The organism is Saccharibacillus endophyticus (assembly GCF_013185185.1).
Classification (GTDB): domain Bacteria; phylum Bacillota; class Bacilli; order Paenibacillales; family Paenibacillaceae; genus Saccharibacillus; species Saccharibacillus endophyticus.
Genome location: NZ_JAAZWE010000005.1, coordinates 288016 through 345686 on the forward strand (window position 1 = coordinate 288016; position 57671 = coordinate 345686).

At 56.0% G+C, this 57671-nt stretch carries 49 protein-coding genes and 1 pseudogene (1 of these 50 running past the window's edge); 16 read left to right on the forward strand and 34 right to left on the reverse strand.

What is annotated here, in order from left to right:
• The 4 genes in view from HRQ63_RS18650 to HRQ63_RS18665 are tightly spaced (at most 30 nt apart) and all read left to right on the forward strand, a layout consistent with a single transcriptional unit that may run on beyond the window.
• A protein-coding gene (locus HRQ63_RS18650) for a branched-chain amino acid ABC transporter permease (protein WP_037286568.1) crosses the window boundary here: on the forward strand, positions 1 to 677 show its 3' portion. Its footprint begins 310 nt before the window's first position; 677 of the gene's 987 nt are visible here — the last part of the coding sequence; its start codon lies off the left edge, out of view; the stop codon is at positions 675 to 677.
• Between the two features lie 30 nt (positions 678 to 707).
• Entirely contained in the window at positions 708 to 2003 is a 1296-nt protein-coding gene (locus HRQ63_RS18655) for a branched-chain amino acid ABC transporter permease (protein WP_172246571.1), read from the forward strand.
• Positions 1945 to 2736 carry an ABC transporter ATP-binding protein gene (locus HRQ63_RS18660; RefSeq protein WP_172246573.1) on the forward strand — a complete coding sequence of 264 codons (792 nt, stop codon included), beginning with the start codon at positions 1945 to 1947 and terminating at the stop codon, positions 2734 to 2736. The genes HRQ63_RS18655 and HRQ63_RS18660 overlap by 59 nt, the downstream gene beginning before the upstream one ends.
• On the forward strand, positions 2733 to 3437 hold the full coding sequence (locus tag HRQ63_RS18665) for an ABC transporter ATP-binding protein (RefSeq protein ID WP_172246575.1): 705 nt from the start codon (positions 2733 to 2735) through the stop codon (positions 3435 to 3437). Before HRQ63_RS18660 ends, HRQ63_RS18665 begins: the two co-directional genes overlap by 4 nt.
• A gap of 100 nt (positions 3438 to 3537) precedes the next feature.
• Here HRQ63_RS18665 and HRQ63_RS18670 read toward each other — a convergent pair whose 3' ends face one another.
• From HRQ63_RS18670 to HRQ63_RS18680, 3 genes are all read right to left on the reverse strand, one after another.
• Positions 3538 to 5121, reverse strand: a complete 1584-nt coding sequence (locus HRQ63_RS18670) for a histidine kinase N-terminal 7TM domain-containing diguanylate cyclase (RefSeq protein WP_172246585.1) — start codon at positions 5119 to 5121, stop codon at positions 3538 to 3540.
• Positions 5122 to 5388: 267 nt separating this feature from the next.
• Positions 5389 to 6405: an SDR family oxidoreductase gene (locus HRQ63_RS18675; protein ID WP_172246587.1), complete on the reverse strand. Its 1017-nt coding sequence runs from the start codon at positions 6403 to 6405 to the stop codon at positions 5389 to 5391.
• A gap of 104 nt (positions 6406 to 6509) precedes the next feature.
• Positions 6510 to 7097, reverse strand: a complete 588-nt coding sequence (locus tag HRQ63_RS18680) for an NAD(P)H-dependent oxidoreductase (RefSeq protein ID WP_172246589.1) — start codon at positions 7095 to 7097, stop codon at positions 6510 to 6512.
• Between the two features lie 122 nt (positions 7098 to 7219).
• Here HRQ63_RS18680 and HRQ63_RS18685 point away from each other — a divergent pair, with 122 nt between their 5' ends.
• A complete protein-coding gene (locus HRQ63_RS18685; RefSeq protein ID WP_172246591.1) occupies positions 7220 to 7648 on the forward strand; it encodes a MarR family winged helix-turn-helix transcriptional regulator in 429 nt (142 codons plus the stop codon).
• Positions 7649 to 7770: 122 nt separating this feature from the next.
• Here the strand turns inward: HRQ63_RS18685 and HRQ63_RS18690 are convergent, their stop codons facing one another.
• From HRQ63_RS18690 to HRQ63_RS25760, 5 genes are all read right to left on the reverse strand, one after another.
• Complete coding sequence (locus tag HRQ63_RS18690; protein ID WP_172246593.1) at positions 7771 to 8268, reverse strand: SRPBCC domain-containing protein; 498 nt, start codon at positions 8266 to 8268, stop codon at positions 7771 to 7773.
• A 77-nt stretch (positions 8269 to 8345) separates the two neighbouring features.
• Entirely contained in the window at positions 8346 to 8666 is a 321-nt protein-coding gene (locus HRQ63_RS18695) for an ArsR/SmtB family transcription factor (RefSeq protein WP_172246595.1), read from the reverse strand.
• Positions 8667 to 8915: 249 nt separating this feature from the next.
• Positions 8916 to 9980, reverse strand: a complete 1065-nt coding sequence (locus tag HRQ63_RS18700; RefSeq protein ID WP_172246597.1) for an LLM class flavin-dependent oxidoreductase — start codon at positions 9978 to 9980, stop codon at positions 8916 to 8918.
• A gap of 136 nt (positions 9981 to 10116) precedes the next feature.
• A complete protein-coding gene (locus HRQ63_RS18705; RefSeq protein WP_172246599.1) occupies positions 10117 to 10359 on the reverse strand; it encodes a hypothetical protein in 243 nt (80 codons plus the stop codon).
• Positions 10360 to 10544: 185 nt separating this feature from the next.
• Positions 10545 to 10832 carry a WGxxGxxG family protein gene (locus HRQ63_RS25760; RefSeq protein ID WP_216673989.1) on the reverse strand — a complete coding sequence of 96 codons (288 nt, stop codon included), beginning with the start codon at positions 10830 to 10832 and terminating at the stop codon, positions 10545 to 10547.
• A gap of 222 nt (positions 10833 to 11054) precedes the next feature.
• Between HRQ63_RS25760 and HRQ63_RS18715 the strand changes: the two genes are divergently transcribed.
• Together HRQ63_RS18715 and HRQ63_RS18720 are read left to right on the forward strand one after the other, a co-directional pair.
• The gene (locus tag HRQ63_RS18715) at positions 11055 to 11879 is read left to right on the forward strand and encodes a prenyltransferase (protein WP_229714308.1); all 825 of its coding nucleotides are present in this window, start codon (positions 11055 to 11057) and stop codon (positions 11877 to 11879) included.
• Between the two features lie 140 nt (positions 11880 to 12019).
• On the forward strand, positions 12020 to 12937 hold the full coding sequence (locus HRQ63_RS18720; protein ID WP_172246601.1) for an aldo/keto reductase: 918 nt from the start codon (positions 12020 to 12022) through the stop codon (positions 12935 to 12937).
• Between the two features lie 161 nt (positions 12938 to 13098).
• Here HRQ63_RS18720 and HRQ63_RS18725 read toward each other — a convergent pair whose 3' ends face one another.
• From HRQ63_RS18725 to HRQ63_RS18735, 3 genes are all read right to left on the reverse strand, one after another.
• Positions 13099 to 14142, reverse strand: a complete 1044-nt coding sequence (locus tag HRQ63_RS18725; protein WP_172246603.1) for an LTA glycolipid anchor biosynthesis glycosyltransferase, IagA/BgsA family — start codon at positions 14140 to 14142, stop codon at positions 13099 to 13101.
• Between the two features lie 72 nt (positions 14143 to 14214).
• On the reverse strand, positions 14215 to 14814 hold the full coding sequence (locus HRQ63_RS18730) for a TVP38/TMEM64 family protein (protein WP_172246605.1): 600 nt from the start codon (positions 14812 to 14814) through the stop codon (positions 14215 to 14217).
• A 59-nt stretch (positions 14815 to 14873) separates the two neighbouring features.
• The gene (locus HRQ63_RS18735; RefSeq protein ID WP_172246607.1) at positions 14874 to 16073 is read right to left on the reverse strand and encodes a glycosyltransferase family 4 protein; all 1200 of its coding nucleotides are present in this window, start codon (positions 16071 to 16073) and stop codon (positions 14874 to 14876) included.
• A gap of 433 nt (positions 16074 to 16506) precedes the next feature.
• Here HRQ63_RS18735 and HRQ63_RS18740 point away from each other — a divergent pair, with 433 nt between their 5' ends.
• Positions 16507 to 17535: a CdaR family transcriptional regulator gene (locus HRQ63_RS18740; protein ID WP_172246609.1), complete on the forward strand. Its 1029-nt coding sequence runs from the start codon at positions 16507 to 16509 to the stop codon at positions 17533 to 17535.
• A gap of 129 nt (positions 17536 to 17664) precedes the next feature.
• Here the strand turns inward: HRQ63_RS18740 and HRQ63_RS18745 are convergent, their stop codons facing one another.
• The 10 genes and pseudogenes from HRQ63_RS18745 to HRQ63_RS18790 all read right to left on the reverse strand — a co-directional run bounded on the left by HRQ63_RS18745 (position 17665) and on the right by HRQ63_RS18790 (position 31011).
• Complete coding sequence (locus tag HRQ63_RS18745) at positions 17665 to 18807, reverse strand: glycerate kinase family protein (RefSeq protein WP_172246611.1); 1143 nt, start codon at positions 18805 to 18807, stop codon at positions 17665 to 17667.
• A 30-nt stretch (positions 18808 to 18837) separates the two neighbouring features.
• Positions 18838 to 18969, reverse strand: a pseudogene (locus HRQ63_RS18750) (GntP family permease); the annotation flags it as partial.
• 192 nt (positions 18970 to 19161) lie between these two features.
• Positions 19162 to 20136: an aldo/keto reductase gene (locus tag HRQ63_RS18755; protein WP_172246613.1), complete on the reverse strand. Its 975-nt coding sequence runs from the start codon at positions 20134 to 20136 to the stop codon at positions 19162 to 19164.
• A 25-nt stretch (positions 20137 to 20161) separates the two neighbouring features.
• Positions 20162 to 20626 (reverse strand): GNAT family N-acetyltransferase, encoded by a 465-nt coding sequence (locus tag HRQ63_RS18760; RefSeq protein WP_172246615.1) that lies wholly within the window; start codon positions 20624 to 20626, stop codon positions 20162 to 20164.
• 30 nt (positions 20627 to 20656) lie between these two features.
• Positions 20657 to 21601 carry a pentapeptide repeat-containing protein gene (locus HRQ63_RS18765; protein ID WP_172246617.1) on the reverse strand — a complete coding sequence of 315 codons (945 nt, stop codon included), beginning with the start codon at positions 21599 to 21601 and terminating at the stop codon, positions 20657 to 20659.
• Between the two features lie 223 nt (positions 21602 to 21824).
• Complete coding sequence (locus HRQ63_RS18770; protein ID WP_172246619.1) at positions 21825 to 26420, reverse strand: S-layer homology domain-containing protein; 4596 nt, start codon at positions 26418 to 26420, stop codon at positions 21825 to 21827.
• Between the two features lie 256 nt (positions 26421 to 26676).
• On the reverse strand, positions 26677 to 27021 hold the full coding sequence (locus HRQ63_RS18775; RefSeq protein ID WP_172246621.1) for a zinc ribbon domain-containing protein YjdM: 345 nt from the start codon (positions 27019 to 27021) through the stop codon (positions 26677 to 26679).
• A 179-nt stretch (positions 27022 to 27200) separates the two neighbouring features.
• The gene (locus tag HRQ63_RS18780) at positions 27201 to 28409 is read right to left on the reverse strand and encodes an amidohydrolase (protein WP_172246623.1); all 1209 of its coding nucleotides are present in this window, start codon (positions 28407 to 28409) and stop codon (positions 27201 to 27203) included.
• Between the two features lie 2 nt (positions 28410 to 28411).
• Entirely contained in the window at positions 28412 to 29659 is a 1248-nt protein-coding gene (locus tag HRQ63_RS18785) for a Zn-dependent hydrolase (protein WP_172246625.1), read from the reverse strand.
• A gap of 146 nt (positions 29660 to 29805) precedes the next feature.
• Positions 29806 to 31011: a hypothetical protein gene (locus tag HRQ63_RS18790; protein WP_172246627.1), complete on the reverse strand. Its 1206-nt coding sequence runs from the start codon at positions 31009 to 31011 to the stop codon at positions 29806 to 29808.
• Between the two features lie 237 nt (positions 31012 to 31248).
• Between HRQ63_RS18790 and HRQ63_RS18795 the strand changes: the two genes are divergently transcribed.
• Positions 31249 to 32148, forward strand: a complete 900-nt coding sequence (locus HRQ63_RS18795; RefSeq protein WP_172246629.1) for a diacylglycerol/lipid kinase family protein — start codon at positions 31249 to 31251, stop codon at positions 32146 to 32148.
• Between the two features lie 116 nt (positions 32149 to 32264).
• On the opposite strand, the gene HRQ63_RS18800 is transcribed toward HRQ63_RS18795, so the two are convergent.
• From HRQ63_RS18800 to HRQ63_RS18840, 9 genes are all read right to left on the reverse strand, one after another.
• Positions 32265 to 33443, reverse strand: a complete 1179-nt coding sequence (locus HRQ63_RS18800; protein ID WP_172246631.1) for a leucine-rich repeat domain-containing protein — start codon at positions 33441 to 33443, stop codon at positions 32265 to 32267.
• Positions 33436 to 34014, reverse strand: a complete 579-nt coding sequence (locus HRQ63_RS18805; RefSeq protein WP_172246633.1) for a GNAT family N-acetyltransferase — start codon at positions 34012 to 34014, stop codon at positions 33436 to 33438. Before HRQ63_RS18805 ends, HRQ63_RS18800 begins: the two co-directional genes overlap by 8 nt.
• Before the next feature lie 106 nt (positions 34015 to 34120).
• A complete protein-coding gene (locus HRQ63_RS18810; RefSeq protein ID WP_172246635.1) occupies positions 34121 to 35374 on the reverse strand; it encodes a VWA domain-containing protein in 1254 nt (417 codons plus the stop codon).
• A gap of 2 nt (positions 35375 to 35376) precedes the next feature.
• The gene (locus HRQ63_RS18815; RefSeq protein WP_172246909.1) at positions 35377 to 37773 is read right to left on the reverse strand and encodes a DUF5682 family protein; all 2397 of its coding nucleotides are present in this window, start codon (positions 37771 to 37773) and stop codon (positions 35377 to 35379) included.
• Positions 37770 to 38867, reverse strand: coding sequence for an AAA family ATPase (locus HRQ63_RS18820; protein WP_172246637.1), 1098 nt, complete (start codon positions 38865 to 38867; stop codon positions 37770 to 37772). Before HRQ63_RS18820 ends, HRQ63_RS18815 begins: the two co-directional genes overlap by 4 nt.
• Positions 38868 to 38911: 44 nt before the next feature.
• Positions 38912 to 40771 (reverse strand): HEAT repeat domain-containing protein, encoded by a 1860-nt coding sequence (locus HRQ63_RS18825; RefSeq protein WP_172246639.1) that lies wholly within the window; start codon positions 40769 to 40771, stop codon positions 38912 to 38914.
• A 58-nt stretch (positions 40772 to 40829) separates the two neighbouring features.
• Positions 40830 to 42665 carry a HEAT repeat domain-containing protein gene (locus HRQ63_RS18830; protein ID WP_172246641.1) on the reverse strand — a complete coding sequence of 612 codons (1836 nt, stop codon included), beginning with the start codon at positions 42663 to 42665 and terminating at the stop codon, positions 40830 to 40832.
• Positions 42666 to 42689: 24 nt separating this feature from the next.
• Entirely contained in the window at positions 42690 to 44129 is a 1440-nt protein-coding gene (locus HRQ63_RS18835; protein WP_172246643.1) for an SWIM zinc finger family protein, read from the reverse strand.
• Positions 44130 to 44593: 464 nt separating this feature from the next.
• Positions 44594 to 46888, reverse strand: coding sequence for a carbohydrate-binding domain-containing protein (locus tag HRQ63_RS18840; RefSeq protein ID WP_172246645.1), 2295 nt, complete (start codon positions 46886 to 46888; stop codon positions 44594 to 44596).
• A 422-nt stretch (positions 46889 to 47310) separates the two neighbouring features.
• Here HRQ63_RS18840 and HRQ63_RS18845 point away from each other — a divergent pair, with 422 nt between their 5' ends.
• The 6 genes from HRQ63_RS18845 to HRQ63_RS18870 all read left to right on the forward strand — a co-directional run bounded on the left by HRQ63_RS18845 (position 47311) and on the right by HRQ63_RS18870 (position 53683).
• Positions 47311 to 48153 (forward strand): helix-turn-helix transcriptional regulator, encoded by an 843-nt coding sequence (locus tag HRQ63_RS18845; protein WP_172246647.1) that lies wholly within the window; start codon positions 47311 to 47313, stop codon positions 48151 to 48153.
• A gap of 307 nt (positions 48154 to 48460) precedes the next feature.
• Positions 48461 to 48685, forward strand: a complete 225-nt coding sequence (locus tag HRQ63_RS18850) for a hypothetical protein (RefSeq protein WP_172246649.1) — start codon at positions 48461 to 48463, stop codon at positions 48683 to 48685.
• Positions 48686 to 48916: 231 nt separating this feature from the next.
• Positions 48917 to 49873 carry a glycoside hydrolase family 43 protein gene (locus HRQ63_RS18855; RefSeq protein ID WP_172246651.1) on the forward strand — a complete coding sequence of 319 codons (957 nt, stop codon included), beginning with the start codon at positions 48917 to 48919 and terminating at the stop codon, positions 49871 to 49873.
• A 121-nt stretch (positions 49874 to 49994) separates the two neighbouring features.
• Positions 49995 to 51731: a type 2 periplasmic-binding domain-containing protein gene (locus HRQ63_RS18860; protein WP_229714307.1), complete on the forward strand. Its 1737-nt coding sequence runs from the start codon at positions 49995 to 49997 to the stop codon at positions 51729 to 51731.
• A 34-nt stretch (positions 51732 to 51765) separates the two neighbouring features.
• Positions 51766 to 52734: an ABC transporter permease gene (locus tag HRQ63_RS18865; protein WP_172246653.1), complete on the forward strand. Its 969-nt coding sequence runs from the start codon at positions 51766 to 51768 to the stop codon at positions 52732 to 52734.
• Positions 52735 to 52780: 46 nt separating this feature from the next.
• Positions 52781 to 53683, forward strand: a complete 903-nt coding sequence (locus tag HRQ63_RS18870) for a carbohydrate ABC transporter permease (protein WP_172246655.1) — start codon at positions 52781 to 52783, stop codon at positions 53681 to 53683.
• A gap of 174 nt (positions 53684 to 53857) precedes the next feature.
• Here HRQ63_RS18870 and HRQ63_RS18875 read toward each other — a convergent pair whose 3' ends face one another.
• Entirely contained in the window at positions 53858 to 54238 is a 381-nt protein-coding gene (locus HRQ63_RS18875) for a nuclear transport factor 2 family protein (RefSeq protein WP_308809936.1), read from the reverse strand.
• 188 nt (positions 54239 to 54426) lie between these two features.
• On the opposite strand from HRQ63_RS18875, the gene HRQ63_RS18880 reads away from it, so the two are divergent.
• On the forward strand, positions 54427 to 54708 hold the full coding sequence (locus HRQ63_RS18880) for an ArsR/SmtB family transcription factor (RefSeq protein ID WP_229714306.1): 282 nt from the start codon (positions 54427 to 54429) through the stop codon (positions 54706 to 54708).
• Positions 54709 to 54831: 123 nt separating this feature from the next.
• On the opposite strand, the gene HRQ63_RS18885 is transcribed toward HRQ63_RS18880, so the two are convergent.
• The 3 genes from HRQ63_RS18885 to HRQ63_RS18895 form a co-directional block, all read right to left on the reverse strand.
• The gene (locus HRQ63_RS18885; RefSeq protein WP_172246659.1) at positions 54832 to 55347 is read right to left on the reverse strand and encodes a CcdC protein domain-containing protein; all 516 of its coding nucleotides are present in this window, start codon (positions 55345 to 55347) and stop codon (positions 54832 to 54834) included.
• A 196-nt stretch (positions 55348 to 55543) separates the two neighbouring features.
• Positions 55544 to 56302, reverse strand: a complete 759-nt coding sequence (locus HRQ63_RS18890; protein ID WP_280529319.1) for a response regulator — start codon at positions 56300 to 56302, stop codon at positions 55544 to 55546.
• A complete protein-coding gene (locus HRQ63_RS18895; protein WP_172246661.1) occupies positions 56295 to 57524 on the reverse strand; it encodes a sensor histidine kinase in 1230 nt (409 codons plus the stop codon). Before HRQ63_RS18895 ends, HRQ63_RS18890 begins: the two co-directional genes overlap by 8 nt.
• Positions 57525 to 57671 lie beyond the last annotated feature (147 nt).

The window sequence follows — 57671 nt, forward strand, 5'->3', positions numbered from 1 at the left end:
GGCGAGCGCCCAAGCTGATCTCGCTCATTTCCGCAATCGGCGTCTCCTTTGTCCTTCAGGATTTGATTCGCTTCATCGCGGAACTGATTACGGGCAATTATATCGTTAGCGGAATTTCTTTGTTCCGGGGCACGTTCGAACTCGGCACCTCGTCACTGTCTTCCACCTTCAACGACTCGTTCGTCAAAAACAATACGTTCATTATTATCGGCGTCGCGATCTTGCTCATGCTGGCACTCGACCTGTTCGTCAATCGCACCAAATGGGGCGTTGCCATGCGGGCGGTCGCGCAAGATCGGGAAACGGCATCGCTGATGTCGATCAACGTCAATAAAGTCATCGTGCTGACCTTCTTCATCGGCTCGGCGCTGGGCGGCGCGACAGGCGTTCTGTTCGCTCAGCAATACGGCACAATCGATCCTTATATCGGATACATACTCGGTCTCAAAGCATTCACCGCAGCGGTGCTCGGCGGCATCGGCAATATCCGCGGCGCCATGTTCGGCGGACTCGCGATCGGTCTGCTGGAAATGTTCGCCTCCGCCAATCTCGGTCTGATCACTCACGGCAACTTCGGTTCCGAATACAAAGACGTCTTTGCCTTCGCCATCCTGATTCTCGTGCTGATCTTCAAGCCGGAAGGCTTGTTCGGCCGGGCGGTCAAAGAAAAGGTCTGATTGCCGCATTTAACCGAAAGGAGGAAGTCCATGTCCGGATTCAAGCTCGCCCTACAAAACAACAAAGTTCTCCAAATGTCGCTGCTGGCAGCCTTCGTGCTCGTATCGGCGCTCAGCGTCTACCTGACCAGCCGTTCGGTCATCGCGTTCATCCTGCTGCTCGGCTCGCTGCTGCTCTTGTACTACACCTCGCTGAGCAACGGGATGAAATGGGCCGTCGCCGGACTGCTGCTGATCCTCGTCATTCCGTTCGCTACCGCAGGCGGGCCGTCGCATGAATCCTATATGGAAGTCGCGACCCAATGCGGCATCTACGTGGCGATGGCATTGGGACTGAACATCGTCGTCGGCTTCGCCGGACTGCTTGATCTCGGGTTTGTCGCCTTCTTCGCCATCGGCGCTTATACGTACGGGATTTTTGCGACAGGTCAGGCGAACAACTTCATCCCCGGCGACCTGTTCCCGCTATCCGGCGATTATTTCTGGGTGTTTATCATTCTTGGAGGCATTATGGCCGCAATCTTCGGCGTGCTGCTCGGTCTTCCGGTGCTGCGGGTCAAGGGAGATTATCTCGCCATTGTCACGCTCGGCTTCGGCGAGATTGTACGGATCATTTTCAACAATCTGGAGAAACCGGTGAATATCACGAACGGCGCGATGGGCTTGTCCTCGATCAGCCCGCCGAACCTGTTCGGTCTGCAATTTACGTTCCCGCACCAGTTTTACTTTATCGTGCTCGGCATTCTGGCGGTCGTGATCTTCGGCGTCAGACGGTTCGAGCATTCGCGCATCGGCCGCTCCTGGAAAGCCGTTCGGGAAAACGAGATCGCCGCGCAGTCCATGGGCATTCCGTTGATTCGCACCAAGCTTACCGCGTTTGCCATCGGCGCTTCCTTTTCCGGCCTGATGGGCGTCGTATTCGCGGCTAAACAGACCTTCATCGACCCGTCAAGCTTCACATTGCTGGAATCGACGACGATTCTGGTCATGGTCGTGCTCGGCGGCATGGGCAGCGTGCCCGGCGTTATTCTGGGTGCCGTGCTGGTTACGCTGCTGAACTTGCAGGTGCTTGCCGAATTTACCGGATGGCTGAACCAACTCTCGATGCAGGGGATCATCACGCTGCCGAACGCGCTGTCCCCGGTCAAAATGCAGCGGTTCATTTTCGGTGCCATCTTGATCCTGATCGCCATATTCCGCCCGCACGGCCTAATCTCCGCACGCAATCGCAAGATCCCTCTATCTCAGGTAAAGGAGGCCGAAACGCATGAGCATCCTGAGCGTTCAAGGACTAGTCAAAAAGTTCGGCGGGTTAACGGCGGTTAACGGTGTCGATTACGCATTCGAACGCGGCAAAATCTCGGCGGTCATCGGTCCGAACGGCGCAGGGAAAACGACCTTTTTCAACATGATCACCGGAATCTATGTCCCCGACGCCGGAAGCATTGAGCTGGACGGGAAGTCGATCGTACGCGTAAAGCCGGATAAAATTACGGATCAAGGCATCGCGCGTACGTTTCAAAATATCCGGCTGTTCGGCAGCATGACCGTATTGGAGAATGTCATGGTCGGCATGCATATCCATCTGAAGGCCGGAATCCTCAGCACGCTGCTGAATCTGCCCCTGGTACGCCGCGAGGAAAAGGAAACGATGCACGAAGCCTATCGCCTGCTCGAATACGTCGGATTGGCCTCTCTATATAACGAAGAAGCGGCAAGCCTGCCGTATGGCGCGCAGCGACGGCTGGAGATTGCCCGTGCACTAGCCGCCAAGCCGAAAGTGTTATTGCTCGACGAGCCCGCCGCCGGCATGAACCCGCGCGAGACGAATGAACTGACTGATCTGATCCGGCGCATTCAACGCGAACGCGAAATTTCGATCATTTTGATCGAACACGATATGAAGCTGGTCATGGGATTGTCGGATCATATTCTGGTATTGGATCACGGGGAGAAGATTGCGGAAGGGAAGCCGGAAGATATCCGCGCGAACCCGAAGGTCATCGAAGCTTATTTGGGCAAAAGCGCGCTGCAAGACGAGGAGGTCATGCCGATATGAGTTTGCTGGAGATGAAGCAGGTACAGGCCTACTATGGCGGAATTCATGCGTTAAAAGGAATTGACCTGTCCGTAGAGGAAGGCGAAATCGTATCGTTGATCGGCTCTAACGGAGCTGGCAAATCGACGACGCTTAAAGCCATTTGCGGTCAAGTCAAAACAAAAGGAACGATCTTATTCGCAGGCAAAGAAATTCAGGCGCAACCTCCGCATGCCACGGCACTGAACGGGATCGCGCATGTCCCGGAAGGTCGGCGTATCTTCCCCAAGCTGACGGTAAAAGAAAACCTGGAGATGGGCGCCTTTTCCGTACGCGATAAAAAGATGATCCGGGAACGGATCGAACGGGCTTTCGCCTACTTCCCCCGGCTGAAGGAACGCTACCACCAGCAGGGCGGCACGATGAGCGGCGGCGAACAGCAGATGCTGGCCATCGCCCGCGCCATGATGATGAAGCCGCGCATTCTGCTGCTCGACGAGCCCTCGATGGGCCTGGCTCCGGTCATGGTGGACCAGATCTTCGAGATCATCGAGGAATTGAACCGCGAAGGAACGACCATCTTGCTGGTGGAGCAAAACGCGTATCAGGCCCTTCAGATCGCAAGTCGCGGTTATGTCATTCAGACAGGCGAGATCATCATGCAGGACAGTGCGCGAGCGCTGCTGCATAGCGAACTGGTGAAAGAAGCTTACTTGGCGTAACGCGTTGAACGTCCCAGTATCCGCAAACAAGCCGAATCGGCCGAACTTCGCAGACTGCGCGAAAGTTCGGCCGATTCGGCTTTTCCTTTCAGGAAACCCTTCAATTGGCTTCGAGCGACTTGTTTTCCCCATCAGCGTTCAACCCGACGCGATTCCGCCCCAGCTTTTTCGCGCTGTAGAGCGCATGGTCCGCCCGCCGCATCAAGTTCTGCATCTCCGGCGCGCCGTATCGTTCGTCCGGCGAAGGCATCAGATGCGAGACGCCGAAGCTTGACGTAACCCGAACCGCGCGGCCCTCCGCGATAATTTCCAAGCGTTCGACCGCGGCCCGAATTTTTTCTGCCGCGATCCATCCTTGCTCCGCATTCGTTTCCGGCAAACAAAGCACGAACTCGTCTCCGCCGTACCGGCCCGCGATTCCGCTTCCGCCCAACACGCCGCGAATGACTTCGGCCACGCCGGCCAGCACGAGGTCTCCCGCCTCATGTCCGAACGTATCGTTCACCTTTTTGAAATGATCCACGTCGAACATCATCACCGATACTCCAGGTCCTTCCGGCGACAGCTCCCGCAATGCCTGTTCGGATCGCTCGATCAGCGTGTTTTTGTTGAACAATCCCGTCAATCCGTCGGTACTGGCGAGCTTTTTAAACTTCTGTTCCAATACGACGCGCTCCGTAATATCGATGAAGGTCACGATTCGTCCCGAACGACGGGAGTCCCGGTCGCGAATCGGCGAGAAACGCACATGGACATACAAAGGACGCTCCGTATCCAGCTTCAGGTCATGCTCGCCGCCGAGTTCGACGCACTTGGCAATCGCCGGATGACCCGCAAGTGCTTCCGCCGCGCTGCGTCCGATGCTTTTTTTACATAATTCAGGAACTAACCGCAGCATGGCCCGATTGTAATCGACCACGACATCCTGTTCATTGAGCACAAGTACGCCGTCTCCCATATTCTCGAATACGATCTCCCGTGCGATGGGCGCCACGTTGAACATGCGGAAACGGAAAACCGCCATGCTGTGGAAAATGAACGACACGCTGATAAACACCGGGCCCAGGTCGATGCCGTACGGACTTCTTCCCGCAAGATAGTACAGATTCCCGGCTACCGGAACGAGCAAACCCGCCGTCATCGCCAGCATTTGCAGACGGAAGCGGTAACGAGCCTTCAACATGCGAATCGAAAGCACGCAGACCGACACCGCCAAGCAGCCGTACATATAGATCGTATGCACGAGATACCAAGGCCCTTTGCCCAATTCCACGATCGGGAACGGCGCATCAGCCCGAAGAGCGACTGACGTGTAATACAATTGATGAAAATCATTCGTGTGCTGAAAGATAAAGGTCAAAAAAGGAATAATGAACAAAGCCCGTCTTTTCCACGGTCCGAGCTGCATGTCCGCATATTGCAGACACATGAGCAGCGTGAATACCGGCAGGAAAGGCAGCGAGAAATATTCGATTCCGATCCAAAATTTAATCTGCGTCAGATCGCCGCTCGTCAATTCGAAGGCGTAACCGAAAGCCAGGATTGAAGCCATCAAAGCCGCAAGAATATAATAACGTCCGCCCGGGGCGTTGCGGAAACGAAGCATGGCGTACACCGCGAGAAAAAGGCTCAGCGCTCCCCCCATCATAATAACCGGCACGTATACGAGTAATTGCTGAGCCATTTTCACCTACTCCATTCGATAATGATCTTAGGCCAAAGGTTCCAAAAGGGCGTACGGTAATCATCCGTTCAGGCGTTCTCTTCCAAACCTGACCCTACTTCCAAAGACCTACATAACCTAATACGTATTATAAAGCAATTTAGCTTACATTAACCAAAAATAAATAATCGCTTCCTTGCCGGCTTCTTTTGAGACAAACGAAAAACCGCTTCGCACAGTCGCGAAACGGTTGGGTGAGTCTGCTTGCATGTCTTTCGCCGACAAAAATCAGCCTTTGATTTCGGCGATTGCCCGTTCCAGCGCGGTAGCGATCCGGTCGCACCAGGCGTCGAACTCCGGATCTTCTTTCTGCGCTTCGGGATTCGCCAGCGCGTACTCCACGGCTTCGCGCAGCCCCTGGTCGCCGCGAGTCGTCGCTACGAAGTCCGGCACGAGACGCTTGAGTTTCGAGTTGTCGAACACGACCGTATTGGCTTTGTCTCCGAGCAGGCTGCCCCGGTAATCTTCGTCGCTGACCGCGTCCAAAAACGCCGAAGGCACATGCAGCGGATTCAGCTTCTTGCCGAGCGCCGACGCGACGATCTCGTGAATCTGATTCCAGGTCAACGATTCGTCCGACGTGATCTGCACGGATTCGCCGAGCGCATGGATATTGCCCATCAGCCCGACGAAGCCTTTGGCGAAGTCGCGGCTGTGGGTCAGCGTCCAGAGCGAAGTTCCGTCCCCATGGATGATGACCGGCTTGCCCTCCTGAATACGCTTGAGTACGGCCCAAGGCCCTCCGCTGCCGTGCACGCCGACCGGCACCGAGCGTTCGCTGTACGTATGGCTCGGGCGCACGATCGTGATCGGGAAGCCTTCTTCGCGGTACTGCTTCATCAGATAATCCTCGCAGGCGATCTTGTTGCGGGAATATTCCCAGAACGGATTCGCGAGCGGCGTCGCTTCGCTGATCCGGTAATCCGCCGGCGGCGACTGGTAAGCCGAAGCCGAGCTGATGAAGATATATTGTTTTGTTTTATCCTTGAACAGGCGGTAGTCCCGCTCCACCTGCTCCGGCGTAAATGCGATAAAGTCCGCGACCACGTCGAAGTTGAGGTCCGCGATCAGTTCCGCCACCTTGGCTTCGTCGTTGATGTCGCCTTTCAAAATTTTCGCGCCTTCCGGTAATCCCTCATTGCGATTGCCGCGGTTCAACAGATACAATTCATGTCCCTGCGTGAGCAGCAGCTTGGTGATCTCCGTACTGATGGTGCCCGTTCCCCCGATAAACAGTGCTTTCATATGATGATTCGCCTCCGTCTAAGTAAGTTGGACATTCGAGCTTTGCGGCCTTCCGTTTTACCTTAGCATGAGGTTATCTTGAATACAAACTGGAAGAGTCGGAATCAGCTCGCAACCGCCCGGAAATACCGATACACTTTCTCCAGCTTTTGCGCATGCTTTCCTTTCGGGTTCTCCATGTTGCCGAATTCGAAAAACTTCACTTTTTTAATTCCGACGTAGTTGAACAGCGCTTTACGCATCAGAATGCGGTGGGCGTTGCCCAGCCACAATTGCAGGTACCCGGTCGGCCCTTTCATCACGGAGACGCAGACGACGGATTTGTCTTTGAGCAGTCCTTCCGGCAGCAGGCCGCCTTTGTCGCGGTACGCGAAGTTGGACGCAAACATCTTGTCGATGAAGCCCATCAGCATCGCCGGAGGACGTCCCCACCAGATCGGATAGACGAACACGATCTTATCCGCCCACAGCATCAGTTCGCGATGGCGCGCAAGTTCCGGGTCGATATGCATATCCCGTCTTCTTTTTTCTTCATTGAACATCAGCACCGGATCGAAGCCTTCTTCGTACAAATCAAGCACCCGGGTTTCTTTAACCTGCGTATTCTCGTCAGCACCGCGCAATACCTGCTGCATAAACGAATAACTCAAACTCTTATGGTTAGGGTGAGCATAAATCAACAGCATGTTCATCAGTAACGCCTCCATTTACTTATCTTTTGATAACAAAAAGGTATCATACACGGAATATAGTTGTCAAATGATAATTGTATATAGATAAGTTTTTTGCTATGTTGGGTGCAAGAGGTGAGAACATGGATCATAGCGCTTTGTTTCAAAAATTCGTTGCGTTCACGGCAGATTTGCACGAAGTCAGCCACGAGTTGACCCGAGGCGTGAAGAGCGAAGACGTAACGCCCGTTCAATATAAAATTTTGGAGTATATGATGGTCAGCCAACCCGTAACGCCGAGCGAAATCGCGGATTGCGTAGACCTGTCGCTGCCGAATACAAGCCGCGAACTGCGCAAGCTGATGGAAAAAGGACTCTGCGAAAAAGCGACGGATGACGCGGATCGCCGACGCCAGCTGTTCCGGTTGTCCACAGACGGCCAGGCGATGATGGGACGCGTGTTCGCGCAAGCGCAGCAAGGGTTCGAACAGCGGATCGCCGGATTGACGGAGGATGAGTTGAAGGAAGTGGAAGCGGCTTTGGAGCTGCTTCAGAGGAAGGTGTTTCAATAAAAAAAGCGCAGATTCGCTTCGAAACGAGCCTGCATGCTAAAAAGCCGCTGGCGATTATGCCGGCGGCTTCGTTTGTTTGCGTTTATTGTTATATTCGGCGAGCGGATCATAGGATGCTTAACTTAGCCGAGATACTCGTCCAGACGATCCCAGGTTTCGCGAATGCCGTGCTCCATGCCCATTTCCATAACCGTTTTGAGCGACTCTTCGGAGTCGTACAAGGTACGGGAGACGACTTTGGTCCCGCCTTCGAATTCTTCAAAAACAAGCGTGGTATCGGAGGGCGGGAGGTCTTCATTGATCAGGCCTTCGGCATCGGAGAAATAATCCGTATAGACGATGGAGTTCGGTGCATCGATAGCCCGATAGACGGCTTTGCCCCACGATTCCATGCCGAAGAATTCGCCTTGCGACTCATCCTTGCATGTCATGCAGTAGTGCCAAGCGCCTTCCGGGCGGAAATCGAGGTTGCACGCTGTAAGCTCCCAACCGCGCGGTCCCCACCAATGCTTCAAGTGCTCGCACTCCGTAAATGCGGCAAACACCTTGTTCCGTGGCGCGTTGAACACGCGTTCCATTGCGAATTCCAGTCCTTCGGCCTTAATTGTCATTTCTCCCATGTCGAAAGCCTCCCCGAAATCATGAATGTATGGCGGTAAACGTTAAGCAGCCGTCTTCGGCATTCTGCGTTCTGCAGTCAATCCGGCATATTTTTCAAATAATCGTCCAATCGGTCGAAACGTTCGTTCCACAGCTCCCGATAACCTGTCAGCCAAATCTCCAGTTCTTGAAAAGGTTCCGCACGGAGTCGGTAATGCCTGCGATTTGCATCGGCTTCTACTTCGACGATCCCCGCCTGTTGAAGCACCTTGAGATGCTTCGAAGCTTGCGGCTGGCGGATCTGCAATCGTTCCGCGATCTCTCCCACGCCCAGCGGCCCGCTTCGCAACAGCGAGACCATCCGCATTCGGCTCGGTTCGGCCAAAGCGGCAAATACAGCGATGTTTTCCTTGTCCATATCGTTTCTGCACAGCCTTGCAACCCGGCGGCATTTCTTTTGTCGCACCCGCTGAGCCTGCGCAAGATCACCTCTTTTCGCGTTCTGCCTTGCGATACGTCTACTATAACCGACTCGAATATTCCTGTAAAGGAATATTCTAAAAAAAAGAAATCGGGTATCAGAAAAAGCCTGCGATGTAACATCGCAGGCTTGCTTTTAAAAGATGAGTATGAGGACGTCGCACATAAGCGGATCAAATAACTGAACTTAATTCGCCGGCTGTCCGGCCGCTTCCCATGCCGCGATCTCTTCGCGTACGATCGGAGCAACTTTCGTGCCCAGCAGTTCCACCGAACGCAGTACGTCGTCGTGATTTTTCATCGTGCCGACCGGCGTATGCAGCATGAAGCGGGTAATGCCCACCTTTTTGCGCAGATCGATGATTTTCTTGGCGACCGTCTCCGGACTGCCTACGTACAAAGCGCCTTCCGGTCCGCGCAGGGCGTCGAAGCCTTGACGCGTATAAGGACCCCAACCGCGTTCTTTGCCCAGAACGGTCATGGCGTACTGCATCGAAGGGAAGAATTTGTCCGCAGCGATGTCGTCGCTCTCGCCGACGAAGCCGTGCGAGTGGGAAGCGACCGGAAGCAGGGAAGCATCATTTCCGCCATGCTCCGCCGCACGTTTATACAGGTCGACCAGCGGCGCGAATTGCGCGGGACGTCCGCCGATAATCGCCAACACGAGCGGAAGATTGAGCAGACCTGCGCGCACGACCGATTCCTGGTTGCCGCCGCTGCCGATCCAGATCGGAAGCTTTTCCTGAACCGGACGCGGATACACGCCGCGGCTCTTGATTGCAGGGCGATGGCCGCCTTTCCAATCCACGATCTCCGACTCCTGAATTTTGAGCAGCAATTCCAGCTTCTCGTCAAATAGCTCGTCGTAATCGTTCAGATCATAGCCGAACAGCGGGAACGATTCGATAAACGATCCGCGTCCCGCCATGATTTCCGCACGGCCGTTCGAAATCGCGTCCACGGTGGAGAAGTCCTGGAACACGCGCACCGGATCGGCCGACGACAACACCGTAACGGCACTGGTCAAACGAATTTTTTCCGTACGCGCCGCGGCCGCAGCCAGAATGACCGCCGGAGCCGACGCCGCGTAATCGACACGGTGATGTTCGCCTACGCCGAATACGTCGAGGCCGACTTTGTCTGCCAGCACGATCTCCTCGACGACTTGGCGAATGCGCTCCGCGTGACTGATCGTGGGTCCGTTCCCGTCTGCCGGGGTTGTTTCTACAAAGGTACTGATACCGATTTCCATGATTGAATCTCCTTTTCGATAAGCCGACTTTTAAGGTTCGGATAGTTATATTAAATAAAGTAAGTAACTATAATTATTTTATATACTCATTATCGGCTTTTTCGTCGGAAATTTCAAGTGTTGTTTTGCAAATCGGTCAGAACGGCGCCAACAAAGACGGTACTGCCGTAAAAAATACGATTAGGATGATTCCGGCGATGACGAACGCGATCCCCGCCGTGAGGTTGGCCGTTTTATTTTTCTCCGCCGCTCCCGCAGATCGTTCGCTGCTGCGCCGATAAGGTTCCGGCGACGGATACATGCCTTTTCTCATATACAAAATACCGAGCAGGATCAATGCGATGCCCGGAATCCACAAAATCATCGAATGCATCGTCATAAGTTTACCCTCCCTTTTTTATCCTTATTAATATGTAAACCAAAACACATGCCGTGCTTGCGTTTCTCGTTAACGGCTGTGAGAAGTCCCTCGAAAACCGACAAAAAAGCGTCTCTGCGGCAGACTTGCTGCAGAGACGCTTTTTTCCATCGCGAAACTTTCCGTTCTTGTTCCATTACGCGCTTTTAACGATTGACGCGTGTCGTTCTGTCGTCGTGATCGTTGTGCTTGCGGCGCAAACCGAGCAGTCCGAGCAGTCCCAACAGGCCGAGCAGGCCCCACAGGCCGTTGTCGCCGTCGTCGTCGGTTGCTTCGTTCACGACATCGTCGGTCGTTTCTTCCACTTCGGCGGCTGCCGTCGTGTACGTCGTGCCGGCCGAAGCCGCATGCGTGGTTTCCGCGAAAGCGGAGGCCGTTCCGAAAGCGGATACGAGCATTAAGGCGAGAAACATTGTTTTGACTTTTGTCATCATGTTGTCCAGTCTCCCTTCTCAAAGCGCGAATGCGCGAGCGGAAAGCGGCGGGTTTCGGTTTTCCGTTTCCCGACCGGTGGTATATAAGAATGACCTTATGTTGGAAGGAGTTGGATCTTTGCACCGTTCTGCCGCTGCCGCGTTCAAAAACGGCCTGCTTCTCATGCGTCCCGCCGCCGTAGGCGCCTCGAGCGTCGTCTCATCTTTTCCGGCATGTATCCGTTGTTTCTGCACCCTTCCGTGTCTGCGGGCCAAGCGTTCGGCACCTCGCTGATCCTGCTGGCCGGCTGCCTGCTGATCCACGGCCTGCTCACGCATGCGCTGAACGATTACACGGATTACCGTTCCGGCACGGACGAGCGCAGTCCGGCGATGCTGTCCGGCGGAAGCCGGGTGATTCAAAACGGAAAGATGACGCCCGAAGCTTTGGGACGGTTCGGGTTGGGTTTGACGGCCGTCCTGCTGGTCTGCGCCTTGCTGCTGATTCTGCTGGGCCGGGTTCCGCTCGCCGCACTGCTGCTGATCGGAATCTGGGGCGCCGTCTCTTACTCGACCCCGCCGCTGCGGCTGGCCTACGTTCCGTTCGCGGGAGAGTGGCTCAGCACGTTCCCTGCCGCCTTTGCGTTGGGACTTGGCGGAGCCTGGCTGCTGCTCGGCAGCCTGCCGGACTGGGCTTTGCAAAACGCCTGGATCAACGCCGTCTACTGCATCGCTTGGGTCATGGTGCACCATATTCCCGATCTGGACGCCGACCGCCAAGCTTCGCCGCGCAAACGGACCAGCGTCGTATGGGCGGTCGAACGCTTCGGCCTCGCTTACGCGCGGCTGCCGGCAATCGTCTATTTCGGGATCATCGGATTGTCTTCGCTGTGGCTGGCCGGATCGGAACGTTGGCTCGGAGCGGCGGGAACGGCGGCGGTCGCGATCCTGTCGATCTACTGGTTGTCGAAAGCCGATATGCGGGACGCGGCGGCGGTCACGGCCTGCGAAAAAAAGATGCTGCTCGCCGCGATCGTTCTAGCGGTATGGCTCGGCATTTTCTACTGACGCGACTCCGAAAAAATGATTGAGGCTTTGCCTGCTGTTCGTCTTGAAACCGTTTTATTTTTATGCAAGAATTGTTATGGCTTCCCGAAACGGATCGGCCCTGATCAAAAGAGGCTACATATAGAGGAGGAATTCGAATCATGAGAACGATCAAGCTCGGAACCAGCAACCTCGACGTACCTGTGGTCGCCGTAGGCTGCATGCGCATCGATTCGCTGGATAAAAAGGAAGCGGAAGCGTTCGTGCAAACTTCGCTGGACGAAGGCGCGAATTTCTTCGACCACGCGGACATTTACGGCGGGGGCAAATGCGAGGAGATTTTCGCGGAAGCGGTGCAGATGAGTCCGACCGTGCGCGAGAAGCTGATTCTTCAGTCCAAGTGCGGCATTCGCCAAGGACAATTCGACTTTTCCAAAGAACATATCCTGTCGTCGGTGGACGGCATTCTGAAGCGCTTGAACACGGAATATCTGGATATTCTGCTGCTGCACCGCCCGGACGCGCTCGTCGAGCCGGAAGAAGTCGCGGAAGCGTTCGATCAGTTGGAAGCTTCGGGCAAAGTCCGCCACTTCGGCGTATCCAACCAGAAGCCGATGCAGATCGAGCTTTTGAAAAAATACGTGAAGCAGCCGCTCGTCGCCAACCAGCTTCAGCTCAGCATCACCAACGCCAACATGATCTCCAACGGCGTGAACGTGAACATGCTGATCGACGAGTCGGTGGATCGCGACGGAAGCATTCTCGACTACTGCCGTCTGCACGATATCACGATCCAACCATGGTCGCCGTTCCAGTACGGATTCTTCGAAGGCGTCTTTCTGGACAACGATAAATTCCCCGAGCTTAACGCCGAAATCAATAAAGTGGCCGAAGCGCACGGCGTAAGCAACACGACGATCGCGATCGCCTGGCTGCTGCGTCACCCGGCGAACATGCAGCCCGTAACCGGCACGATGAACATTCAGCGCATCAAGGACTGCATCAAGGCAAGCGAAGTGAAACTTTCCCGCGAAGAGTGGTACGGCATTTACCGCGCGGCGGGGAATCAACTGCCTTAAGCTTTGTCTGCAAACAATCGGCATCGAGCCATTGAGTGTCTCATCGCAGTGATCGATTTGCCCTAAAAAAGAATCCTGTTCGCCTTGCGACCCGCTTATCCGAAGATAGGCAGGCCGCGACGGCGACAAGGGTTTTTTTCGCCTTTATAGGCATCATCGCTTTAAACCTCCGGCCGCAGCACCTGCGCCTTCGATTTTTCCGTTCCGCTATGTAACGTTTGCGTGTACAGCTCAACCAATCGTCGGCCTACCGCATCCAGATCCAGACCGAAGGCAAGCTTACGGCCGTTCTCTGTCAGGTCGGGCAGCGTGCGTCCGACGATTCCGCGAATTCCCCGTTCGAAACTCTCCAGATCGCGGGCCTTGTACACCGTGCCGCCGTCCTCCAACCACTCCGCATAGATCGGCAGGTCGCGCACCAGTACCGGAACCCCCGCAGCCAGCGCCTCCAGCAGCACGATCCCTTCCGTTTCCTCATGCGTGGCGAACAAGAACAAATCGCTGCCGCAATAAGCGTCCCGCAGCTCGTCCCGATTCACGTAGCCCGGGAAATGCAGGTTCGGCAGCTTACTCTCGACCGCTTCACGAATCTTGGAAGGCACCATATACAGCGGCGTAAAACCGAACCAGTAGAATTCGTGATCCGGCATGCGGCGCGCCAGCTCGACGAAGTCCAATATCCCTTTGCGTTCGATATAGTGGCCGACGGATATGACGACTTTCGTCTCGCCCGACAACCCGTGCTTGCGGCGGAAACGCTGCCCCGCCTCCGTATCCGGTGCGAAAAAAGCGCTATCCACGCCGTTTGACAGACTCACGATCGGCGGAATCTTTCCATAGGCTTGAATCAATCCTTTTGAATACTCGGTCGGGGTAATCAGCAAGTCGGCACTGCGATAGCAGCGTAAAATCCACTGCTTGAACAGCGGCGCGGCCAGATTGGAACCGATGAACGAATTGCGAAAATCCTCCATGGTGGAGTGGGCATGGTAGACGACTTTTTTGCCTTTGCGTCTGGCTCTGCGCGCCATGCGCAGCGAATCCGGGAAGATGGTATTCAGATGCACGAGATCGTAATCGCCCCGCTCGTCCATCGTATAATCGACGCCGAGCCGCTCCATCGCCTCGCGCTGATGACGGATCGCTTCGCCTACGCCGCTGCGGCTCACCGTATTCAATGATCCGGCGTACAGCAATATTTTCATGAAAGCTTCCTTCCCTTCTGGAGCGGAATACAGTGGATCGAAGACAACTTGATTCTCCCCTTCCGCTCTTCCCTACGCGATGCCGAACAGCCTTGCCAAATAGGTGATCGCCGTGCTTAGACCGAAGCTGTAAGCCGCAATCGCCAGCGGCTTGCCCAGCAGGATGATCGCGGTAAAACGGCGGAACGTCATCTTGGTCGTCCCGGCCAAATAGCACAGGAAATCGTCCGGCGCGACCGGCATGAAGATCGCCACGGCGAACAAATTATTGAAGCGGCGCCCTTCCGTCCAGTGATTATACTTGGCCCGAAGCTTCGGACTGAACATGCTTTCGATAATCGGCTGTCCGTATTTGCGCGCCAACAAGAAAGCAGCGAGGGAACCGAGGCAGATGCCGACATAATTGTAGATAAATCCGGCCAAGGGTCCGAAAACCAATATGCCCGCCACGCAGCCGATGCCTCCCGGAAGAATCGGAATGACGACCTGCACGGCCTGGAATACTACGAAAATCAGCGGCGCCCAGACGCCGAAGCCTTCCAAAAAAGCGCCCAGCGCCTCCTGCGAACGGAAGATTCCCGTATAGAAGCCGTAGAACGCAAGAGCCGCGCAGGCCGCCAGACCGGCAGCGGTCGAGGCATTCATCATAATCCGAAACGAAAAAGGCTTCATGATCGGTTCCTCCGATTCGTAAAATGGGACCGGGTATCCGAGCCTTCCGGATATCCTTCTTACTTGATTGCCGCTTTAGTGGCGGCAGGCAGCAGCAAACGACTTGGAATCGGCCGATACGCCGCAATGGCCCTGACATAAATTTGTTCGGCACTCTCGGCAAATGCCGAAGACGAATACTTGCCCAGTGCCTTGCGGCGAGCATTCTCTCCCATCTCGACGAGCCGTTCGCGGCTGCTCAAGACCGAAGACAAAGCTTCCTTAAATTGCTCAAACGATTCGTATTGCCATCCGTTCACGCCGGTATCGACGACGTCCTTCAAGCAATCGTCGCGGCGGCATAATACGGGCAGCCCCGAAGCCATCGCTTCGATATAGGTAAGTCCCTGCGTCTCGCTGTTGGAGGCACTGACGAACAGGTCACCCAGCCGATAATAATCGGCGACCTCATGCGGTTGAACCATCCCCGCAAACACGATCCGGTCGTCCAAGCCCAACGCCGCTGCGTAACGTTCCAGCGAAGACCGATGCGGGCCGTCGCCGACGACCAGCAGTTTGACGCCCGGGGCTTGATACTCCGACGTGAATCGAAGAATCTCTTCCAGATTTTTTTCCTTCGCCAACCTTCCGACGGATACCAGTACAACATCTTTTTCGGTCAGCCCAAGCTTCTTTCTTAGAAGAGAGCGACGTTCGTTAGGCAATTCCGCTTGAAATTGATCCAGATCGACACCCGTAGGCACGATCTGAATATCGCCCGGTACGCCGTAGCCCGTAAGCAGACCGTGCACCTTCTCTGTCGGTGCCACTACGCACTGCACATGCCGCAGCGTGTTGCGCGAAAACCAGGCGACGGCCGCTTTTCCCCAAGTTCGACTCGGCGAAAAGTAATGGGTGTAATCTTCGTACACCGTATGATAAGTATGGACGATCGGGACATTAAGCTTCCCGGCTATGTATCGGGCCATGCGGAACGTGCTGAATTCGCATTGCGAATGGACCACGTCCGGCTTCCAGTCCAGCAGCGACCGAAGTTCTCTGCGGTGTACGCGCAGCGCTGTGCGCACTCCGGGATACAGGGCCGCTACAGAACCTATATAGGTAACGCCGTCTTCCTCAAACGAATGCGCATCCGGCGACAGCGTTAAAATACGGACTTCATGTCCGTTCTTCTCCAGCTCGCTTTGCAGATTGACCACCGAGGTGACGACTCCGTTGATGATTGGCCGGTAACATTCGGTTGTAATCAAAATTTTCATACCTGTCCCTCGATTTCAATAGAATTTGGGCGGTCGGGAATACCTTTTATTATATCTTCTCTGTTTAAAATACATTCGAATGCCGGATTAAACAATCCTAAACAATTGTTAACATTTGTTTTAGGCGGCGAACTGCTTTACCTATAGTTTAGACCATGTGATTGCAGAACCGTGCATATAAATTATGAAGAATCCTTAATTGCCGCAAATCGCGGCGACAATCGGCATTCACGGGTACGTTTTAAGACGATTTGCAAAGCATTCGCCCCTGCATTTCATGCACGGGAAACCCGAATCGCCTGTTGTTGCTGCGTCCCACCCGATCACGTTCCAAGATTATACAACCCGTTCATCAAAAAGTCATGGGAAATCCGAATGAAAACGGTTATAATCGTTGTTCGAAAGCACAATCGGAAAAGGAAGCGTGAACGACATGTTTCAACTCTCGGAAAAACAAGCGCAAGAGATCGTCGATAAGATGATGCAGGACATTCCCTACAATATAAACATCATGAACGACCGCGGAGTTATCATCGGCAGCGGAAATCGCGAGCGAATCGGTACGGTTCATGATGCAGCCGTGCGCGCGCTTGCCACGGGACGAATGGTCGAAGTGCTCGAAGAAGGCAAATTCGAGAAAAAAGGCACCAACGAACCGATCGTGATCGGCGATACGCGGGTCGGCGTGATCGGAATCAGCGGCGAGCCGGATGAAGTACGTCCCTTCTGTAACATCGTGCGCACGACGGTGTCCTTACTGGTCGAGCAGAAAACCGCCCTCGAAACGTTGGCCCATGAAGAAAATCGCCGATCGGCTTTTATTCGCATGCTGCTGGAACACCGCGGAGCCTATACGCAAAAAATAAGAAAAGAAGCCGCAGGATACGGACTCGACCTCGCGCTCCGAACGCAGGTGTTATATGTGACGGGCTTTGAAGCGGAAAACGATGCCTCGGCGCTGCTGCTGCGGTTTCCTGCATTCCGGTTGGAGGAGGGCGTTCATCTGGTGCTCATTCAAGAAGACGCTTCTGCGGAAAAGCTCGCCGAATCGCTGCTGCACGTACAACCCCATATCCGAATCGCAATCGGGCAGCAGGAGGAATCGATCGCGGACAGCTTTCTTCAAGCTCGCTCTGCCCTGCATGTGCAAGCCGCGTTGAAACCTTCTGCAAACTTGATCCGTTTCCATGAAGTGTCTTTTCTCGCCGGACTTGCTCAAGTTGATACGGGTCCCCGCCTTCGCGCAACCGCAAAACTTGCCGATCATCCCGACCTGCTGGATACCCTTCGGATTTTCGTGGAGCAGGACGGCAGCATGTCGGGAACCGCCGAACGCCTCGCGATTCACCGCAACACGCTGCAATACCGGCTAAAGCGGATCGCCGAGCTGACCGGGCGCGACCCTCGTAAAGTGTTGGAGCTATTCCAGCTCGTGCACGATCTGTTGGCCGAGTATCGATGAATCGGGAGTTGGGCAGCCAAAAGGACGAAGACGAAATTAGCGAAAAAAACATAAGCTGCACCGACATGGCGAAAAGCCGGTTTCTCATTGAAGAGAAACCGGCTTTTGTGATTAACCATACGCGTACGCTCAATCCGCAAACTTCAGCACGCGCGCAATATTTTCGCAAGTCCTCGCCACGTTCTCGGGACCTGCCGCCAGCAGTTCCGGCAGTTCGCCCGCTCCCGGCACAATACCGAAAATCGCGTCGATTCCTTCGTCGTACAGCGCCTCGATCCCGTCTCCGACATAACCCGCGACCGCGATGACCTTTTTCCCGGCACGCTTGGCCGCGGCCGCTACGCCGTAAGGCGTTTTGCCGAATTTGGTCTGGAAATCGATACCGCCTTCGCCCGTGAATACGAGATCCGCTTCGCCCGCCTTGCGCTCAAGCTCCGTGTAATCCAGCACGATCTCTACGCCTTTGCGCAGCTCGGAACGTGTAAACACCAACAATCCCGCTCCCAATCCGCCGGCCGCCCCCGCTCCCGGTACATCCCGAACGTCGCGACCCAGCTGTTCGAAGACGATATCGGCGTAATGAGCCAGATTGGCATCGAGCGTCTGCACCATCTCCGGAGTCGCGCCTTTTTGCGGCCCGAATACAGCCGATGCGCCATGCTCGCCGCACAGCGGATTGGTCACGTCGCAGGCAACCACGATCTCCACGCCTTGCAGACGCGCATCCAGCCCCGATGTATCGATCTTCGACAAGTGAGCAAGCCCACCGCCGCCGCGCGGAATCTCTTGGCCTTTTTCATCCAAAAATTTCGCGCCGAGCGCCTCGGCCATTCCCGCTCCCCCGTCGTTGGTGGCGCTGCCGCCGATGCCGATCAGAATCTTTTTCGCGCCGCGATCCAGGCATTCGCCAATCAACTCGCCTGTTCCGTAGGTAGTCGTCATCAGCGGATTCTTCGTTTCTTTCGTCACGAAATGAATGCCGCTCGCCGATGCCATCTCGATCGCCGCCGTCTCTCCGTCGCCCAGCAATCCGAAGCTTGCCGTCACGGGAAGGCCCAGCGGCCCCGTCACTTCCTTCGTATGCAGACTGCCGCCGGATGCGTCGACCAGCGACTGCACCGTGCCTTCGCCTCCGTCGGCCATCGGCACGTGGATAAAGCGGGCGTCGGGGTAGACGCGGCTTAATCCTTTTTCCATCGCGATGCAGACTTCTTTGGCCGTCATGCTCTCCTTGAACGAATCGGGCGCCAACAGAAAGGTTTTCCTGCTCATGACATCACTCCTTTTTCCTTATCGTTATCGGCTACAAGCCAGAAGGAGCGCTACCTTGGAAATGCCCATCTCGTTGCCGACCGACAAGGCGATAGGCGCGACGATCAAGACCGCGACCGAAATAAACACGCCGACGGCGGTAGTGATCATCCTCCCAAACGCCACAGCTATTGTTGAACACGCTTTCAGTATAGGCTTTCATGAACGGGAAAAGATATTGATGAAAAGACGAAATTTGTTGTGCATATGCACAATTAGAATTCGGATCGAAGCAGTGCTTCGGGTCCGGTATATTCGGCGCACGCCTACTAAAAAACCGACCCGGAACGGATCGGTTTCATGCTGAACAAGTATTCAATCCAAGCGATATACGGCAAAAGGTTCCCCGGAACGGAACGGCATGCTGATTTCATCCAGCTGCTTCAACAACTCGGCACTTGGTTCAAAGCGTATGCTCTCCAGGTTCGCTTCCACTTGCTCGGGACGCGTGGCGCCGACGATTACGGTCGAAACCGATGGACGACGCATTAGCCAAGCAAGCGACAGGACGCTTGGAGCGATACGATTAGCCGCTGCCAGTTCACCGACTTGGCGACCCAGCTCCAGATAACGCTCATTTAAAAATCGTTTGAAATTCGGATCGGTTTCCGCTCTCGAACCGGACGGAGACTTGTTACCTTCGCTGTATTTCCCGCTTAGAATCCCTCCGGCAAGCGGGAAATACGGAATGATGCCGACTCCCTGATCCAGGCACATCGGAATCAGCTCCCGCTCCGGCGTCCGGTCTGCCAGCGAATAGCTCGTTTGGCTGGAGATATGGCGGACGTATCCGTCACGCTCGCTGATTCCAAGCGCCTTCATGAATTCCCAAGCCGCATAGTTGGACGCGCCGATATATCGCACCTTGCCCGAAGCTACAAAGTCATCCAGCGCGCGAAGCGTCTCCTCCAGCGGCGTGTAAGGATCAAAAGTATGGATCTGATACAGATCGACATGATCCGTTTTCAGACGTTGGAGACTCTCTTCAAGCTCTCGTTGCAAGTGGCGACGGGAAGAACCTCGTTCGTCCGGCCCGTTTCCTCGCGGAAGACCGGCCTTTGTCGTCAGTACAACTTTGTCGCGCCGACCCTCCAATGCTTTTCCAATGATGCGCTCGGACTCCGTACCCGCATAGATATTAGCCGTATCGATAAAGTTGATCCCGCCATCCAGGGCAGCATCGATGACGCGAATCGACGTTTGCTCGTCGGCACGCTTGCCGAACGCATTCGTTCCGAGTCCTAATTCAGATACCCATAACCCGCTGTTTCCCAGACGATTATGCTTCATTTTGATTGACCTCCTTATGAACCGCTCAAGCTTCGGTTTCGGGATGCAAAATCATAAAGACGTCGATCTCGTCCTCGCTCTCCGTCTCGAATCCGAAGCGCTCGTACAAACGGCGCGCCGCGCTTCCTTGCAGCACGTTCAAGCGGACGGCGGCAGCCGGGTCGGCCGAAGCGGCTTCCGCCAGCACGCGGCCAAGCACCTCGGCTCCGACTCCGCCGCCCCGCGTTTCCTGCCGCAGATAAAAATGCTCCAACAGATATCCGTTCTCCGCAGGTTTAAGCGCAATACATCCCGCAAATTCGCCGTCGGTCTCGATGATTCGGGTGAAGGCCGGGTCAAAAGAACGATGAAATCGCTCGCGCACCCCCTGCTCGCTGTAGCGTCCCAATTGATTCAATGATTCAAACAACGCCTCCGCTCGAAGCTCGGCGAGTCGGTCGGCATCCGAAGGCTCGGCAGCCAACAAACGAATAGATTCCGGCAGCTTCATCTTCGCATCCCCTTTTCCATAAATTTCGGATCAACCAGCCGTGCTCCAATGTCCCGGGCGTTCCAGCCCCGGCGGAAGGATGGTTCGGGCATCCCCTTTGGCTGAATTCAGTTGAACTTGAGTCAGGAACAGCACGCCTGCCAGATTGGCGCCGCGCAGATCGGCATCCCGGAAGTCGGCACCGATCAGATCGGCTTCGCGCAGGTCGACGCCGCTCAAATTAGCGGCGATGAGATAAGCCCCGCGCAGGTTGGCCGCGCGCAGATCTTCACCGCGCAAATCGGCGCCCACAAGATCGGCACCCCGACCGATCACCCGCTTGCGGCCTGCTTTGCCGCTTTTTCCGCGTTTGCCGCCGCCCGAATTCGGCTTCCCGCGCGGAGCTTCTTGGCTGCGCGAAGCATGGCGGCGCTTCGCTTCGGCGCGAACAAGCTCGCTGCCTTCCAGCAGCAGCCCGTTCACTTTCGCGCGCTGCACGGAGACGCTCAGTTCCCGCAGCGCGTCGGGTTCAAGCCGCGTGAGGCGCTCGATCTCGATCAGCTCCTCACGAAGCTCCGCATGGAGCACCGAGGCCGCCGGGCGGCCGAGCAGCTCCTCCATGTACAACATCAGCTCGTGAAGCTGCCATACGATCGGCAGCACTTCGAACATGGCGCGCGCCGTCTCCGGACGCTCGCGCCAACTCACCCCTTTGAAAGTCTCCTGCGAGACCTTCTGTCCCGCTCCGAAGCAATCGTATACCGTGCAGCCGCGGAAGCCCGTATCCCGGAGCTTCGTATGAATGCCGCAGCGGAAATCTTCGCGCAAGTTCCGGCACGGCTCGCCAGCTGCTTTGTCGATCGCGAAATCGACGGATGCCGAGAACGGCAGCGCCGCGCAGCAGAGACCGAAGCAGTTCTCGCAATCGCCTCTATACCGATTTCGAAATACGGCCGAACCGGCCGCCTGATGCGGATATGTCGAATCGTCTGTCATAAACAAATTCCTCCAAATATTGCGGAAGCCAAATCCTTTGTGCCGCTTCAAACCGCAGGTTCGCGTTTGGCCGCAGCAAAGACTGGTTCGCTCCGAAAATCAACCATTCGTGTTCTATCTTAAGCCAATCGGATCGAAGATAGAACACTTTTTATCTCGTATGCATCCAAAAAAAAGAGACCGGATCATCCGATCTCTTTCCTTCATTAAATTTCGACCGCGTCTACTTGCCTTGGAATTCGGTAAAGAATTCGCTTTTGTTCGTTCCGGCGATCGTCAATCCGCTATACGTTTTGGGCAGTTGAATTTCGAAAGCCTGACCGACGCGTACAGCTTTGGCATCCGTCAAACTTGCGGACGCGAATCGCTGATTGATATACGATACCATATCGTCGAGCGCGTCAAGCGAACCTGCTCCGTCCGGATCGATAAAGATTTTATTCAAACTGATCGTGGTCGTTTTCAAGCCGTTGCTGACCGTGAAGCTTCGGCTGCGCGCGTCTCCGTCCGTTCCCAAAGAACTTCCGGTATCGAACAACGCCTGCCAGTTTCCGCCCAATATCAATTTCGATGCGGAACCGTTCTGGTAGCTGCCCAGCACGAAGGTGTTGCCCGCACTCCAGTCCGCGGCCCACATGGTCCGGTTCATTATGCCGTCGGAACCGCCGATTTTGTAGAAGTAATCCTGAATCGAACTATCGATTGCCGAACCTACCACTTGCCCTACGGTAAATCCGTCGTTTTGCGGAATGTTCCACCACAGGTCTACCGGAACGACATTCACGCCGTCGCTGATCGTGAATTTGACCGGGTTAGCCGAGAAATCCGACGAAGTCAGGATTTTGCTTTTTAACTGGGCTTGAACCGCTGGCACGTTTTTATAATCGAAATTCGTGATGTCTTTGCTTCTCAGCGTATAAGGAGTCTTCAGACTCGCGATTCTCGCCACAGCATCCGTCAATTTCGCGTAATTCGCCGTCGAAATCAGACTCTGCTGCGCCAAGGTCAGCGCGCTGTAGGCCGTTTGCGCTTCCTGCACCGCCGCTTCGTTCGACAGGGTAACGGACGTCGCTTCCGGCAGCGCTGCAATCTTCGCCGTCACGCTATCCGCAGCTGCCTGATCGGCAATCAGTTCCCGAATACGATTCACGGATTGCGTCAGCCTCGTTTGATCGTCTTGGGACACCCACGCTTTTTGCGCGCTCGTCAGTTGATCAAACTCGGTATTTGCCGCCTGAACCGCAGCCTGATCGCCCAGCGTCAGCGAAGAAACGATCGGCAGTGCCGTAATCTTTGCCGTTACTTGGTTTGCTGCTTCCTTGTCGAGTGCAAGCTGCGCGTTCAAGTCGGCGATCTTCGCTACAGCGGCTTCCAACTTCGTAAGATTTTGTGCTTTGACCAAACTTTTGCGAGTTGGCGTCAACGCATCGTATGCGGCTTGAGCCGTTCCCACTGCATCTTCATTCTGAAGCGTAAGAGCCGCCGTCGCAGGCAGTGCCTGAATAAGTGTATCTACGTTTGCCGCAGCCTGAACATCGGCTTGCAGAGCTTCGATCTTGCTCACGGCCGCATTTAAAAGATTCAAGGTCGGCGTGCCGACATGCTGTTTTTGTTCAGGCGTCAAAGCCTCGTACGCGGATTTCGCCGCGGCAACCGAAGCTTGGTCGTTCAACGTTAAAGCCGCCGCTGACGGAAGAGCGGTAATCTTCCTTGCGACTTCATCGGCAGCTTCAATGTCGGCGGCCAACTTCGCTTTCAACTCCGCGATTTTCGCGACCGCACTGTTCAAGGCGTCTACGTCAGCGGCTTCGACATGACCTTTCTGGTCGGCAGTAAGAGCGTCGTATGCGGCTTGGACATCCGCTACGGCCGTCTCATGGTCCAAAGTCAGCAGCAATGTCTCGGGCAGTTCCGCGATTTTAGATGTCACGGCTCCTGCCGCTTCGATATCGGCGGCAAGCTTCGCTTTCAATTCCGCGATTTTCGCTACGGCCGCTTCCAATGTCGCTTTGTCTTCCGCTTTGACATGGATCCGTTGATCGACCGTAAGCGCTTCGTAGGCCGTTTTGGCTTCCACCACTGCCGCTTCGTTGCTCAAGGTCAACAGCAATGCCGACGGCAGCGCGGTGATCTTCGCCGCCACTGCGTTTGCTGCTGCGATATCCGCCAAAAGCTTCGCATTCAGTTCGGCAATTTTCGCGATCGCGTCATTCAACGTCGATACGTCTTTCGCTTTTACATGGTCTTTTTGCTCAGCGGTCAAGGCTTCATAGGCAGTCTCGGCAGCTTGTACGCCCGCCTCGTCATCCAAGGTCAACAGAAGCGTTGCCGGCAGCGCCGTAATCTTGGCCGCAACGGCATCGGCTGCGGCAATGTCAGCGGTAAGCTTCGCATTCAGATCCGCGATTTTCGTTACCGCGGCATTCAAAGTCGCCAGATCTTCCGTTTGCACATGGGATTGTTCGGCAGGCGTCAGAGCATCGTAAGCGGCTTTTGCCGCATCAACCTCTGCTTCGTCGGCCAAAGTCAATAATGCAGCTTGGGGCAGCGCCGAAATCTTTGTCGCCACGACTCCTGCTGCCGCGATATCCGCTGCCAATTGAACGTTTAAAGCTTCGATTTTATCGACGGCATCAGTCAACGTTGCTACATCTTGCGTACTCACGTGCTCCTGCTGCTCCGGCGTCAAAGCTTCGTAGGCCGTTTTCACGGCATTCACTTCCGCTTCATCGTTCAAGGTCAGCAGCGCCGCTGCCGGAAGGGCTGCGATCTGCACTGCGACTTCGTTCGCTGCTGCAATATCCGCCGCAAGCTTCGCATTCAAATCCGCAATTTTCGCTACCGCATCATTCAAAGTGGCCAGATCCGCCGCCGCAACATGCCCGCGTTGTGCAGGAGTCAGAGCCTCGTAAGCAGCTTTGGCTTCAGCTACCGCCGTCTCGTTCGTCAGATCCAGTACAGCCGCGCTCGGCAATGCCGCGATCAGCGTCGCAACTTCTCCGGCCGCTGCGATATCCGCCGCCAATCGGGTTTTCAGCTCATCGATCTTCACTTTTGCATTCGCCAGCAGGGCAAGAGCCTCGGCACTGACCAACTGCTTGCGGGTCGGAGTCAAAGCATCGAATGCAGCAAGAGCCGCTTCTACTGCTGCTTCATCGTTCAATGTTAAGGCTGTAGCACTCGGTAATCCCGCAATCTCCGCTCGCACGGCTTCCGCTGCCGCCAAGTCTGCCGCATGCTCGGCTTTCAACTCGCTGATCCGATCCGCGATCTGCTGCAATTTGGTCCGATCAGCGTCGCTGAGCAATGCTTTTTGTTCCGCGGTCAGGTTTTCATAAGAAGCAACTACCTGCTTTACGGCCGTTTCATCCGACAGCTTCAATGCAGCAAGATCCGGCAAAATTCCGATCCGTACCGAAACCGCGTTTGCCAGTTCGGCATTCGTCGGCGGCCGTACGACCGGCGTGTTCGGGCTCGAATCGGCCGGATTGGTCAGCGTTGTCGTCGGCGCCGTTGCTCCGGACAACGGAGCTCTAGCGAAAGTGCTTCCGGCTCGCGCCGAATCGCTCATCCGTACCGAGGATATAATCCCTTGCCCGGTTACGGTAACAGGCGCATTCAGCTCCAACGATTGAACGGTAACGCCTTCGGCCAAATTCAACGTCAGTCCTGCAGCCGATTCGCTAACCACGATGCTGCTGACGCTTCCGCTCGGAATATTCAAGCTTGTACCCGAGCTGTTCACTTCCAAGTTGTCGAATCCCCCGCTCAACGAGACATTCGAGCCTGCAGGAATATTCTCCGACAACTCCACGTCATGGAATCCGGCCGCTCTATTCCCTTCTTCCTCCAGAATGGCAGGTCCCTGCACAACGGTCGAACCGATATCCGCTTCACCTTCGGCTACGGTTCGGACAGCACCGGATTGTTTGTTGACGATCAGATCCGAGACGCCGGAGTCGACGATGTGAATACTGTTGGCTCCGCCGCCGCGTACTTCGGTTTTGCCCAGCACGGTCACGTTTCTCAACTCGGCATCGCCCTCGCCGATGCCTTTATCCAACAAGAGGTTTCCTTTTACGACCGTATTTTGCAGCACGACGTTCGGTATGGTAATCGCAACGCCGCCAGCCGCTACGGCAAGCCCCTTCTGCGGTCCGTAAGTCCCTGCCCGATCATAGGTGATGCTTCCTTTATCGATCGCATTTTGCAGCATCGCGATCGCTTCCGAACGCGATGCCGTCTTGAGCGGACGATACGTTCGATCCGAGTAGCCGCTGATGATTCCGCTCTCTACGGCAGCACCGATCGCGCCTTTGCTCCAGGTCGGAATGGAAGCGGCATCGGCAAAAGCATTCGCGGCATCGGCGTCAGGCGTAAGCTTCAGCAGACGAACGACCATCAAAGCCGCTTCCTGCCGCGTAATCGGCTCGTTCGGACGGAAAGTACCGTCGGATGCGCCGCTTGCATAACCTGCCGCTACGGCTGCCGACACTTCTTTGGACGCCCAGCTTGATGCTTTCACATCGCTGAATGCCGTCGGAGCATAGCCTTTTAATCCAAAAGCACGATTTGCCAATGCCGCAAATTCCGCGCGGGTAATCGAAGCATCCGGGCGAAACGTTCCGTCCGCATAACCGCGAATCCAACCCAACTCCGTCCACTGCGCTATTCGACTTTCCGCCCAATGTCCTTTCACATCCGAAGCCGCTGACGAAGCGGCTTCCGCACTCCCCAGACCTGTTAGCGTCCCCGAAGACAACAACGCTGCCGCCAGTCCCGTACTGGCGATTCGCAGGCCGATTTTCTTGTTTGTCATGATTCTCCCCATTCCTCTTGATATGCTTGCCGGCATGATAATCAAGAGAATCATACAATTTAAACTATCAAAAATATATATAAAATTTTAGCAGTTTAACGTTTCACCGCACTGTAATAATTGACAAAGAAGCTTGAAAGAAGACAACGCTTCCTTCAAGCTTCTTTATTCCCTGCATCACCCTGTTATCTAAAGCCATTAAAGGACTTTAAACCCTTGGATTGGATATTCAAAACACCCTTTTTCACACAGCCGGCTATGCCTTGCGAACGAATTCCGATTTTAATTTCATCGCTCCGAATCCGTCGATCTTGCAGTCGATATCATGGTCGCCGTCGACCAAACGAATATTTTTGACTTTGGTGCCGATCTTCAGGACGGAAGAGCTTCCCTTAACCTTCAGATCCTTGATCACCGTTACGGAATCTCCGTCGCGAAGCTCGTTTCCGTTGGCATCGCGGACGACTTTCGCCTCTTCTCCGCGGTCTTGGTCTTCCGCTCCCGGCGTCCACTCGTGCGCGCACTCCGGGCATACGAGCAGGTTTCCGTCCTCGTAGGTATAAGCGGAGCTGCAGGCCGGGCAGTTTGGTAATTCATTCATTAGGTTCATTCCTCGCTTTTCTGTAATCGTCCCCTCATTTTGCCACAGCTTCCCTGTCATGCACAAACGAAAATCTTGTGACATCCTGTCTCCGAACGCGAAGACGGGGAGCAGGCGGCGCTTTCGCGCCTGCCGCTCCCCGTCTGTTCGGCCCGGTCCGTCGCATGGATTTTCCGGGATCATTCGTTCAAGTAAGCCCAGGCGTACTGCGCGTACAGTTCCGCTCCCGTCGCCAGCGCGTCTTCGTCGATATTGAACCGGCCGTGATGATGCGCCCACTGCGTATCTTTGTCCGGATTGCCGCTGCCGACCAGCGCGAAGCTGCCCGGCACCGCGTCCAGGTAAAAGCTGAAGTCTTCCCCGCCCATCGTCGGTTCCTCGTCGTACAGCACATCCGCGCCGAACGCCGCCGCCGCGACCCGCTGCGCGCGCAGCGCGCTTTGTTCCTCGTTGATCACGGCCTGCGTGCCGCGAACGTAGTCCAGCTTCGCTTCCGCTCCATAGATTGAGGCGACCTGCTGCGCGTAATGGCCCAGCTCGCGCTGAATATGATCGCGTACCTGAGCATCGAAACAGCGTACGGTGCCTTCGATTACCGCGTTCTCCGCGATCACGTTGAAACGCGTGCCCACGATCATTTTGCCGACCGTCAGCACGGCGGACTGCTTCGGCGCCACGGTGCGCGAAACGATCGACTGGACGTTCATGACGAACGAAGACGCGACGATCGCGGCGTCGATGCAATCCTGCGGCATCGCGCCGTGGCCGCCGCGGCCTTTGAACGTCACCGTGAACAGGTCCGCGGAAGCGAACGACGGTCCCGGCGCGCAGGCGACCTTATGCGTCGGCATCTGCGACCAGATGTGCATGCCGAATACGTTATCCACGCCGTCCATCGCGCCCTGCCGCACCATTTCTTTGGCGCCGGCCGCCGCTTCTTCGGCGGGCTGGAACACCAGACGGACCGTGCCCGGCAGTTCGGCTTGAACGCCGATCAGCGCTTTGGCGGCGACCAGCAGCATCGACGTATGCGCATCGTGGCCGCAGGCGTGCATTTTGCCGGTTTCTTTGGAAACGTACGCCAGCTCGCGGTCCAGCTCCTCGACCGGCAGCGCGTCCATGTCGGCTCTCAACGCCACCGTGCGTCCCGGCAGTCCTCCGACGATCTCGGCGATGACGCCGGTCGGTTCGGTACGCCGGTACGGGATGCCGAGGGCATCCAGGTATCGGCAGACAAACGCCGTCGTTTCGTATTCTTCCCAGGACAGTTCCGGCTCGCTGTGCAGTTTGCGCCGAATATCCGTCAATTCTTCCGCGTAAGCGGCGATGGCCTGCTTGATCGCGGCATTGACGATCCCCGCCGCGTTATGCGTCGTCGAATTTTCCATAGTTACTCCGCCTCCGTCAATTTTTTCGCCGCTTCGTAAAAGATTTCGACCGCCGTCGCGATATCGCCGCCGTCCGACCATTCTTCGGGGCAATGGCTCAGTCCGGCGCGGCTCGGAATGAACAGCATGCCGACGTCCGTAAAGTCGGAGAACACCATCGCGTCATGCCCCGCGCCGCTGTTCATCGGGCGGGAGGCCGCGCCGAGCGCCCGACTGCCTTCTTCGAGCAAGCCCCGCACGAGGTCGCTCATCTTCTTCGGCCGAATATACAGTTGGCGTTCGACGGTCGCTCCGATGCCGCCGCGGACGGAATCGATCAGCGCTTCCGTCCGCTCGATCGCGCCCTGCACGTCTTCTTCGCGGCCCGCGCGCAGGTCGACCGTGAACACGACTTTGTCCGGGATGACGTTCGCTCCGTTCGGGAACACGTTCAGGCGCCCCGTCGTGATCACTGTTCCGTTCCCCTGCTCTTCGGCCAGCTCCGGCAGCTTCGCTACGATCTTCGCCGCCGCGACCAGCGCGTCCGCGCGGCGGTCCATCGGAGTCGTGCCGGCATGTCCCGCGCTTCCCTGCACCGTAACTTGAAGCTGAGCCAATCCGACGATCGCTTCCACGATGCCGATCGGTATGCCTTCTTCCTCCAAAATCGGCCCCTGCTCGATATGCAGCTCCAGGAACGCTTTGATTTCGGACTTGTCCCGCTTGCCGGGCAGCGTCGGGTCGAGCCCGATGCTCTTCATCGCTTCGACCGTCGTGATGCCGTCCTTGTCTGCCAGCGCCGCGAATTCTTCTTTGCCCAACACGCCGAGCATAGCGCGCGAGCCCATAAGCCCGCCCGCGAAGCGAGCCCCTTCCTCCTCGATCATCGCGACCGCTTCAAGCGGGTATTTGGGCGTCAACCCGTTTTCCCGGAACAGCTTCGCAACTTCGAGACCCGCGACCACGCCGGCCGGACCGTCGTACGAGCCGCCGTTGGGTACCGAATCGAAATGGGAGCCGATCAGCACGCTCGGCGCGCCTTCGATCGTTCCTTCCAGCTTGCCGAAAATATTGCCGAAGCCGTCTTCCCGCACATCCAGGCCGTATTCGCGCATCGTCGCTTTGATATAATCGCGCGCCTGCCGATCCTGCTCGCTGTAGGTCAGTCGGGTCGTGCCTTGCCCGGGCGTGGACGTGAATTCGCCGATCGCTTCGATATGCTTTTCGATGCGTCGGCGCAATTGTTCTTTTTTCGCGTTCGTTTCGTTCATCTTCTCAACCTCCGTTAAGCTGGTATCGTCGTGCTTCCGCTTCTATCTATTGTAAGCCGATGCGCGCCTTCGCGCTAAATATCATGCCGGATTCGCAAAAAGGCGGGAGAACGCGCCTTTTGAACCGCGCTCCCTCCGCCCTGCTTTTACAAAAATCCGACGAAAATGCCGGCCAGGATGACCGAAACGATGGTGACCGTGATAAAACCGCCGACCAGCATCGGAGGCAGCATGCGGTTTGTCAGCAGTTCGCGCTCCGTTTCGTCTTCGGTCAACGACTTGATGACTTCGTTCGTGATGATGTAATCCGCCGGAAACCCGTACAAAGCGGTCAGCGACACGGCGAACGCCATTCGCGGACTGACTTTGAGCAGTTTGCCCGCGATCCAGGAGAAGACGTACATGCCGACGACCCCGATCACGATGACGCCGATCATCGGGTACAGAATCTCCAGCATCATCGAAGGCGTCGCCCGCTTCAGCCCGTCGAAGATGAACAGCATCAAGCCCAAAATCGCAAAGCCGAAGCCGTTGGCTTTCTGAAGCGGCTGCTTCTCCAGGAATCCGATGCTTGCGGCAAGAACGCCGAACAACAAACAAAGGACGAACGGGCTGATTTCCACGATCGGGTTCAGCAGCGTCGAGACGAGGTAAGCCAGATAAGCGACCAGCGCCAGACGGAAAAATTTGAAAAAGTCCGTATTGTACTTGGCCGGCAGTTTTTTGAACAACCGAAGTTCGGTTGCTTCTTTTGCCGTACTTTCCTCCGTCGCATCGGACTTGGCCGCCAGCGCGTTCTCTTCAAGCTTCCCGCTGCGGTACAGCCCAAGAATGCGGCGCCCTTCCTGCTTCAGCACGATCGAAGTCAACGGATATCCGGCGAAGCCCTGCACCACGTAGATGACGATCGCGAAGACGGACAAGGAAGCCAATCCTGCCTCGCTAGCGCCTTCGGACATGATTAGCGCCGAAACGACGCCTCCGACCAGCGGCGGAATCGCGACGACCACTGTCTGGAAGTCGAACAGAACCGTCCCGATCGCGAACAGAAATACGATAATGCCGACAATGCCGGACAGCGCGATCAAAATCGTTTTCCACTGTCGGCCCAATTCTTTAAGCGACAGCAGCGTCCCCATGTTCGTAATCAGCAGATACATCAGCATGGTGGCGACGACGGACGGAATGCCGGCGATCTCCACGATATTTTCCGGAAAAAAAGTCCAGTAGCCGACCAGGAACAGCACGGCGCTGATGAAGATGGAAGGTACCCATGCTTTGGTGCGCACGGCCACGACATCTCCGGCAAACAAAATTAGTAAGACAAGTACAAGTGCCAGCATTTGCGACATTCGGTCTCCTCCGCTCTCTTCGAATTTCGGCTGTCCAAGCCGCAACTAAGTATGTAATTTATGAATATAATAGAATTCGGGCGTCATCGTCAAGTCGTGGTAACGCTTTACTGTAAAATAGTCCAAATAAAAGGTCAAACAGTCTGAATGTCGAAAAAGGAGTCCTTAGGCAGGCTTTCTGGGTAAAGGGTAAATAACACGCTTTATCCAAAATCGCAGTCAAAAGGGGATACTCACGTGAAGCAGGCCATGGTTATCATCAATCCGTCTTCCGGCAAAGAGCTGGCGCTGGAATACCTTCGCAAGGTCGAAGACGTTCTGCGCGAAAAGGCCGGTTACGACGTCGTCGTCAACGAGACGACCAAAGAACTCGACGCTACCAACTTCTGCATTTCCGCCTGTGAAGACAAATTCGACCTGGTCGTCTCGATCGGCGGGGACGGCACGCTGCACGAGACGATCAACGGGCTGCTCGACCAGCCGCATCGTCCCAAATTGGGCGTCATTCCGCTCGGCACGGTCAACGATTTCGCCCGCGCCCTGCATATTCCGCTCGATCCCGATCAAGCGATCACGACGTTGACCTCTTCCCGCCTGCGCCGGGTCGACATGGCCCGCGTCAACGACCAGCTGTTCGCCAACGTGGTCGCGGCGGGATCGCTGGCCGATACGCTGTCCTCCGTGACTTCGGAAGACAAGTCGAAGCTGGGCGCGCTGGCCTACTTCAAAGAAGGCATCAAAGAGCTGCTCGGCAATTCGGCGGCCTCGCTCACGATCGAGCATGACGGAGGCAAATGGGAAGGCCAAGCGCCGATCTTCATCGCCGCGCTGACCAATTCGGTAGGCGGCTTCGAAAATCTGGCACCGGACGCTTCCGTGGACGACGGGCTGCTGCACGGTTTCATCGTTCACGATCTCAATTTCTTCAATACGTTGACGGCGGGCTTTTCGCTGCTGCTCGGCAATCTGAAAGACCATAAAGACGTCGAATACTTCACGTCCCGCCATATCCGCGTCGCTTCGACGGAAGACGTGAAAACCAACGTCGACGGCGAGCCGGGTCCGATGCTGCCGATCGACCTGCATATCCTGCCGTCCCACGTGCAGGTAATCGTGCCCGAAGACGAAGAAAAATAGTCCGGAACCGTTACGAGACACAGAATTCCGGTCCAACAACAGAAACCCGGCCCTCGCGAAGAGGCCGGGTTTTGATTTGAACGGTTTCGGCGATCGGCAGCGCGCACGAACCGGATTCAGCGATGCACCAGCTCGCCGCCCCGCGCTTGCAGCAGGCTCTCCAGACTCAACCAGTCTTCCGTTCCGCGTTCGGCTTTGCTGCCGGATAAGCGTACCCGTTTTAATGCAGGAAGCTCCAGCAGCAGCTTGGGATCGGAGAACGAGGTCTTGCTCAGGTCGAGGCTTTCCAAGCCGGTCAGGGTGAGCAAGAAATCCCAAGCTTTCGGCTTCAGCATGGTGACGTCGAGGTTTTTCAGGCGGGTCATGCCTTCGAGCGGACGCAGGTCTTTTACCTTCGTTCCCCAAATCCACAGCAGTTCAAGCTTGGGGAATTGCTCGCGAATGCCTTCGACGGATTCCAGCTTGGTTTTTTCCGCATACAAAATTCTCAGCTCCGGGCAGTGTCCCATTTCTTTGAAACTTTGAATTTGCGAACCGCGCAGGCGAAGATCTTGGATCGAAGGATGATTGCGGAAGCCGCCGAGATCGGAGGCTTGGCAGAAGTTCGCGTCCAGAATTTGCAGCTTGGTCAGCTCCGCTGCATGGTTGAGATCGGTCAATCGCTTGGGCGAAAGAAGTCGTATTTCTTCGATATTCGGGAATGCGCGAAGCGAACCCAGATTTTCCAACCCGCAAGTCTGTGCTCCCAGGGAGACTTTGCGCACGGAATGAGCGGACCTATACGGAGGAACACGCTCCACCTCGGAAAAATTCAGCGATAGTTCTTCCAACGCGGGAGGCAGCTCGCTCAGGCTTTCGTAATTGAAGCGGGAGAAGCCGAGCTGCCGCAAATTTGTCAAGGAGCTCAGCAGGTCGGGCGGAATCGGTTGGACCAGTTGCCGAATCTGCAGCGTCTCCAATCCGCTCAGCCCCGCTATCGCTTCAATGCCTTGGGTAACCGTAGTCTTCGAGACGAATGCCAGGCTTTTCAGGCGGACGGCAGCGTCCAATCCGGCCAGGGTCGGCACGGTCATTTTGGAATCGGTCGTGCCGAACTCCAGACGTTCCAATCGAGCGAACTCTTTTAACGGGGCGTAAGTAGAGATGGCGCGGGGCTGCATGATCTTGAGCGCCTCTAACGCTTCCGGCGCATCCGGCACTTGAAAATACGCATACTGCCGCTGCTTGGTTATATAGGCTTCGGCTTCTTTTAACAGGGCTTGCTTGGACTTGCCGTACAGCTTGTCTTCATGCATGACGGTTCACCCGGCAGTACCAAATCGCATGATGAGCCCCAAGCCCCCAATAGTCTTCGGCAAATACATGAGGCTCGCCGAATTTTCGCCGCCAACGTTCTTGCGCTTTTCCATAGCCGCTGTCCAGACAGAAAGTCTCGATCCCGCGGTCGCGCAGCTCATTCATCATGGCAGCGATCAGTCTTGAACCGAGTCCCTGATTCTGAACGCCCGGATGCACGTAGAGACTGCCCAGTTCGCCTACCCCGTTCAGTTCTTCCCCGGCCAGTTCCCGAATCTTCTCGCCTCGCGGGCCGAAAGAAATCGTACCCGCGACCTCGCCTTCAAGTTCGGCGATAAGGAAAAAAGCTTCCTGCGGAACACCGAAAGAACGGGAAGTCGAGGGCGGATGCTCGATTGCGGCACGCAGCAGATTCGATTTATGCGAGATTTCGTAGGCAATGTCCTCTTCGGCGTCGGCAAGCTTTTCCTGCGCAAAAGCATCCGTGATCGATGCCGCGAACATCCGGCAGGCCGATGCTTCATCCTGCGCACCGGGACGACGAATAACGACATTGAGAATTTCTTCCATAAGCTAATCACCATCCTCTGCAGTCCTATCAACTACTCAAGCACCCCATCGGCGCAGGTCGCATAAATGCGAAAACCCGGCCTACAGCGTGCTTGAATAAGTGGAGTTATCTTTTTTTTGCCGTCAGCTTGTCCGCCAGCGCCGTCATATCCTGGCCTTGCAGCGCGCCTGCTACAAGTTCAGGGAGCATAGCCGGCGTGCAGGCGAAGCAAGGCGTGCCGTCCCGTGCGAGCTGTCTCGCCAGACGCTCGTCGTAGAACGGACGCCCGCCGTCGGACAACGCCAGTAGACAAAGCGTGCGCACGCCCGATTCTCGCATTTCGCGCATTCGACGCACGAGCGCGGATTGATTGCCGCCTTCGTACAAGTCGGTAATCATGATGAACAGCGTCTTTTTCGGGTCTTCGATATACTGCTCGCAGTAAGCGACGGATTTATTGATATCCGTGCCGCCGCCGAGCTGAATGCCGAACAGCATATCGACGGGATCGTCGGCGCACTGCTCGGTCAAATCGACCACTTCGGTGTCGAACACGACGACCCGCGTGTCCAGTGCCGGCATACTTGCAAAAATCGCACCTGTTACCGAAGCCCAGATGACCGACTCCGCCATCGAACCGCTTTGGTCGATATCGAGGATGACCGTCCATTCTTTGCTGCGCCGTGCCCGGTCGAAGTAATAGAAGCGCTCGGGAATCAGAAGCTTGCGCTCGGTATCGTAATGCTTGAGGTTGCGTTGGATGGTCCGTTTCCAATCCAGACCGCTGAGCGAAGGAAGCGGCGTATGCTGCCGTCTGTTCAGCGCGCCCGTAACGGCACGCTGCATATCTTCTTTCATGCGAGCCATGAGTTCGTCCACGACGGCTTTAACCAGCATGCGAGCCGTATCCTTCGTTTTCTCGGGGATTTTGCCGCGCAGCGACATTAACGTGCCGACCATTTGAATATCAGGCTTGACCGATGCCAGCAGCTCCGGCTCGAACAGCAGCTGCTTCCAGCCGCGCCGTTCGATCGCGTCGTTTTGAATGATCGACACCACGTCCTCGGAAAACAGATTGCGTACGTCTCCGAGCCAGCGGGACAAATTAACCGATCCTCTTCCGCTTCCTGCTCCCCGACCGCCTGATCCGCTGCCGGAGCCTGAAGCCGAACCGCCTGCGGAAGGCGTCCCGCTCTCGGTATCGTCGTAGATGGCGGCAAGCGCCGAATCCATGATCGCTTCTTCTTCCGTCAAACGCAGACCGCCCGGACCGTTCATGCCTTCCAGCTTATTCTGGGCCGCTTCGCCCAAAATAAGCCTCCAACGAGAAACTGAATTTTCCTGCTTGGTATCGTTGCCGTTATCCGCTGTATTCGTCATATTTAAAAGTCCCCAAAGTCGAAATCGTTCAATTCATCCAGCATTTTGTCCTCTTCCTCCTTCAGTTCCCCGGTCAGAATTTCCGCTGCTTGTTCCGCGTTGACGCCCCACAGCTCGCCCAGCGCCTCGGCGATCATGGTCTTTTCGTGAGCCGAAAACGAGCTGAATGCCCGGCGCAAGAAGACCAGCGCGCGCTTGAACTCTTCATCGCCCAACGAGTTGATGTAATCGTTCAACTGCACCCACAGGCTCATTCTCGACAAAAGCGCGTAACGGTTACGCATCGACAATCCTTCGAACCAGCCCGCCCCCAGATCGGCCGGAATGCCCGGCGATAGACGTCGCGACACTTCGGCCGCGCACTGCTCCGCGTCCATCTCTCCGCGTTCGAGCAGCAGCGCACAGGCAAAACCGGACAGCTTCGGATTACGGTCATCGCGCTCCGATAGGGCATTCAGTTCCTGCGTCCACAGCGGCACGTCGACGGTATCGTCATGTTCCTGGGCGATTTTGTTCAGCTCGCCGATAGCGGACACCATCCCGTAAGCCGCTTCGTCGTTACAATTGGCCGCATCGGACAGATAGAGACAGCCGCGGAAAAACAGCTGCTCCAAAAGCGGCACGAGCGGAGCCGTGTCGGCGCGCCGGATGTCGCCGTACGCGATAATGCCCGACAAGCGCGATGCCGCGCCCGAGATCTGCGCCACGTCGCGGCTGTCTGCCGCCAAAGCTTGAAGTACCCGTCGGCCGTCTTCCATCTGCGCGGTCATTCCGCAGCGAACCGACACGCCGATCAGTGCGGAAGCTTCCGAGATCGACGTACAGGCCTCCAGCTTTTCGCGAAGCCGATGCGCGCAAGCAATCTCGATCGTCTCGCCGAGCAGCGTGGACTCGACGACGCGAATCTCGGCTTCCGGCGTCCATTGAATAATCCAGTCCTCGGCCCATACGGCGCGGTCCGCGTTGTTCGGCCTGGAGCGAACGAAAGGGATTTCCAGCAGCTCCAACCGATGGAACAGGAACGAACGGTTCAAGTCGAGGAAAGCGGCTTCCTGCGACGAGACTCGCCGATTCTCCCGCAGATCAAGCGATAGATCGGTCGCGACGGCCGTCTTGTACTTGGTCAGCTTGAGCCGCTTCAATTCACGGTTCAAGTCGTCCTGCAGCGGGGTTTGACTGACGCCTTCGGCCAGGCTGCCGATCTCGGTTCCCACATCGACCCGGGCCAGCGCTTCGGCGACGACGGACAAATCGCCGCGGCCGAGCAGCGTTTGCGCCGCATCGCGAAGCTCCAGCAGCGTAGGCGCGCTTCCGCCGTGCAGCGAAGCCAGACCTTCGGCCATGCGTACGGCCTCGATGACTTCCGCTGTCGAACGATGCGTACCCGATGCCCGCAGCGCCCGCGCCGTCGTCGACAGATAGACGCGCGGCAAGTCTTCCGGCTGACCGGATTCCATCGCTTCCCACATCAGTTGGAAATAATGAGGCGCATTGTTGCCCGCGCCGTAGCCGGACAAACTGGACAATCGATAATACGAATACGGCATCAGCGTCAGCTTGGAGCTGCGGGACGGCATCGATGCCAGTTCCTCGTCGCTCATGGCGCCTTTTGCCGGATGCTCCAATGCGGCGGCGTGATACGCGCCGCAGACGACCACGATCTTCGACGGGTCATGTCCGGCTTCGACGGCTTTCAGAATCTGCCGCTGCATATAAGCTTCGCGCACATGGTTATAGGCATGTTCTTCCGGCTGATCGGAGCGTTCCCGATCTTCGCCGAGCGAGCGCATCTCGGCCGAGAATGCCAGAATCGAATCCCGATAGGTATCCGGATTCGCGTTATGCTCGTAATGGCGTTCCCAATACGTATCATAGTCGTGCTCGTCCGCAAGTTCGGCGATCCGTTCGTAGATCGAGCGCCCGGCAGTTTCGGCTTCCGACTCTTCGACGCCTTCGGGTTCGATAGAAGCGGCTTCTTCCGACGGCGGTTCGATTTCGCTTTCTGCTCCCGGGGCTGCTTTGCGCGAAACTTTTTCTTCTTCAGTCCGCCGCCGCAAATCTTGAAGCGCCAACGCCGAGCCGGAAGGCAAATCAATCATTTCGCATAACGCTTTATGTTTCGCCGCCCAGCGCATAGCCTGAAGCTCCGGCGAATAGACGGCAAAAGGCCAAAGCGCCGTGCGAACCGGCATTTCGTCGGTGAAAGCCAGCACAGCAACCGGAGGTACCGTGGAAGGATGAACAAGATCGCGAATCATGCTCGTTGCATCGGACGGGCCTTCGATCAGTACCGCTGTGGGACGAACTTGATCCAGATATTGCAGCAGATGGCGGGCACCGCCGGGGGACAAGTGCCGGACGCCGAAGACGGAGACTTTGACGTCCGCCGCCGTCTTCACTCGTTCATCTCCCTGCACGCCTGATACAGTCCGCGCCACTCCGATCCCCGTTTCTTCATGACGTTATCCAAATATTCTTTCCATACCAGCTTGTCTTTGTCGTCGTCTTTCACGATCGCGCCCTGCAGTCCGGCCGCCAGGTCTTCATCGGTCATTTCCCCGCTGCCGAAGCTTGCGGCCAATGCCATGCTGTTGGTCAAGAGCGAGATCGCTTCGGCCGTCGAGATCACGCCGGCAGGCGATTTCAGTTTTTCTTTGCGGTCCAGCGTCATGCCGCTGCGCAGCTCGCGGAAGATGGTGACGACCTTAAGCAGCGCTTCGTCGGCAGGAGGCGAAGCCTTCAGCTCATACGATGCCGCGATTTCGCTCACGCGTTTTTTCACGATCGACAGCTCGGTTTCCAGGTCCGACGGAGCCGGCAGCACGATAATATTGAAGCGGCGTTTCAGCGCGGCAGACATTTCGTTGACGCCGCGGTCGCGCGTGTTCGCCGTCGCGATGATGGAGAAGCCTTTGCGGGCGCTGGTCTCATTGCCCAGCTCCGGCACGGAAACGGTCTTCTCGGACAGAATAGAGATCAGCGCATCCTGTACTTCAGAAGCGCAGCGCGAAATTTCCTCGAACCGGGCTACGCTTCCGCCTTCCATCGCGCGCATGATCGGGCTGCGAACCAGCGCTTCGGGCGTCGGGCCGTTGGCCAGCAGCATCGCGTAGTTCCACGAATACCGCACTTGTTCTTCGCTCGTTCCGGCGGTGCCTTGCACGACAAGCCCCGAGTTCCCGCTTACCGCGGCCGCCAGATTTTCCGATAACCAGGACTTTGCCGTTCCCGGCTCGCCGATCAACAGCAGGGCGCGGTCGGTGACGAGCGTGGCGATCGCCATCTCCACCAAACGGCGATTGCCGATATATTTGGGCGTGATATCGAGCTTCCCGGCTTTGCCTCCCGTAATGTAGGTCAACACGGCGCGAGGCGACATCTGCCAACCCGGCGGAACGTCTCCCTTGTCTTCCTTTTTCAGCACTTCGATCTCCTGTTGATACAGAAGCTCGGCGGGCAGGCGCATCGTATCCTGCGTATGAGCTGCGGCCATTGATTATTCTCCTCTCGGTTTACGGAATCGAAATCTGACAACTATCAAGTATTGGATTCAGCCTCGGCACCGCGACGACGAAGCGCATGGATGATCTCCAACGCCTCTTCCTTAATGCTCTCGAAGCGCGTCTCCGTGATCAAAGGCTCCAGACGGTCGGCTGCTTCGCTCGCGAAGCGGTCCGGCAATTGCAGCAAACGTTGGGCTTCGTCGTGGTAAATGCTGTAGATCTTTTTCCAATCTTTATTTTCCATCCAACGCATCAGCAGTTCGTACTTCGTCTCTTCATCGAAGCCGCCTTCATCGAGTGCGAGGAAAATATAATAGCCGTAATAATTGTTGCTGGACTTGTCGATCTGCCGCTCCAGATATTTCAACAGTTTCGGATTGTTCGGGTTGGTAGGCGCGGCCAAGGCCGAGACCAGTTGGAGATCATCGCGATCGATCAGCCAACTCAACCAACGAGGGTCCCATTCCGCGATAATTTTGTCTGAGGGCAGCCGGTTACGAACATATCCTTCATAAGCATACACTTCGTCCCGCAGCGTCTCGATGAGCTTGCTTTGCCGGGCCTGAGCTTTTTTCGTGACGGCTGCACGGAGCAGGGCGATACCCGATCCGGCATAGCGTTCATACAGCTCGGCCGGCGTACGCAGACGCTTCGTGACATGGAACGCGTAAGGCAGATAAGCGACTTCGCGTTCTTCCAAGCCTTGGAGCGCAATCAGGGCTTCCTCGGTATTCGTATTCTCCAAATATTTGGCCGCCTGGCTCATCACGCGCAGATTCTCGGAAAAGTCGAGCCGTCCGACCGCCGGATACTTCGATTCGTTCGAGATCAAATCCAGGAACAACCGCTCCAATTCCGGATGCCGGGCTTGCCGGAACGCAACCGTAAACGGTTCGAGCGTTTTCCACAGCTTGTCTTTGCTCTTCTGATCGTTGTCCCCCAGAATTTCCTGACTCAGGCGTTCTTCGTATAAAGGAATGAGACGCTCCAGCATTTCTTCCTTTGGCGAAGCTTCGATCGCTTGAGCCGCCGGAAGCGCGTCTTTGCCGACAAAAGCTTCATACAACCGATCGCGCGCCGTTTCCGAATTGCGCACGGCCAGAGCCGCAAGCGCGCCTTCGCGAACCGGCTTTTTTTTGTCCAGCGACCATTCGATCAGCTTGTCTTCGAAGTCCGGGTGCAGGCCCAGGCAAGCAATTGCCGCAGCCCGTACTTTATCCGAGCCTTCTTCCGCAGCCCGCACCAATAGGTTCAGCGACTTCTGATCGTCCGAATCGACGCCGAGCGCACGCACGACTTCCAAACGGCGTTCTTCTTCGCGTCCGCCCTGAATATTCATGTCCGCCAGCAGATACGGCACGATCACCGGACCGTATGACGGCAAAATTTGTCGAACCGCATAGTCTGCCAACTCCGAATACGGATCGCTCAGCGCTTTCATCGCAAAAGGAAACAGCCGCAGGTCGCGGAATAATCCGTTCCGATGCGCTTCCAGGACGATTTCATACCGACCGCCGCCCGATGTGGACAGCGCGTTTTGCACCTCCGCAAGCTGACGGTAGGAATGGACGGTCGTCAGCCCGGTCAATCCGCTGTCTTCCGCGTTCCCGTTCGAAAGATCGCTGCCGGCCGCCGTTGCGCCCTGCGTCGACAATACCGAGTTCAACAGCAGCGAGACATCCTGCAAACGCGCCGCCCGCGCTTCCGCCTCGGACGGTTCCGTAAGCGCAGCGACGCCTTCCGCCAGCTTTTGGAATACGGGCGCCCGTTCCCCGAGCTGTGCCAGCTTCGGTTGTATTCGGTTCAAACGAAAATCGTCAGCCGCGAGGTCGCTGCCCGCGATATAAAGACGGCGCAGTTCGCCCTGAAGCTCCTGCAGCAAAGTCGTACTCATATTCATCTCTCCTCCCGTTATCCGGTGTTCGAACGTATTGCGATTCGCGGCGCAGTCGCTATTCGCCTGCTTGTGCCGCCGCTTGTCGGGTACGAAGCTTGTCCACCGTTTCTTGAAGTCTTCTTTTATAGTCCGTTCGTTCGATTCCTGCCATGATCGCTTCGATGCGTCGCACAGCCTCGTCGATTCGCCGGAAAGCAACCCTGCTCGCTTCGTCCGCAATCGCAAACTCGCCGTAGGCCAGCGTAGAAGGACGATTCCAATTTCGAGCTTCGACCAACTGCATGAGCAGTTCGAAGCGCGTTTCTTCATCAAACGGCACGTTTTGCACGGCTTCCAGCACGTTGTGCCTGTCGTTTTCGATCGTCGGCGACGCATTGTTGCGAATCGCCTGCTTCAAATAAGGAATAAGCCTGTCGCTGCCGAGTCTCGCAAGCCCCGCGACCAAAGTTAAACGATCATGGTCGATCGCCCAATCCAGCCAGCGCGGGTCCCACGCCGCTTCGATCTCCGCTTGGGGACGCCTGCGATCATGCACGCTCGTTCTGCTATACAGCGCCGGGCGCAAGACCATGAATAACAAGTCGTCCGACATTCGGATTTTTGCCGATTCGGGATCTGCGTAACGCTCATAGACTTCGGCCGGAGTCAGCACGCGCCTGGCGAGCGGCAAAGCATAATCGACCAGCATCGTCGGAGTCTTTTTCGCCATATGCTCGATATGTTCAAGCGCTTCGACCGTGTTCGATCGGACGAAATAATCCGCGGCTGCTCCGGTAATCCAGGCGATTTCCCTTTTCTCCAACCGCTTCAATACCGGATAGGCCGACAAATCCTGCGCCATTTCGACGTAAAGCCGCTCCAGCTCGGGATGACGGACCTTGCCGAGCGCGGTCAGCAGGGGGCGCAGGTCCTTGATCGAATCGACCTTTTTTTCCGCGCGATCTTGCAGCTTTTCTTCGTACAGCTTGATCAGGCTTTCCGCCAATGCTTGCGATATCGAAGATTGAACCGCTTCGGAAGCGACCCACTCGTCTTTTCCGTTCAGCGCTTCGTACAAACGACTGCGCGCTGCCTCCGAATCGAGTACGGACAGTGCGAAATAAGCACTTTCGCGCACCGTTTTTTTGGAATCGCGGGACCAGTCCAGCAGCCGCTGCTCGCATTCCGGATCCGTGCCCAGGCAAGCGATCGCCGCCGGAGCGATCTTCGCTCCGCCTTCTTCCGCAGCCGAAATCAGCTTGTCCAGCGAAGCTCGATCGGCCGGGTTCACGCCGATCTTTTGGACGACCTGCAATCTGCGTTCATGCTCCTTGCCGCCTTGAATATCCAGATCTTTCAACAGATAAGCAGCGATCGCCGCTCCGTAGCTCGGCAAGATCTTCTCCGCCGCCAAATCCGCGATCTCCGAATACGAATCGCCCAGCGCATGAACGGCCATGGGCAGTATCCGCAGATCATCGAAAAGTCCGCGCTCGTAAGCCGAAAGCACCACCTCGTAACGCCCGCTGCCCGACGAGGACAGCGCCTGCCGCACTTCGCCGAGTTCGCGCGAAGAACGGTTCGTAGCCAGATCCGGCAGCTGATCGCGGAAAGCAGCCGGGAAGAGCTTCGCTTCGTCACCCACGTCGGCGGCTGTCTGTCCTTGCGTCGCCAGCACCGAATTCAGCAGCGTCGACACGTCCTGCAAGCGCGCCGCGCGTTCAGAGGGCTCGGAGCGGCCGATAAGCGCGGCTATTCCTTCGGCGATCCGCTTGAACACGGGGGCCCGTTCACCCAGCGCACTCAGCTTCGGCTCCAGCTTTTTCAAGCGAAAATCATCGGCGGCCAGATCGCTGCCCGCGATATAAAGACGTCGCAATTCGCCGTATAATTCCTGCAATAGCATGCTCATGAAACTCACCTCCCCTAAAAGGGATCAATACAGCAATCTCGCGATCCGTTCGCCTTGAATCAACGTCAGTGGCTGCGCAACCAATTTCCCCATATCCATCTGATGCTCGAACATCGCCAGAACGGCGCAATTTTCCAGCAAGGAAGGATCGACCAGCGACAATAACGGCGTCGTAGGCTGCGGCAATCGATAAACGTTTCCCAATTCAAGCGTATTTCCGGCTTCGTCAACCAGCGCAAACGTACCGTTTTCGGTTTGGGCGATCCGTGCGGCGTTCAGCAGCACAACGGGAGCACGATCGGCCAGCGGATCTTTTAACTGATTCTTTACCGCCTTCACTGCATCGGGAATCGAAGCTGCCGCAGCGGCGCGAATACCGTCGTAATCGGCATTGTTCACTTGACGAGGAATCATCCCTTCAAAGCGCACCCGCGCATTCATGCCGCCCGGGTAGCGGTAGAGTTCCGAGATCTGCGCCACGCTGAAGAAGCTGTCTTCTTCCTTCATGTACTTCACGGCCTTGAACGGACGGTATTGCACGGTGCGGTGAATTTTGCCCTCGCCCAGTTGCAGCCAGAAACCCGTATCCACGAACTCTTTGCGCGCTTCGTCCCGATACGTGTAGAACGCCAATTGCAGCAATTCGACGCTCTCGCTGACTCTTCCGGCTTCCTTCAGCTCGGCTAACTGCCAGGCATGACCCAACCATTCTTCGATCGTCGACTCGGAGTCGGGGACCAGCTCGGGGTCTTCCTGCTTCGTCTGGAGATAGGAGCGCCCTTTCTTGATAAAAGCGTTCAGCAGCGTAAGCTGTTCGGTCGCATATGTATAGCCGCTCTCGCGATCGTCCTGTTCCAGCAGCAGCGCCAGCCGGCGAAGTTCGTTCTCCGCTCCGGTCAAATAACTGCTGCCCAGCCGCTTGGCATGATCGTTCAGATCTTTCACGGTTCGGGCGTTGGCCGTTCCCAACCCGCCGCGTACCAGCGATAAGACGATCTTCTCCAGTTCATCCAGCGCTTCGAGCTGTTGGACGATTTTCTTCTTGAGCGCGGTCTTGTTCACTTTCTTCGGCTTGGCCGGCGGCAGTTCGCCGCTCTCGCGCTTCGCCTTCGTCTCTTCGCGCTTCCCGGCCTTTTCACGCTTGGACGAGATGTCTTCCGGCACGGTCGCCTTTTCGAAAGTCAGGCCGTCCGCATACGCGTACATCAGACCCAACGCATGCTTGCAGGGGAACTGCCGACTCGGGCAATTGCATCGCGACACCGGATTTTCAGGAGTGACAAAGTCGACCGAGCAGATGTAGTTCGACTTCCCGCTCCCGGAACATTCGCCGAAGATCAGGTCACCCTCCTCGGACACGTTGAGCTTGACGAACTTGTTCTTCAAAACCAGTCCGCGACCGTTCTTGGCCGCGGCGGCGTTCGGGGCGAGCGAATCGATATGTGATGCAGTCAGTTCCAGCAAATCAAGCGCCTCCTCGCTGTAATATAAATTGGATTGATTAGGCCGTGTACGCAAACTCAACACCGTGCACCTTGACCTGCCTTTTCGCCCTCTGCAGCGTCATTTTCCTTTGACGTGCCTCGGCACGCCTTCAGAAAAATTCCTTGCCGAGAACGAAAATTCAGCTCAATCTGCTCCCGGCGGAGTTTGCGTACACGCCCTAGATTATACGGGAATCTTTCGCAAATCTCACTCAGGCATGCGGCATCGGTCTTTTGACCCGTTCCCTGCGTCCTATCGGGATTTCGAACAACGAAAAGAACGTGTGTTCTTATTTTTTTAGAATATAACATGCTTCCAGCGAAAATTCAAATTCGGGACGTTCTCCCAGTCTCAATACTCTTTTTACCTGATCAAAAAACCGGACGAACCGCCTTATCGGCCTTCATCCGGTTTATCGTTTCATCTATGATTCGCTTCTGCCTTTAACGTCTGCCTCCCATCATGCCGCCGGTGTTGCCTGTCGTGATCCCGGACTCGTTGACCCAGGTCGTTTGGCTGCCCGAAAGAGTAAAGGTGACCACGTCGCTGCCTCCGGCTGATACGGTATAGGTGCTGCCATCTTGCAGATCAGCCGAGCTTACGACAACCGTACGGAATTGCTTGGACGGCGTAACTGCGGCCACCGTGTTCCCTTTGCTGTCTTTTACATTCACTTGGGTTCCCGCTTCCTGCGTGTCGGTAAACGTCATCGCGATCGAAAGCTGCGAGGAATCGTCGCTTGGTGCTTGTGCCATGCCTGCGCTGCCAGCCGTAATCAGCGTCCCGCCGCTAATTTCGAAGGTTCCGTCATAATCCAGCGATCCGTTGCCGTCATTGGTTGGTCCGTATACCGTTACGGTGCCGCCTGTCATGGTGATCGATCCATTGGAATCCAGACCGTCGCCTTCGGCATTTACCGTGAGCGTCCCGCCATTGATCGTCAACTGCGCATTGCTCGAACCCATACCGCCGCCGAAGCCGCCTCTAGCCTGGTTGCCTGCTGCCGTATCGCTTGCGGCACCCGCGGACGATTCCGTCGACGATGCGCTTGCCGTCGTCACAGAAGCCGTTGTGCCCGAAGATGTCGTTTCTTCAGTCGCGCTTGCTGCCGTATCTACGGAAGATGTTGCATCCGTTGCCGTCGTAGTCGCGGAAGCATCCGACGCATTCACGCCGTCATCGCTCGCTGTTACTTGGATATCGCCGCCGTCGATCGTAATATTTTCGGCTTCCAGTCCTTCGTAACTGGCCTGGATATCGATGGTGCCTGCCGCGATAATCAGATCGCTTTCGCCGTGGATCGCATCGTCACCCGTCGAAATTTGCAGATCTCCGTTGGTCACTTCAACCTTGCCGTTACTGTGCAGCGCATCGTCGGCCGAGTCGATGACGAACGTGCCGCCGTTGATCGTCAATGTTACGCCTGCTTTGATGCCTTTCATGCTGTCGGATTCCGTCTCGGTTGTCGTCGCTGCAGCAGAATCGGCAGTCGCATCGGTCGTCGTTCCGTTTGCATCGCTTGGCAGGGACGGAGGCGTTCCGCCGTCTGTCGGCTGTGCGCCGTCCGGTAAAGCTGGAGGTCCGTCTGTCGATGCGTCTGTGCCGGTCGTACCGGAAGCTGCACCGCTGCTGTCTACGTTAGGACCTTGTCCCGTGCCCGGGTCTCCCATTCCGCCGGGGCCGCCACTGCCGCCTTCGGGACGCTGTCCGCCGCCAAAGTCGCCTCCTCCGAAGCCTCCGCCCATTTCCTCGGCGTGTTCCGGTCCGTTTTCATGGCCGCCGCCCGTGACAATATTGAATTCCCCGCCGTCCACGACTATATTCGTTTCGCCTTGAATACCGTCGTTGCCGGCCTTGATTTCGAATATGCCGTCTTTGATCGCAACGAAGCCTTTTTCCGTATCTTCGTCATTCGTGGATTTGATTCCGTCGCCGGCCGCATCGATGCTGATCGTGCCGCCTTCGATATAGACGCGATCTTTGCCGACCAGGCCGTCGTCCGCCGCTTTGACGTCAAGGGTACAGCTCACGATATTGAGATCATCCTTGCTTGTAATTCCGTCTTTGTAATTGGCGGTCACGACCAGGCTGCCCGTTCCGTTGATCGTCAGATCGGCTTTGCTGAAGATGGCCGCGCTCGGCTCTTCATCGGTATTCAGCGTGTACGTCGAACCGTCCGTCACGGTATTGGCTGTGCCTTCCGCAAGCGTCAGGATTACCTTTTCCGCCGATTTAACGTAGATCGGGGCACTGTCACTGTCCGTCAGCTCTACGCCGTTCAAGATGATATGCACGGAATCGGCGTCCGCCGTATCCACAATGATCTGTCCGTCGCTGAGCGATCCGCTGATGACGTACGTACCTGCCGCCGTGATCGTGACCGAACCGTTCGCAGCTTCGGCGCCTGTTCCTTCTACCGAAGCGCTTGTTCCTGCCAACGTAATCGTCGTCGCGTCGGAACCGGCCTCCGTTACGTAATCTTCCTCGTCCAACGTTACCAAGCTTGCGGCGGTCAACCCGCTCAAGCTTGCGGAAGCGGTAGTGACGGACGTTGTTGCAGAAGTCGCTTGCGTGGATGTCGAGGTTGCGGCGGTGGTCGTCGTTGCTGCCGTTGAAGCCGTATCGTCTGCCGAGGTGCACGCGGAGAGCGTCAACATCGCGCCGAGGAAAATGACGAGGCCGGTCCGTTTTTTCGCCTGGAATCTTTTCGTCTTTTGGATCTTCGTTGTTTTTTTCATCTATAATCGTTCCCTTCTTGTTGAAAGTTTCGGATGGTTCGGATCGGGGTGTCGTTTGTTCTTGGCTTTATATTAGAGGGTGAAGCTTTAGTGAAACTTAAAATTCTTATTTGAGTTGGAAAAGGGGAAGCTACGGAGAAGGTTTTGTTTCAGTCGCGTGTTGCAATCGGGAAGCCGGATTAGACGAGGAAGAAGCTTCCCGATTGCAAAGGCGAGCGCTTCGCTCCTTCACTAAAACTTTCTCCTCCGCTTCCGGCTTTTCGCAAAATGAACAAGCCTTTTTGGGGATGGGGGATAGGAAGTAAGAAAAAGGGAATTCATTGTACGAGGCAAGGTTGTCGGGTAAGATGATTCGTATATGAAGAAGTGAATCCGAAGGTTAGCGATCGGCAGGGCAATCCCAGGGAAGAGGATGCGGACAAATGGAGAACAAGGGCTCGCAAGTCGTGGTCAGCATTGAACGTTTTAAGCCGCATACGTTCAGCTTTGAAACGGGAGAAGGATTGTTTATGTCGCATTCGCATGAGTACGACGAGTTGACGCTGATCCTTGAAGGGCAAGGGTATTATAGTTCGCCGGAGCAAAATATTAAGGTGAGCGCAGGGGATATCGTGTTGATTCCGCCGGGACTGCATCACGGGTTCGTGTGCACGGTGCCTTGGCAAGGAATTTCGGTGCATTTTCAACATGATCGGCTGCCGGTCCATAGCCGTTACCCGCTTGTCGGGACGGAGCGTGAACAGGAACGGATTCGGCATGCGGCGCTTGAAGGGGAAGAGCTGCGCTGGGCGGAAATCTGCTTGTCGAGACTAGAACATGAATGGAAATCCGAGCCTGAACATATAGATACCCGGCATCTGATGCGGCTTGCGCTGGAGACGACGCTGTTATTGTTCCAAAGAAGCCATGATGCGCAGACTCCTTACGGTTCGAGAGACTCGGGCGTTATTCAGGAGGTTCTCAAAGAAATCCATGCCAGCTATTACACCGGAATCACCATCGGCGAGCTGGCTTCGAAACACTTTTTATCAGAAAGCAATTTACGCAAAAAATTCGCCGAAGCGATGGGAATCTCCCCGAAGCAATATATGATCAACCTCCGCCTGATGGAAGCCAAGCGTTTGCTTCAACAGACGGACAAAGCGATCGAAAGCATCTCCTCCGAAGTCGGCTTCACCTCCTCCAGCCGCTTCTACGAATTTTTCGTCAAATCGGCCGGGATTACTCCGCTCGAATGGCGCGTGCAGAATCAGCGGCAAACTTGAGCCTTCTCCAAATCCTATTTATTGCAAAGACATCGCGAAGCCCGATTCCCTTGAATGGAGAATCGGGCTTTTTTTGCGCGCAGACCTTTATCATCAGAGCGACATTGCGTGTAACTTTCACGAGGAAAAATGTAAGTATTGCGCTGCAACATAGTAGACCCATGGAGCGATGGTTTAGAGCAGGGAGGTCAAAACACCTTGGAGCGCATGAAAGGTAATCAATCCGAAATCATTTCATACAATATAAAATCGTCGGAAAGTTCAGTAAATCTAACCTTCCGGCAAACCCAAAAAAGGAGGCGTTAAAATGAGCAGATTGGTTTTAGCAATGATGGAGTTGATAGGGTGGTTGCAAATGTACGGAGGTATTTTCACCGTACTCGGAGCACTGGCCGGAATCGGAAATTTTGTGTTGGGCCTTAGAAAACTGAGGACAGAGAAAAAAACCGAACCGAAAAAAGAAAAAATGACTTACGGCTTCTCGATCGAAGTGAATTTGAACATCACTCGAACGATAAAAAAGGAGGCTTAAGCGTCTGAAAAAGGATTGGATTTCCTCTGAAATCCAATCCTTTTTCGCTGTTTTCAACACACGAGCAAAACTAAAGATATATACCGCCTTCATTTTCACCAAATTTTTTCGACCGTCGTTTCCGCTCCGAACCTCCCCTTTTTCGCGGTAAAAGTAAAGCGTTTTCACAATTGTTCCTCTCCGCCCCCTCCGAGATAATAAAGTTATCCTCAACGCCAAAGGAGAACCTCGATGACGAACCGTTTGACCTTTTCCAATCCTATCGCCGAACAGGCGGCCGACCCTTGGGTTTATCGGCATACCGACGGATTTTACTATTTCATGTGCACCAAGGGCGATGTGCTCGAACTGCTGCGCTCGCCCCGTTTGACGACGATTGCCGACGGCGACAGCCGGATCGTCTGGAAACCGGAACCCGGAGGCAGGCACAGTCACCATCTATGGGCGCCGGAAATTCATTTCTTGAACGGCTGCTGGTATATCTATTACACCGCCAACGACGGCGGAGGCGACGATACCCGGCAGGTATGCGTGCTGGAAAACGTCGGCCCCGATCCGATGGAAGGCGAATGGAGATGGCGCGGCGCGCTGCCGACCCCGGCTCCCGGACTCGACGGCTCCGTGCTGGAGACGGGCGACAACCTGTACTTCCTGTATGCGGGCTACGGCCATTTTCCCGATTACGGCTCGGCCGTCTATATCATGCGCATGGACAACCCGTACACGCTGCAAGATCGCGAGCATGTGCTGCTGACCGCGCCGACGCTGGATTGGGAAAAGCAGGGCGGCATGGCGATCAACGAAGGTCCCGTGATTCTCCGCCGCAACGGACGCGTCTTCCTGATTTACTCCGCCAGCACCACTTGGTCGGAAGATTACTGCCTCGGCATGCTGACCATGGACGAGCACCATGATCCGATGCTGCCGGAATCCTGGAGCAAATCGCCTCAGCCCGTTTTCCGCAAAAATGCCGCAGCCCAAGTTTATGCCGTCGGCCATAACAGCTTCACGACCTCGCCGGACGGACAGGAAGACTGGATCGTGTTCCATGCGCTGTCCGCTCCGGGCGAAGATACGGCACATCGCGCGACGCGCATCCAAAAATTCGGGTGGCACGCGGACGGAACGCCGGATTTCGGTACGCCGCTCGGCAACGACCGACCGTTGGACATGCCTTCCGGCGAATAAACGGCATATCTGCCAAACACCTAAAAATACGTCCGTAAGACCAAAGATCCGTCTCTTGTAGGTTCTTATTGTAAGCGTTACCATTTATTCGAATATCAATAAACAGATCAGGGGGATGTACATGAACATGAAAACATTCGCGAAAAAGATCGGGATGCTGGCCGCCGTTTCCGCACTTGCCGTCTCTACCGCATGCAGCAGCGGAGGCAGCGAAAGCGAAGAAGCGGCGACGACGGACACCGAAGCGGCGGGCAAGCAGGAACAAGTGGCGTTTACCGATATCGGAGGCGAGATCAAAGGCAACGAAAAGCCGACGCCGGAGCAGATCGCCGAGGTCAACGACACGCTCAACGATACATATCTGGGAGACATTTTCGAACAAAAGATTCCGAGCAACTATGCCGCCTATCCGTTCCCGGGCGACGTCACGCTGGACGTATGGATGCCGGCCAACCCCGACGTTCCGGACATGAACACGCAGGTCGTGCAGGATCAGGTGGAAAAACTGACAGGCATCAAAGTCAACTTCATCACGCCGCCGGTCGGCCAGGAAGCGGACTCGTTCACGCTCATGATCTCCTCGGGCGAGCTGCCGGACATCATTATCGATCCGGGCCGTTATCCGGGCGGATTGGAAGCGGGCGTGAACGACGGCGCGTATATCGACCTGACCGAACAGATGGAGAAAAACGCGCCGAACTACAGCGAATGGCGCAACTCCGACGAGATGCGCCGCAAAACGACCGTCACCGACGACGGACGCCTGCTCGGCTTTTACGGCATTGCGCCTTACTCCGAGTGGATGTGGTTCGGCATGCTGATCAAGCAGGAAGCGCTGGACAAAACGGGTCTCGAAGTACCGACGACCGTCGACGAATGGCATGCGTTCCTGACCAAAGCGAAAGAAGTCGGCTACTCCGAACCGCTCAACTACGGCTCGAGCTACGGCCAGCTTTTCACGGGCATCATCAACGGCGCTTACGGCGTCTGGGATTGGACCTTCCTCGACGCGGACGGCAAAGTCCAATGGGGTCCGGCGCAGCCTAAAGCCAAAGAATACCTGACGACGATGCAGCAGTGGAACAAAGAAGGGCTGCTGAACCGCGACTGGGCAACGGCCGATTTCAACCAGCGCATGGCGACCGCCATCTCGGACAAAACGGCGGTCATGATGGATTCTCCCGACACCATGTGGAGCTACTGGAAACAGCAGAACGGGTTCGACTTCGTGGGCGCGCCGAATCCGGTGCTGAACGAAGGAGACCAGCCGCAGGTCAGCTACAAAAACTTCATGCGCGCCGGCACCAACGCCGCGATCACCACGCAGGCCGACAACGTCGAAGCGGCGATGGCGTTCCTCGACTTCAGCTACACGAAAAAAGGCTGGGAGCTGCTGAACTACGGCGAATACGGCAAAGTCCATCTGATCGACGCCGACGGCAAGCCGTACTACCCGGCCGAAAGCTACATTTACGAAGATCCGGACGGCCAACCGGTCGCGACGACGCTGCATAAATACCGCATGCACAACTGGCCGGACATCCGCGACGAGCACAACTCCAACCCGCTGATCGTGGCGGAAGGCAGCTACTCGGGCGATATCCGCAAAACGTGGACGGAAGAAATGGACGCGAGCATGACCATGCCTCCGATCACGTTCACCCAGGCCGAAGCTTCCCGCGAAGCGGAACTGGGCAACCAGCTTTCGACGCTGCGCAACGAATATTTCGCCAAAATCATCATGGGCGAGCTGCCGGTAGACGCCTACGACAAATTCCTGGCCGAAGCGCAAAAAATGGGTCTCGACGAGTTCCTGAGCCTCCATCAGGCGGCGCTTGACCGGTACAACCAACGCTAATGCGACCGACTGATAAAAAGGAGGTGACCTACCGGTGCTAACGCTGCGCAAAAACAAAAAAGGCAACGCCCTCGCCGCGTCCGAACGCCCGAAAACGTCGCTGACGATCCGCAAAGACGTACGCAAAAACTGGTTTCCTTATCTGCTGGCGATTCCCGTTCTCGCCTGGTTCATCATTTTCTGCTACGGTCCCATGTGGGGCGTGCTGATCGCGTTCAAAGACTATAAACCGCTGCTCGGCTTCGAAGACAGTCCGTGGGTCGGCTTCAAGCATTTCGTCGACTTTTTCCAGGGACCGTACTTTTGGCGGGTGGTCAAAAACACGCTGCTGCTGAACCTGTGGGGCATCGGCTTCGGCTTCACCGCCCCGATCATTTTGGCGCTGCTGCTGAACGAAATCCGCAACAAAATGTTCAAGCGCACCGTGCAAACGATCACTTATATGCCGCACTTTATCTCGCTGGTCGTCGTGGCAGGCATGATCCATATTTTCACCGCCGACGAAGGGATCATCACGCAGGTGCTGCAATGGATCACGGGCAAAGAATATTCGTCCCTGCTCGGCTATTCCTCCATGTTCCGGCCGCTCTACGTGTTCTCGGGCATCTGGCAAAGCATCGGCTGGGAAAGCATCATCTACCTCGCCGCCATGGGTTCGATCGACACGTCGCTGTATGAAGCGGCGGATATGGACGGCGCGAACCGGCTGCAAAAAATGTGGCACGTCACGCTGCCGCAGATTACGCCGACCATCGTCATCCTGTTCATTTTCGCCGTCGGCGGCCTGATGGCTTCCGGTTACGAAAAAATCATCCTGCTCTACAACCCGCTTACTTACGACACGGCGGACGTCATCGCTTCTTACGTGTACCGCCGAGGCCTGCGAGAAGCGAGTCTCAGTTACTCGACGGCCGTCGGATTGTTCAGCGCGGTCATCAACTTCGGCTTGCTATGGATGACGAACAACATCGCGCGGCGCAAATCCGAAGTCAGTCTGTGGTAGCGTTCAGGCATCGCGATACCTTCGTTCGAAAGGAGAGACTCCGCAAATGGTCCAATACAAATCGCTGGGCAACCGGCTGTTCGACGGCGCGATCTACGTGCTGCTCGCCGCTCTGACGCTGGTCTGCCTGTATCCGATCGTGCATATCCTGTTCGCTTCGATGAGCAATCCGAGCGAGCTGGTCGCGCATAAAGGACTGCTGCTCGCGCCGCTCGGCTTCACCCTCGACGGCTACAAGCTGATCTTCCGCGACAACGCCCTGATCGTCGGCTACGCCAACACGCTGCTGTACGTCGGACTGGGCACGGCGATCAACATGGTCATGACGATCATGGGCGCGTACGTCCTGTCGCGGCGCGAGCTTTTTTTCAAAAAGTACATCATGATCATCATCACCATCACGATGTTTTTCGGCGGCGGCCTGATTCCGTGGTTCCTGCTGATGAAAGACATCGGGCTATACAACAACATCTGGGCGATGGTGCTGCCGGGCGCGATCAGCACGTGGAACATGATTATCCTGCGCACCGGTTTCCAAGCCCTCCCGCAGGAGTTGGAGGAAGCCGCGACGATCGACGGGGCGAGCCAGGCGCGCATTCTGCTGAGCATCATCATCCCGTTGTCCAAAGCGACGCTGGCCGTCATTTTCCTCTACTATCTCGTCGGCAACTGGAACTCCTGGTTCAACGCGATGGTGCTGCTGCAGGACCGGGACAAGTTCCCGCTTCAGCTTTTGTTAAAAGAAATCCTCGTCGCCAACGATACGAGCGCGGCCACTATGGGCAGCGCGGGCGGCGTCGTGATCGACAGCGCGGGCAGCGCCACCGCTTACCGCGAGCTGGTCAAATATTGCACCATCGTCGTCTCGACGCTCCCGATCCTGCTGGTGTACCCGTTCTTGCAGAAGTATTTCGTGAAGGGCGTGTACGTGGGATCGATCAAGGGATAACCGCTGCGGCATGAAAAAGGTTTCGCGCGCAAACCGTCGGCCTCCCCCACCCTCCGGCGGTTTGCGAATTTAAAAAAAGCTGTCTCCTGCACCGACTCGCGGTGCGGGGACAGCTTTTTTATTAATGCGCCGGATGAAGTTTGGACATGCCGCACAACGTTCCGGCCCTCCGATTTACGCCGTATACTTCCCGAACGCGTCTTTGTCCGTCGGCACGTTCTCCAAATAAACGATTTTCCCGTCCGCGTTAAAACGAGCGATATCCACGCCCGTTTTCGCATAAACCGCACCTTCCGACGTCCGGCCGCACACCGCCCAATTCGTATGGTAGCTGCCGTCCGCTTGAAGCGCCCAGCCGTCCCACATATGTTTCACGTCGCGGTTATGCACGTAGAAGGCTCTTACGAAATCTTCGAATCCTGTTCGGCTATTGCCGTTCAGCACGATCTCCGCGTCTTCCGCGAACAGCGACAACAGATCGTTCATTGCCGATTCATCCGTGCGGGCCGCGTCGAACAAGCGAAAATACGTATTCAGTACCGTCAGCGTTTCCATGGTTAATCCTCCCGAAACAATGCTACCGCATCATCTATTGTTTGATATTTTTCGAACTGAAAAGGAATATACCATACTCTTTGAGCATTCCGCAATCTTTAGTTCGATTTTTTTCGAAATTTGTATTCAATCCGTGATTGTGCTACCCTACAACCATGAAAACTCTAACCCTTCCTTCGATTTCCGAAATGGATTTGACTGCCGTCTGTGCCGCGCTCGGCGATCCGGTACGCATGAAGATCGTTCAGTGCTTGGCTCGCTCGGGCGAGAAAAATTGTTCCGGCTTCGAAGTCGAACACATTTCCAAATCGACGTTATCCCACCATATCAAGATTCTGCGCGAGTCCGGATTGATCCAACCGCGTTTTCAAGGCAAGGAGCATTTCTACTCTCTGCGAAAGGAAGACCTGGACCGCCGGTTTCCGGGTATGGTGGAAATGCTGTTGAACGAGCCTGCATCGAAGGAATAACAGATTGTGAACGGCGATCTCCGAAACCTCCAAGCAATCTTCGGCACAAACGAAACAGGCCGATCAGCGGATTTGATCCGTCGATCGGCCTGTTTGGCTGTTCCGTTTTTTTGATCGTATTCATTAAGCACTCCAGCCGGATAGCGCTTCCGAACGTGTACGTTTCACCCGAACCACCAGGCCGACGATGCGCACGATCAGCATCGAAGCGGCCATGAAGATGAATGCCGGACCGATAATGTACAGATCGAAATGATGCAGCTGCGAGTACCGGTAGGCCGTCTCCCCATGGTTGGTTACCCATTGCACGAGTCCGATCCGCAGGATGAACATGATCGACAGAACACCCACGCTGGCAATGCCGTTAGTTACGTAAGTCTTGCGGCTTTTCGCATCATGTTCGATATGGGACATGGTGAGCAGAAGCGCGCCGATCAAGGCACCGAATGCGGCGGACGCCGCGAGCAGCCAAACGTTATTGCCGCCGTTCGGGATGTCTTTCAGGTACGTGGCGCCGAAGTAGCTGATGACGAGAATCGGCAGGATCAGGCGGATCGGATTGAATGCCTTGCGGCCGAATGTGCTCCAAGTGAGAAGGGCGAAAATAGCGAGTGTCGAAATCCAGGTCGTTACAGTCATGTGTGTTGCCTCCTTGTTGTTTTTGGGATGTCTTAAGCTTATCCCGATTCAGGAGGCACCGCGTCCACCGAGGGATTGGTCTTGACGCAAAAGCTTATCCACCTGTGGATGGATGCGCGGATTCGGAAAATCGGTTATCCCCAGGCAAAAAGAAGCCGACGGCGCTTTATTCGCCGTCGGCTTTGTGGATAATCGGCTACTGCACAATCCCGTTCCGAATCGCGTACACGACCGCCTGCGTCCGATCCTGCACGTCGAACTTTTGCAGGATGCGATGCACATGCGTCTTCACCGTGCTTTCGCTGACGAACAGCTTGGCCGCGATCTCTTCGTTGCGCAGTCCGTAAGCCATTTGCTGAAGCACTTCCAGTTCTCTCGCCGTAAAAGGCTGGAGCAGCTCTGCGGCAGGCTCCGCAGTTCGTTCCGACGCGCCTATATCCTTCGCCGCAGCTCCTTCGGCAGCAGGTACCGAAGCCGAGGTATCGTCCGCCTGCCGCTGCAATGCCTGACCGATCAGCTTCCCGGCCAATGCGGTGCGGAAAATGACTTCGCCGCGCAATGCCGCACGAATCGCGGTCAGCAGCTCCTCCGGTTCCGTGTCCTTAAGCAGGTAGCCGATCGCCCCCGCGCGAATGCCTTCCAACACATACTCTTCCGTGTCAAACGTAGTCAAAATGACGATTTTGCAATCCGGCAGCTTTTCCAAAATGCGCCGCGTCGCTTCGATTCCGTTGAACTCGGGCATTTGGACATCCATCAAAATGAGCTGAGGATGCTGCTCCAGCGCGACTTTCACCGCATCCGGCCCGCTTCCGGCCTCGCCTGCGACTTCAAGGTCCGGCTGCGCTCCGATAATATACTTCATTCCTTGACGAACGAGCGGCTGGTCGTCCACGAGCAGGATTTTGGCGATTCTAGCGTTCAACATTTTATTCACAGATTCCTCGTTAGCCATGCTGCTCATCTCCCTTGTCTCGATCGATCGCCAGCGGCAGCGCAATATCGATCGCGATACCGTGCGGTTCCTGTGCTTCGATCATGCATTCCCCGCCGACGTCCCGGCAGCGTTTGCGAATCCCGCCCAATCCGAAGCCTTCTTGCAGCGGCTCTCCCGGCTTCAGAATACCGTCGTCACGGTAACTCAGCGCCAGGTTGCTCCCGCTTTGCTTGATCGTAATCTCTACTTGATGCGCCTGAGCATGACGAATCGTGTTCGTTAACGCCTCCTGCAAGCAGCGGTACAAAGCTGCCGCAATTTGCGGCGGCCACTCTTGCTGCCTGCCCGCATTTTCTTCTATGTTCAATATGATTTGCGGCGCGCCGGGAACAACCGAGGTCTGCTGAACCAGACTGCGCAGCGACACGATACCGGCGCCGCTCTCATCCGTTCCCATTTCGTGCACGACGGAACGGACTTCCTGCATACACGAACGCGCCACTTCCAGCAACGTGCGCACGATGCGTTCGGATTCCGCCGGATCGCTTTTCAACACGTAAGGCAGCGCTTGAAGCTGAACGATGACCGAAGTCAGACGGTGGCCGATGCTGTCGTGAATATCCCGCGCGATCCGGCTGCGTTCTTCCAGCACGGCATAACGCAGCGACTGCACCGTAGCCTGCTCCAGCTCCTCGTGCGCCCGTTGAAGCTTGGCATGCGTATCGGCCAGCTCGGCATGAATAATCTTCAATTCCTCGGCATGCTGCTGCTGTTCGCGCTGTTTGGATCGATTGATGCGGATCATGCGCAGCAGCGCGTACAGCCCGACATAGATAAATAAATCCTGCCTCAGCAGGCTCTCCCAGGAGGCTCCTTCGTACACGATTTGCAGAATAAAAGTAACCGTCACGATCGCGATTGCCAGCACGGCCGAAGCCGGTTCAACCAGTAATAACGCGGTATAGCTGACCAAGAATCCTTGCAGGATCAGCAGCAGCGACGTATCGTGACCGAACGCCAGCCAGTAGGCGACGGACGCCGCGTATAAGCCGCCGAATAAAAGGAATCGGACGTTCGGATTTTTGATCCGCGGGGAAATCGCCAGTCCCGCAATGAATACCAGGAATAAGATCGCCGAAGCCCAGCGCGCCGAATTCGAATCGGGCAGCAAGCGCGCGAACAGATACAGCAGCACGATGCTTGAGAGGATCTGGCCTCGGCGAAGCGGCAATGAGGTCATGTAGGAGACCGCCTTTCGGCTTTTATTTCGATTTTAGCACAACGTTGGTGGGGGCGGGAGCAAGACCGTTTCGACCTGCGCTTCGTTGTCCTTTCCCCTTTTGATTGAATAAAAGATTAGCGGGGAGGGGAAAGGGCAAAGGCGCTT

Bases quoted from the DNA above. Each gene is read 5' to 3' on its own strand.
- HRQ63_RS18655 (WP_172246571.1), top strand. From the start codon at position 708: ATGTCCGGATTCAAGCTCGCCCTACAAAACAACAAAGTTCTCCAAATG.
- HRQ63_RS18660 (WP_172246573.1), top strand. From the start codon at position 1,945: ATGAGCATCCTGAGCGTTCAAGGACTAGTCAAAAAGTTCGGCGGGTTA.
- HRQ63_RS18665 (WP_172246575.1), top strand. From the start codon at position 2,733: ATGAGTTTGCTGGAGATGAAGCAGGTACAGGCCTACTATGGCGGAATT.
- HRQ63_RS18670 (WP_172246585.1), bottom strand. From the start codon at position 5,121: ATGGCTCAGCAATTACTCGTATACGTGCCGGTTATTATGATGGGGGGA.
- HRQ63_RS18675 (WP_172246587.1), bottom strand. From the start codon at position 6,405: ATGAAAGCACTGTTTATCGGGGGAACGGGCACCATCAGTACGGAGATC.
- HRQ63_RS18680 (WP_172246589.1), bottom strand. From the start codon at position 7,097: ATGAACATGCTGTTGATTTATGCTCACCCTAACCATAAGAGTTTGAGT.
- HRQ63_RS18685 (WP_172246591.1), top strand. From the start codon at position 7,220: ATGGATCATAGCGCTTTGTTTCAAAAATTCGTTGCGTTCACGGCAGAT.
- HRQ63_RS18690 (WP_172246593.1), bottom strand. From the start codon at position 8,268: ATGGGAGAAATGACAATTAAGGCCGAAGGACTGGAATTCGCAATGGAA.
- HRQ63_RS18695 (WP_172246595.1), bottom strand. From the start codon at position 8,666: ATGGACAAGGAAAACATCGCTGTATTTGCCGCTTTGGCCGAACCGAGC.
- HRQ63_RS18700 (WP_172246597.1), bottom strand. From the start codon at position 9,980: ATGGAAATCGGTATCAGTACCTTTGTAGAAACAACCCCGGCAGACGGG.
- HRQ63_RS18705 (WP_172246599.1), bottom strand. From the start codon at position 10,359: ATGACGATGCATTCGATGATTTTGTGGATTCCGGGCATCGCATTGATC.
- HRQ63_RS25760 (WP_216673989.1), bottom strand. From the start codon at position 10,832: ATGATGACAAAAGTCAAAACAATGTTTCTCGCCTTAATGCTCGTATCC.
- HRQ63_RS18720 (WP_172246601.1), top strand. From the start codon at position 12,020: ATGAGAACGATCAAGCTCGGAACCAGCAACCTCGACGTACCTGTGGTC.
- HRQ63_RS18725 (WP_172246603.1), bottom strand. From the start codon at position 14,142: ATGAAAATATTGCTGTACGCCGGATCATTGAATACGGTGAGCCGCAGC.
- HRQ63_RS18730 (WP_172246605.1), bottom strand. From the start codon at position 14,814: ATGAAGCCTTTTTCGTTTCGGATTATGATGAATGCCTCGACCGCTGCC.
- HRQ63_RS18735 (WP_172246607.1), bottom strand. From the start codon at position 16,073: ATGAAAATTTTGATTACAACCGAATGTTACCGGCCAATCATCAACGGA.
- HRQ63_RS18740 (WP_172246609.1), top strand. From the start codon at position 16,507: ATGTTTCAACTCTCGGAAAAACAAGCGCAAGAGATCGTCGATAAGATG.
- HRQ63_RS18745 (WP_172246611.1), bottom strand. From the start codon at position 18,807: ATGAGCAGGAAAACCTTTCTGTTGGCGCCCGATTCGTTCAAGGAGAGC.
- HRQ63_RS18755 (WP_172246613.1), bottom strand. From the start codon at position 20,136: ATGAAGCATAATCGTCTGGGAAACAGCGGGTTATGGGTATCTGAATTA.
- HRQ63_RS18760 (WP_172246615.1), bottom strand. From the start codon at position 20,626: ATGAAGCTGCCGGAATCTATTCGTTTGTTGGCTGCCGAGCCTTCGGAT.
- HRQ63_RS18765 (WP_172246617.1), bottom strand. From the start codon at position 21,601: ATGACAGACGATTCGACATATCCGCATCAGGCGGCCGGTTCGGCCGTA.
- HRQ63_RS18770 (WP_172246619.1), bottom strand. From the start codon at position 26,420: ATGACAAACAAGAAAATCGGCCTGCGAATCGCCAGTACGGGACTGGCG.
- HRQ63_RS18775 (WP_172246621.1), bottom strand. From the start codon at position 27,021: ATGAATGAATTACCAAACTGCCCGGCCTGCAGCTCCGCTTATACCTAC.
- HRQ63_RS18780 (WP_172246623.1), bottom strand. From the start codon at position 28,409: ATGGAAAATTCGACGACGCATAACGCGGCGGGGATCGTCAATGCCGCG.
- HRQ63_RS18785 (WP_172246625.1), bottom strand. From the start codon at position 29,659: ATGAACGAAACGAACGCGAAAAAAGAACAATTGCGCCGACGCATCGAA.
- HRQ63_RS18790 (WP_172246627.1), bottom strand. From the start codon at position 31,011: ATGTCGCAAATGCTGGCACTTGTACTTGTCTTACTAATTTTGTTTGCC.
- HRQ63_RS18800 (WP_172246631.1), bottom strand. From the start codon at position 33,443: ATGCATGAAGACAAGCTGTACGGCAAGTCCAAGCAAGCCCTGTTAAAA.
- HRQ63_RS18805 (WP_172246633.1), bottom strand. From the start codon at position 34,014: ATGGAAGAAATTCTCAATGTCGTTATTCGTCGTCCCGGTGCGCAGGAT.
- HRQ63_RS18810 (WP_172246635.1), bottom strand. From the start codon at position 35,374: ATGACGAATACAGCGGATAACGGCAACGATACCAAGCAGGAAAATTCA.
- HRQ63_RS18820 (WP_172246637.1), bottom strand. From the start codon at position 38,867: ATGGCCGCAGCTCATACGCAGGATACGATGCGCCTGCCCGCCGAGCTT.
- HRQ63_RS18825 (WP_172246639.1), bottom strand. From the start codon at position 40,771: ATGAGTACGACTTTGCTGCAGGAGCTTCAGGGCGAACTGCGCCGTCTT.
- HRQ63_RS18830 (WP_172246641.1), bottom strand. From the start codon at position 42,665: ATGAGCATGCTATTGCAGGAATTATACGGCGAATTGCGACGTCTTTAT.
- HRQ63_RS18840 (WP_172246645.1), bottom strand. From the start codon at position 46,888: ATGAAAAAAACAACGAAGATCCAAAAGACGAAAAGATTCCAGGCGAAA.
- HRQ63_RS18845 (WP_172246647.1), top strand. From the start codon at position 47,311: ATGGAGAACAAGGGCTCGCAAGTCGTGGTCAGCATTGAACGTTTTAAG.
- HRQ63_RS18850 (WP_172246649.1), top strand. From the start codon at position 48,461: ATGAGCAGATTGGTTTTAGCAATGATGGAGTTGATAGGGTGGTTGCAA.
- HRQ63_RS18855 (WP_172246651.1), top strand. From the start codon at position 48,917: ATGACGAACCGTTTGACCTTTTCCAATCCTATCGCCGAACAGGCGGCC.
- HRQ63_RS18860 (WP_229714307.1), top strand. From the start codon at position 49,995: ATGAACATGAAAACATTCGCGAAAAAGATCGGGATGCTGGCCGCCGTT.
- HRQ63_RS18870 (WP_172246655.1), top strand. From the start codon at position 52,781: ATGGTCCAATACAAATCGCTGGGCAACCGGCTGTTCGACGGCGCGATC.
- HRQ63_RS18875 (WP_308809936.1), bottom strand. From the start codon at position 54,238: ATGGAAACGCTGACGGTACTGAATACGTATTTTCGCTTGTTCGACGCG.
- HRQ63_RS18880 (WP_229714306.1), top strand. From the start codon at position 54,427: ATGGATTTGACTGCCGTCTGTGCCGCGCTCGGCGATCCGGTACGCATG.
- HRQ63_RS18885 (WP_172246659.1), bottom strand. From the start codon at position 55,347: ATGACTGTAACGACCTGGATTTCGACACTCGCTATTTTCGCCCTTCTC.
- HRQ63_RS18890 (WP_280529319.1), bottom strand. From the start codon at position 56,302: ATGGCTAACGAGGAATCTGTGAATAAAATGTTGAACGCTAGAATCGCC.
- HRQ63_RS18895 (WP_172246661.1), bottom strand. From the start codon at position 57,524: ATGACCTCATTGCCGCTTCGCCGAGGCCAGATCCTCTCAAGCATCGTG.